The sequence below is a fragment of the Paraliomyxa miuraensis genome (genome assembly GCF_026337845.1).
GTDB lineage: Bacteria > Myxococcota_A > Polyangia > Nannocystales > Nannocystaceae > Paraliomyxa > Paraliomyxa miuraensis.
Window position 1 is genome coordinate 228,958 of the sequence record NZ_JAOVZF010000162.1, and the last position, 57,671, is coordinate 286,628.

The following is a 57,671-nucleotide window of genomic DNA, read 5'->3' on the forward strand; positions in this document are numbered from 1 at the left end:
CCATCACCTCGAGGAGGTCGAGACGCGGGCCGCCCGTGCGGCCGAGCGCGTGGTGGCAGACGCGGGGGCCGAAGGGGCGCTGGCCGAGCGGCGGGTGATCTGCGGGCGCTCGGCCGAGGACGCGCTCGAGCAGCTGGCCGGCCAACCGGGGGTACGCGGGCTCATCATCGGCCGTCAGGCGCGTCGCGGCGAGCGGAGGGTCGTACGGCTGGGGCGGGTGGCCCGGCGGCTGCTGCGAGCCCTACCGGCGCCGGTGGTGGTGGTGCCGCCCGATCTGAAGCCCGAGCAGGTGGGGGATGGACCCGTGCTGCTGGCGGCCGGGACCGATGAGAATGCGGCCGGGGCGGCGGAGTTCGCCAAGGAGCTCGCGGTGGATCTCGGGCGGCCGCTCGCGGTGGCGCACGTGGTGCCCGGCGACGACTACCTCGCGGCCGAGATGGTTCCGTCGGGGCTGGCGGGGGAGTTCTTCCGCCAGCTGCGAGGGGATCACGAGCGCAACCTGATCGCGTGGATGCATGCGCACGGCCTGGACGGCGTGCCGCGGCATGTGAGCGAGGGGTCGGTGGTGGATCGGCTGGCGGAGGTCGCTCGGAACGAGCGGGCGCCGCTGGTCGTGTGTGGATCGCGAGGGCTGGGGCTGGGGATGCGGCTGTTCAGCTCGAGCGTGGCGACGGATCTGGCGGCGGCGTGCGAGGTGCCGGTGGCGGTGGTGCCGAATCCGGGGTGAGCCGGGGTCCCAAGTCCACGGCGAAAATGGGTGGAGTCGGTCGAGGACTGGCCGACCCCGGCTCGTGCAGGCTGCCAGTGGTTCGCCTCGCGCCTCGTCAGCAAGCCCCCGCCCCGAGCGAGATGTGGAACCCGCCCTCGGCCGTGATGTGCCGGACGCCGCCTTGCCAGTATGGCCGGACCACCGCGAACTCGAGGAAGTCCTCGCCGCAGGTGCACGGCTCCCCGCCGGGATCGCACGTGTAGTGGCAGCTCGCGGGTGGTTCGTCGCAGCTGAGCACCCACTCCGAGCCGCTTGGAGGATCGACCGGGGCGACCTGGTTGGCCTCGTCGACGTAGCTGTAGGAGGTGGTGCCATCGGCGTCGGCGAAGGTCAGCTCGACCTCGCGGCTGCCGTTGTTGGGCGTCAGGGTACACGGCCAGCCCCCGCCGTCCGTACACATCTTGCACTTGATGTCCGCGCCGCCTTCGCCGTAGCCGGTGTGGCCCAGCTCGGCCAAGCCGTCGCAGTAGCAGCGCGTGGTGTCGGCGGCGTAGAGCGAATAGTCGGTACAGGAGGCCGTCGCTCGGATGTCATCGCCGTCGCTCCACGCCACGACCGTGACCTGCGGGGCGGTCACCACGGCCTGGGTTGCGGCGGGGGCCCGGAGCTCGGAGTGGACCTCGTGCTCCAGTCCGTCCTGGTCGAGCTCGGTCTGCAGGTCCTCGAGCTCGGCGGGGCCGTCGTCACAGGCCGCCATCGTCATCGTCATCGTCATCGCCATCGTCATCGCCAGCTTCAGTGCTCGTTGCATCGTCTTCTTGCTCCTTCGTTCCCCGTGGGGTTCGTGAGCGGCTGTCGGGGTCGAGGGAGGATCGATCAACGATTGTTCGAGGAACGCCGAGAACGGCCGTTGTCGGACGGATCTGGTGGTGCGCGAATCCGGGGCACGCCCAAATGGGACATTGATGTCCCATTTGGCGTGATGTGCGCGTTCGTGGAGGGGCGCTTGCGGGGGGGCATGGGTGACCCCATCGGATGGGTGCCTGGGCTCGCGAGATGCGTGGGGGACCCAACGGATGGGTTCAGCGTAGATGAATCGAAGCCGGCGAGCCCGTCGATGGGGTCGCCGGCCTCTGAGGCTGCTGGCTGGCAAATGCATGACTCGTTGGAGTGCGATGGATTCGTAGATCGTGCTCGCGCCCTGGAAATCGTCGTCCTGCCCGATTCTCATTTGACCCGCTCATGAGCGTGGCGTAGCTCGCCGATGGTCATCACTCGAGGGCGCTGGTGTTCCCGAGCCGGCCCGCCAGATTCGTCATCCAGCGAAGGCTTCGTCGTGATGCGGCGGCTGGTCTTCGGTGCGCTCGTTTGGAGGGATCCATGCCCATTCGTTCTCTTGGCTTCACGTTCACGATCGCTGCGATCGCGCTGCTGTTGGCTCAGGCGTGCGGCGGTGGCTCCTCTTCGGCCGAGGTCGCGCCACGCGGAGGCTTGGCACCGCCACCGCTACCCCCGGTCACGCTCGCGGACGAGGTCGCACAGCTCCGCGGGCAGGCCGTCGCGTTCGATCCTTCTGCGGAGGTTGGCACGCTGCCCGGGCGCTCCGGGGTCACGCCGACCGGCCAGGCTGTCTACTCGATCCCGCTCGACGTTGCGCCGGGTGTTGGGGCGATGACGCCGGAGCTGTCGCTAGAGTACCGAAGCACCACGCAAGACGGTCCACTGGGCGTCGGGTTCTCTCTAGGGGGGATCGCCCCGCCGATCCGCCGCTGCAATCGCACGCTCGCGCTCGACGGCACGAATGGGCCCTTCGAATTCGAGCAGGCCGATCCGCTTTGTTGGGGCGACGAGCGCCTGGTGCTGGTCGCGGGGGTGCATGGCCTCGACGGTGCGGAGTACCGCACGCGTCGGGATCCGTTCGCGAAGATCGTCGGGCACGCCGACACCAACGCTCGCGACAGCTACTTCGAGGTCTTCACCAAGGACGGCCGGGTCCTCACTCTGGGCCAGCCCGAGGCCATGCTGTTCCACGAGATCGACGGCGACCCCGTGCCGTGGATCTGGGCGCCGCGCCGCGCCGAGGATCGCTTCGGCAACGGCATCGAGTATCGGTATCACGCTCCCAAGCCCGCCGGGGGTTCCGATCCGTATGCGTTGCAGCTCTATGAGATCGCCTACGCGGGCACGGGCTCTGAGGCGAGCCGACGACACGTCCGCTTCGGCTACGTCGCTCGCACCGATGTCTCGTGGGGCTACGTGGCGGGCGTGGTGCAGGGTCGCACCGAGCGGCTCGAGACGATCACCGTCGAGGGGCCCTACGCGCAGGTGATCGCCAGCTACGTGCTGAGCTACGACCTCGACCCGCTCTCCGGCCGCAGCCGAATCGAATGGGTCAAGAAGTGCGATGCCGCGGGCGCATGCCTGCCCCAGACCACGTTCGAGTGGAGCGCTCCGGGCGGGGCCCCGGGTTCGCTCGCGATGAGCTTCGTCCCGTACGGCGTCTTCCTCGGGCCCGACGCCGAGCTCGTCGACGATCCGGTGCCGTTCGCCAGCTCGCCCACGCGGTTGGTCGGCGACTTCGACGGCGACTCCGACCACGACCTGCTCTACTTCACCGACGCGGGCTGGAGAGCCTGGGACGGCACCTCGCAGTTCGACCTACTCGATACGCCGGTCGTCGTGTCGTGGCCCACGGTGCTGCCCGAGGGCGATGCGTACGTGGAGGCGCTCATCGAGGCCGAGGTGGACGCGGCCCTGGCCGCGGTGCCAGACGACGAGGAACTCACCGTCGAGGAGGAGCAAACCCTCGTCGATGCCGCCGCTGCGATGCACCTCGACCGGCTCCAGCCGGGGTTCTCGATCATGGTGATCGAGGCCAACGGCGATCTGCGTGATGATCTGCTGATCCCCCGACGCGACCTCATGGGCGGGCCATGGGTGGATGCATGGGGGTATCGCTTCGCGAAGAAAGTGGTCGTGGCCGTCGCCGCCACGCCCGAAGGCGAGTCCGCCCCACCCGGTTTCAGCGAGCCCGTGTCGTTCGTCGAGGAGGACGCGGGGCTCTCGGGTGCACCGATCTACTCCGTGATTCCGCTCGATCACGACGGCGATGGCCTGACCGATCTGTGGCTGTGCCAAGGCGAGGGCTACAAGAGCGGGCGCTGGGTGCTCGCCAAGCGCGGCCCCGATCCTGCGGGTCCCTCGGGCCACTACCACTTCACCGCGTACGACAGCGGTGTGGGCTGCTCGGTGCACGACGAGCTGCTCGTGACCAGCCTTCGGGGTGGTCGTCAGGATCTGCTGGTAGTCCCCGCCTACGCGACGGGTGCCGCCATGCCGGTCCCGGCCGACTTCGCGAGCCCGCAGGCGTATCACGACGGGTACCTGCCGCTGCCCGAGGATCAGCGCGCCGACTACCTCGCGCTCGCGTTCGAACCCGGTGGTCCCCCGGGGACGCTGGAGCCCACCGGCCTGCCTCGCGATCAGTACCAGCGTTGGCACGACCGCCGCTGCCGCAACGGTCTTTCGCGTGCGGTCTTCGGCCGGCCGGTCGCCAGTGCGGGGCTGGGGCTCGACAAGCTCGCCGACGTCAACGGCGATGGCCTGGTCGACGTCGTGCGCTACGAGTTGGCGTCGGGCGACCATCCCGGCAACCCCGCGCTGCCCCTGGGTCTGGACGACGGCGGGCACTGGGGCGAGGGCATCGTCTGCGGCACCGACGTCGAGGCCAACCACCCCACGGTGATCCGGCCCTACATCAATACGGGCGACGGCTTCGAGCCGGGCCCGCCCATGCACACGTTCCAGGGCAACCCGCACGCCAACCTATGGCTCGGCTTCCAGGCCGCGCAACTCTACGACTTCGACCTCGACGGGATCGTCGACCTCCTCCTGCCGTCGTCGGGCTGGGGTGGTGGCTGGACGGCCGTGGTCTCCAACGGCGACGGCACGTACACCGATCATCCCGTGGGAGGGATCCCTTCGGGTTGGCCCGCGTACACCGACGAGATCACTTGGCGCGAGCGGACCGAGGCGGCCACGCATCTCCAGGTGATGACGCTCGCCCCTTCAGTCCACGAGCGTGCGCAGATCACCTTCCTCGGCTACGTCGAGGACAACCCCACCGACTGGCCGTACCTCATCAACACCTTCGCCACCAACTACAGCAAGCCGCACAACCGCGTCACGAAGATCACCAACGGGCTCGGAGCGATCGTGGAGATCGACTACGAGACCATCTCCACGACGGGCGCGCACGGGATCGCGGGCCCGCACACCTACCCGAGGACGGGCGCCAAGGGGGCGATGGCCGTGGTCACTCGGCATGCGACGCAGGCCAACCCGCAGGCCGACCTCGAGGTCGATCGCTACGCCTACCACGATGCCGTGGTCGACGCGTGGGGCCACGGCCTGCTGGGCTTCGCCGAGGTCGAGCGCTGGCGCGAAGGGCAGCTCGATCGCCACACGTGGATCCGCTACGCCTACGATCGAGACGATCAGCACGCCGACTATCCCACGGCCGGTCGCCCGGTGGAACAGATCGAGCAGCGCCGAGTCGTCGATGACGCTGGCGTGGTGCAGTACTGGCTCACGCGCACACAGCAGCACCTCGAGACCGTGGTCGAGCCTCGCCTGGGCGGAGATACGCTGTTCACCTACCCGGCACGCCAAGACGTGGACGTGTTCGTGCGGGACGTGAGCTGCACGATCGACTGCGAGTTCAGGCCCAGCGAGCGCTTCCAGTGGCTCACGATCGAGCAGGAACGCGATGGTCTGGGCACCATCGTCTCCTCCACGACCACCAACGACGCCGAGCAGCGGATCTACGAGGTCGATGCGATGCTCGACGATCAGGCCGCGTGGATCGTGGGCCATGCCGAGGCGTGGAGCGAGCAGAGCTGCGTGAGTGGTCAGTGCGTCGAGCGTGCTCACACCGCGACCTACGATCCGGTTACCGGCGCCGTCACCAGCTCGACCTTTGCCCCCAACGATCCGGTGGCGCGGCTCGACACCACGTATGGGTACGACGGCCGCGGCAACGTGATCACGACCACCCTGACCAACCTCCAGGGCGACGTCCGCACAACAACCACCAAGTGGGACGCCGAGGGCGTGCATCCCGAGTCGATGATCAATGCGGCGGGGCACGAGAGCTGGGTGATCCACGAGCCCAGCACGGGGGTACCGATCGCCGAGGTCGCCGCCGACGGGGTGACCTGGGTGCATCGCTACGACGGCTTCCTGCGACCCACTCGGCACGAGCGACGCGCGTCGCCGATGGGGCTGTCCGATGGGAACGTGACCACGGTCGAGTACGCGCTCGGTGGCCCGGTCCACGATGACACGCTCCAGGTCGAGTCGGCGCTGCGCGTGCGGACGACCGCGCCCGATGGCCAGGAACTCACCACCGACTACGGCGCCACCGGGCACGTGATGCAAGAGGCGTGGTGGGGCATGCAGGCGCTCGACGAGGTGCCCGACAACATGGTGGGCCATGGCGGCGAGGTCTACGTGAGCACGCTCTACGACGGGCGCGGCCGCGTGCATCGCCGGAGCCTCCCCACCTGGGCCTCGGAGCAGCCGAGCGGCTACACCACCACCGAGTACGACGGCCTCGATCGCGTGACCGACGTCGAGCACCCCGACGGCGACCACGAGTACTTCGCCTACGGACTGCTGGCGAAGGGATTGCAGACCGCCCACACGGACGAGAGCGGCGCGACGTCGCTGCTACAGACGGACGCCGCCTCGCGGGTGGCGGTGAGCATCGATGCCCATGGGACGAGCACCTGCTTCGAGTACGGCGCCTTCGGTGTGCTCGGCGAGGTCCGTCGGGACTGCACCGACCCGCACACGCCCTGGATCAGCACGTACGAGCACGACGTGGCGGGCCGGATCGTCACCGAGACCGATCCTTCGTTCGGCACCCGAACCCGCCTCTACAACGGCTTTGGAGAGTTGCTCGAGCAAAGCGATGGAGCAGGTGAGGTCATCGGGTTCGAGTACGACGCCCTCGGCCGCGTGCTCGCGCGTCACGACGCCGACGGCGACACCACGCACACCTACGACGTCATCCGGCCCGGCCGGCTGCACACGAGCGAGGGCCCCGACGACATCCTGACCACCTACGGCTACGACGCCTCGGGGCGTCTTCACTCGGTCGCGGTGTCCGACCTCGTACTCACGGTGCCCGGAGCGCTGGAGCTGCACTTCGACTACGGGCTCGGCGACCGGCTGCAGTCGCTGCACTACCCGTCGGTGGACGGAGACCCTGGCCTGCGCGTCGACTACCACTACGATGGCGCCGGCTACCTTCGCCGAGCCAAGCTTGGCGACACCACGGTGTTGTGGTCGGCGCTTCAGGCCGACGAGGCCGGTCGCCTCACGCTCGAGCGCTTCGGCAATGGTCTCGAAACCACCCGGACCTACGAGCCGCTCACGGGCCTGCCCACCACCGTGCAGACTTCGAGCCCCGGCCACCTGGTCCAGAGCCTGGGCTACGACTGGCACCCGTGGGGCGAGCTCGAGCAGCGCTTCGACGTCGTGAGCGGGCAGCAGGAGGTGTTCGAGCACGACGACCTGCGGCGGCTCACGCAGGCCTCGGTCACCGGCGCACTCGGGAGCAGCGTCGTCGACGTCTCATACGATGACGTCGGCAACATCACCCACAAGTCCGACGTGGGCGGCTACGTCTACGAGGACGGGCGGCTCTTCGCCTACGGCATCGGCGTGCCCGTGCTGATGGGCTACGACGCCCGCGGCAACGTCATCGACCACGGCGGCCGCACGCTCACGTACACCCCCTTCGACAAGGTGCGGCAGATCGTCGATGGCGCGGAGACGCTGGACTTTCGCTACGACGCGCAGGGCAATCGGTTCTCGCGCCATTCGGCGCTCGAGGACGACCTGACGGTCGTGGTGCAGGGTCTCTACGAGCGCCGCGACGTCGCGGGCGACTTGCGGTTGACGTACCGCGTGCCCGCGGCCGGGCGCACCGTGGCGCAGATCGTGCGGACCATCGAGGAGGCTGGGGATTTCTCGGTGTGGAGGGATGCGATCGAATTCCTCCACGACGATCACCTCGGCTCGACCCACGTGGTCACCAACGACATCGGCAAGGTGGTACGCCGCGCCTCGTTCGACCCATGGGGCCAGGCCCGCGACGCGGAGGACTGGACGCAGCCGCTCGACGAGGACGTGCTCGATGACCTCGGCGTCGGCTTCACCGGCCACCCTGCGCGGCTCGACGCGGGGCTCTTGGACATGGGCGGTCGCATGTACCACCCGTGGCTCGGGAGGTTCTTCTCGCCCGACCCGCTGGTGGTCTCACCCCTCGACGGTCAGGCCTACAACCGCTGGAGCTACGTACACAACCGGCCGCTCGTGGCCACCGATCCCACGGGCTACGCCGGGAGCTTCGGCGCCTCGGACGACGACGTGCGAGCGCTGCCGCGACTGTGCGACAGCGAGACCCACTGCTACCGCCCCATTGTCGTCCCCGATCCCAACTCCCCGAGCTCCGCACTCGACTCGTGGAACCGCGCCGTGGCGATGTTCGACGCGTACAACGGCATCGGCCAGGGCGGCCCGAGCCACAACCCACACACGGCTGGCCACACCCGTCACGGCAGCGACGCCGGTCAACCCGGCGGTACGCCGGAGTTCACGATCCGGGTGACCCCGGACATGTGTGCCGAGATCGCCGCGTGCTCCGGCGGCGTGACCAAGCGCGGCCCGGTCTACATCTGGGACGCACCGATCGACGACTGGGCCCGCACCGCGGTGGACATCGGGACGGACTTCATCCCGGTCGTATCGACGCTGAAGTCGGTGTACGATGCCGTCCAACGGCTCGACAATGGCGAGGACACGTTCGACGTGCTCATGTCCTCCGGGGCCGAGGGACTGCTCAGCCTCATTCCCGGCGGCAAGGCAGGCAAGCGACTCGGCGATGCAGTCGATGCAGTGGCGGACGTCGCAGACGCAGCGGGCGACGTGCGGAAGGCTGCGAGGGGGAGACTCCAAGGAATGGCGGACGAGATTCGGGAAGCCGGCTCTGTTCAGGCGCGGAGTCGGCGGACGATCGCTGTCGGCGAAGATGCGAGTGGGGGGCTCCACGCCGCATCAAGCAATGGCTTCGACGCCGGACAGCGAGCAGCCGCAGACCGCCTAGGAGTGCGCCGTGTGCCTTCACGTCGAGGCTCGCATGCCGAAGAGGATCTCCTCCGAGAGGTTCCCGATCTGAGACGTGTTGGAACATCTCGGCGATCACCATGTGGGCCAGGCGAACACAATTGCGCAGGACGGCTACAACGCGCAGGTGTTGAGGTTGACAATAAGTAGGGCCCCATGTCTTTGGACGAACATGTTGCAGAAATGGATCGCCGTCTCCGGGCCCTCTCTTTAGCGCAGGCGTCTCTGTTCTACGCCTGCTGCGCGGAGAGGTTCTTCCCGCTCTACACGGCATTCTCACGGGCGGAGCGGTGGGGAGACACGAAAGAAGTGAGAAATCATCTCGACTTGGCATGGGAATCTGCTCTACGTCAGCATCTCGACCGCGAGGTTGCCCAAACTGCGCTCGACGGATTGCTGCGTCAGACACCACACGCGGACGATTTTGAGTCGGTTGAGACGACGTTTGCGCAAGACGAGTGTCTTCTGATCTCCTCGGCTTTGGGTTGCGCGGCAGACATCACCGACGAGAATGCCATCCCCGTTGATGGAGCGTTCGAGATTCTCCGAGTTGCCCACTGCGTTGAGTCCACTGGGTTCCTCGACCTGGGAGACGACCCTCAGGCGGCGATGACGCTTGCCGATTTTACTTCCAGTGAGTCATTTCTGCAGGAGGTCGGATTTCAAGACGAAGACCTACGGGAAATCCTGGCAGCGACCAAGATCGACAACGAACTCGTCTCCAGATTGCGGAACCGAGCAGTCCGCAACCAGTACAGCGCCATCCGCTTGCTACCAACCCAGGCCGCAAGAGAGAGCCCTTGACCGGCGACAAGCAGCCGACACCAGAATCGACCGCAAGAGCGGGTGGGCAACAGGCGCGCGCTCAGATCCGAGCCTCCCACCCGGGCCTGGTCGCCGCCGCAGATCTACGGCTCGAGGCCGTCAGCCGCCACAGTGCTCATGGCACGGGCAGGCGCACGACCAGCTCGCTGCCCGTGCCCAGTCCGTCGCTATGCGCGGAGATCCGGCCGCCGTGCAGCTCCACGAGGCTCTTGACGATGCTGAGGCCCAGGCCCAGGCCTCCCTGGGCGCGCTCGAGCCCCTGCGGCTGCTGCACGAAGACCTCGAAGATCCGCGGGAGCATCTCGGCGGCGATCCCCATACCGTCATCGCGTACCCGCAGTACGACCTCATGCCCCTCGGCCGCTCCACGGATCGAGATCAGGCCACCGGGCTCGGTGTACTTGGCCGCGTTGTTCAGGAGATTGACGATCACCTGCACCATGCGTGCCTCGTCGACCTCGACGACGAGGCCGGGAGCAACGTCGACCTCCACCCGGTGTCGGCGCTTCTCGATCGAGGGGCTCGCGACCTCGAGCGCGTTGCCGACCAGCTCCGCGAGCTCGATCGACTCCGGGCAGAGCTCGATGCGCGAGTAGGCGAGGCGCGAGACGTCGAGCAGGTCGTCGACCAGTCGCATCATTGCCCGCGCCTGACGCTCGATGACCTGGCGCGCGCGTTCGGTGGCGGAGTCGATGGGCTGTCCCTTCATCACCTCGAGCGAGGTCATGATCGGGGCCAGCGGGTTGCGCAGCTCGTGGCCGAGCATGGCCAAGAAGTCGTCCTTGGTGCGACTGGCGGCCTCGGCCTCGGCGCGAGCGCGCTCGGCCTCGCGAAACAGGCGGGCGTTCTCCAGCGCAACGACGGCCCGCGAGGCCAACGCGATCGCGAGCTCGAGGTCGGCTGGGCCGTAGCTCCGCCCGGACTCGGCCATGACCAACGAGAGCACGCCAAAGGCAGTGTCGCCTTGCATGAGCGGCACGCCCACGTACGAGCAAGCGTCCGGCCCGTGGAGCGAGCGCAGCCGCACCTGCCGGGACACGGTGGTCACGCTTCGCCTGCGCTTGGGTACGAGCACCGACTTGCCGGTGCGCAGGATCTCGAGCACGCCGTCGCCCACCTGAGAATTGGACGGGGTGTCGGGCGCGAGCTCCTCCACGACTCGGGCCGTGGTCTCATCGAAGTGTGCCGTCCCCAGCCGGCGAAGCTCGCCGTCCTCGAGCACGTCCACCACGCACCAGTCGGCGTGTCGTGGCACGGGGAGCCTGGCCACCATGGCCAGAGTGGTTTCGAAGTCGAGCGACTCGTTCAGCACCTTCGAGGCGCGTGCCAGCAGCTGGCGCTGCGCCATCGCGCGCTGCACGGAGGTCTGGTCGCGCGACACCAGGGCCAGCCCGGCGAGCGCGACCCAGGCCCCGCGGTACTTGGGCAGCGCCATCGTCACCACCGCGGCAACCACGAAGCCGAGCGAGGTCCACCACAGTCGGCGGTCGACGTACGACGCCACCGTCCCGACGATTGCTCCGACCACCAGCAGCATGAGCGCCAGGCCGCTCGCGAACGGCAAGCCATCCCACCAGCTCAGGCCGAGTGCGAGCGCCGCGAACGCGAGCGTACAGAGGATGAGGTCGAACAGCTGCGGGCTGTCCTCGTCGGACGAGTGCTGCGCGGCTCGGCGACGCCCGCCGAGCGCCATCCCGCCGAGCACCGCCGCCACTGCGATCGCGTCGGGATAGCCGGGCTGGTACAGCCCGAGCTGGCGCATCGCAAAGAGGACGATCGCGGCGAGCGCCAAGGCGCCGCCGCTCATGTGCAGGTGCGACCAATGGCGAAGATGCGTCGAGGAACCGATGACCATGGAGGAGCCCCATCACTGGCCAGAGCATACTCGTGGAGTGAGTCGAACGGCACACCTCGCGTCCGTGCACGCGCCTTGCCCGCCCCGAAGGGGGTGATGCTCCAGAGCCGGTGCGGCGCTTCGGCTTTGCGTCTTCCAAGGCGATGCCACCTCCATGCCTCGTCGCTGCCGTCGTCGCGGGTCTCGACGCCGTCGTGGACGAAGCCATCGCCGCAGGTCGAGACCAACGTCCCCAGCGCGGCGACCCGCTCCAGTGCGCACGGGGCCGCAGACGAGAATCCTGCTACGATCCCCGCCGCCCCATGCGAGAACCCAGCGAGGCGACACGGCTTCGGCAAGCGGACCTCCCGATCGGGATCGACGATCCGACGCTCGACGCCGATGCGGAGTCGGCCGAGCTCCCCGGGCCCCCCGAGCTCCCCGAGCGCCTCGGCCGCTACCTCGTGCTCGAGCGCCTCGGCGAGGGCGGGATGGGCGTGGTGGTGGCGGCCTACGATCCCAAGCTCGATCGCAAGGTCGCCATCAAGCTGCTGCGTGCCGGCCACGACGACATTGCCGATGCCCGCCTGCTGCGCGAGGCGCAGGCGATGGCCAAGCTCTCCCACCCCAACGTGGTCCCCGTGTTCGACGTGGGACTGGTCCACGGCCGCGTGTTCGTGGCGATGGAGCTCGTCCGCGGCCGAACCCTGGACGCGTGGCTCCGTGAGGGGGTTCCACGCCCATGGCCGGAGGTCCTCGAGGTGTTCGTCGCCGCGGGTCGCGGAGTGGCCACGGCGCACGAGGCAGGCATCGTCCACCGCGACTTCAAGCCGGCCAACGTGCTGGTCTCCGACTCCGGTCGGGTGCAGGTCACCGACTTCGGGCTGGCGCGGGCGATGGGCGATCACTCCGAGCCATCGGCCGACACCGAGCTCTCGAGCGAGACCGAGGGCGCGGGCGATGCGTCGACCCTGTCACAGCTTCGTGGTCCAGCTGCTCGAGTCGGCGGCTCCGCAGTAGCCGTTCGTGGCTACTGGGCCTCCCCCCGCACGAATCGATCCCTCCGCGGCAGCTCGAGGATGAAGACCGTCCCGCCGCCCTGGGCTGGCTCGTGTCGCAGCGAGCCGCCGTGGGCCTGCACGATCTGCAGCGCCACCGGGAGCCCGAGCCCGGTGCCTTCGGGCTTGGTGGTGACGAACGCCTCGAATGGATCGATGTCGCCGGGGACCCCGCATCCCGTGTCATGCACCTCGACGTGCACGCGACTGTCGGACTCGGTCACGTGGATGCTCACCGTGCCGCCATCGGGCATGGCATCGGCCGCGTTCTTGATGAGGTTCAACAAGACCTGGCGAACCTTCTCGGCGTCGATGAAGCTGGTGCGCAGCCGCTCGGGCAGCCCGCGCACCACGTTGATGCCCCGAGCGTTGAGCGAGGGGGTCTCGGTGCCCAGCACCTCGTGGATGAGCCCGACGAGATCGGTCGGGGCGACCGACAGGCGATGGCGGCGCGCCAGGGCCCGAAACTCGTCGAGCAGGTGGCTCAGGCGGCGGGTCTCGCCGAGCAGCGCCGCCACGCTCGAGGCCACCCGAGGGTCGACGTGGTGGTCGGCTCGAGCGAGGCGCCGCTCGAGCAGCTGGGCGTGCATGTACATGCTGTTGAGTGGATTGCCGAGCTCGTGGGCAAAGCTGGCCGCGGTGGTGCCGATGGCGGCGAGGCGCTCTCGCTCGAGCAAGCGCTCCTGCAGCGAGACCTTGTCCGAGATGTCACGGATGAAGGCACCGTAGCGAATGGTGTCACCGGCCTCGACCTCGGTCACCGACAGCTCGATGGGAAAGACCTCGCCGTTCTTGCGCCGCGCCGCCACCGAGCGGATGCGACCGATGGCACGGGGCTCGCGAGTCCGCTCGTAGCGAGCCACGTAGGCACCGTGCTCGCTGGCGTGGGGCTCGGCCATCAGGATCTCGACGTCCTGCCCCCGAACCTCCGACGCGGCATACCCGAACATCTGCTCGGCGGCGGCGTTGAACAGCACGATCCGGCTGCCGCCGTCGATGCAGACCACCGCGTCTCGGGTGCTGGTCAGGAGCTGCTCGTACCACTCGGCCCGGGTGCGGAGCTCGTCGAAGTCGTTGGGCATGATCTTGCCTCGCGGCACCTCACCAACCGCGAGAGCGGTCGGACGGCTACGCTCATTGTGGGCTGGAGCAAGGCGTCTCGCGTCCGCACTCGCTGCGCCTTGGCGGGCGGCGACGCAAGAAATGCGCGCGCGCATCTCTAGCGCTGAGGCTCCAGGGCGGCTAGCCATAGGACATGAAGATCCTCGTTGGAGCGGATGGCTCTCCTCGCGAGCCCAAGGTGTTGGATGCGGCAATCGCGCTAGCCAGGGACCGCGGGGCCACGATCCATCTGGTGCGCGCCATGATGGTGCCGGTCAGCATCCCCACCGCCGTGTGGACCTTGCAGGGCGAGGACTTCGCCCAGTTCCTGGTCGAGCACGGCGACAAGGAACTCGCGGTCTCGGCCGCGCGGATTCCCGAGTCGATGCGTGGCTCGTCGATCACCCGCGTGGGTCAGCCGGCCGACGTCCTGGTGAGCGCGGCCGAGGAACTCGATGCCGATCTGGTGGTGATCGGCAGCCATGGCTACGGAGGGATCGACCGCGTGCTGGGCACGACGGCCGCCAAGGTGGTCAACCGCGCGCCGTGCAGCGTGCTCGTGGTGCGCTGAGACGTCTTTCGATGGGCACCGCAATGGCCAACACAGACAACAGCGATACCAAGATCCTCGTGGTGGACGACGAGGCTGCCGCCCGGGCTGCGCTCTCGGAGCTGCTCCGCGACGAAGGCTACGTGGTGCACACGGCAGGCGACGGCTTCAAGGCGCTGGGCCAGCTCGAGGACTGGACACCCGATGTGGTGGTCACCGACGTGCAGATGCCGGGGATGAGCGGCATCGAGCTGATGGAGAAGATCCGCGAGCGCGTGCCCAACGTGGGGGTGGTGGTGATGACCGCGTTCGGCTCGGTGGAGAACGCGGTGGCGGCCATGCAGGCCGGGGCCGACGACTACCTCACCAAGCCGGTGCACTTTCCCGAGCTGATGCTCATCCTCGAGCGCTTGCTCGAGCGTCGGGCCCTGGCGCAGGAGAACGCGCGGCTCCGCGACGTGCTCGGGGGCGGCGACGCCAACGAGGTCGGCTGGGTCGGCAGCTCCAAGCCCGCGCGCGAGCTGATGAGCCTGGTCAGGCAGGTCGCCAGCAGCGACGCCTCGGTGCTGGTGCTCGGTGAGAGCGGCACGGGCAAGGAGCTGGTGGCGCGAGCCGTGCACCACTTTGGCGCCCGGCGAGAGGGCCCGTTCGTGGCGGTGCCCTGCGCGGCCATCACCGACGATCTGCTCGAGGCCGAGCTGTTCGGGGACGGCAAGGAGCGACGCGGGCGCCTGGCCGAGGCGTCGGGGGGCACGCTCTTCCTCGATGACGTGGCCGAGATTCCGCTGCCGGCCCAGGCGCGCTTGCTCGGTCATCTGCAGGAGCAGCAGGCGTCGGCGCGGGCGCTCGACGTGCGAGTCATCGCCGCCAGCGGGGTCGATCTCCACCGCGAGGTGCATGCCGGTCGCCTCCGTGAGGATCTCTACTACCGCCTCAACGTGATCACCCTGCGCGTGCCCACGCTGCGGGAGCGCCGCGAGGACATTCCGCTGCTGGCCAGCCACTTCCTCAAGCGCCATGCGGCCAAGAACCACAAGTACATCCGGGGGTTCTCCGATCGGGCGCTGGGAGTGCTTTTGGGCTTCGACTGGCCCGGCAACGTGCGCCAGCTCGAGGCGGCGATCGAGCGCGCGGTGGTGCTGTGCCAGGGCCGGGAGGTCGAGCCCAAGGATCTCTCGCGCGAGCTGATGCAGCCGCAGCGGGCCAGCGACGAGGCGCCGAAGATCCCCGGGGCGACGATGGCGGAGCTCGAGCGCTACGCCATCCTCAAGACGCTCGAGCACGTGGGGGGCAGCACCCGCCGCGCGGCGGAGATCCTGGGGATCTCGACGCGCAAGATCCAGTATCGCCTCAACGAGTACCGCGATCGCGATCCGTCCGGGGTGCCCGCGGTGAGCCGACGGGACTAGTCTCGGGCCCGAGCCACGGCTGGCGGTCGCGCCGGCCTCCCTGGCCTGGTCGCTCACGCGGCCCGGCGGGCGGGGGCGGGGGTCATCGAGGGCTTGGCGCGCTCGACCTCGAGCAGCTGCAGGGTCGCGGTCGCGGTCGCAGGGGCCGGCGGCTGGTGCTCCTCGTCGGCTCCGGCGACGGCGCCTGCGATCAGGCCGAACACCGAGCCGATCACGCCGACGAGGAGCGTGTCGAACAGGTCGAAGGCGTAGTGGCTCACGGGGCCGATGAAGGAGAAGGCGATGAGGGCGGTCGCGGTGCCGACCAGCAGCGCGCCCATGATCCCGCTTCGAACCGCGGGAGTCAGCAGGCGCTCGGAAGTGGAATCGCTCGACATGCCTGGAGCATGAGGTGCGTCGCGGCGGTTGGCCTTCGCATCATCTGCGAGCGCTCGTGCAAATGCAGCGCGTAGGCCGCGTCACGGCGGCCCGCTCACGCGTCGGGCGGACCGGGCGACCGGGGTGATGTGCGAATCCTCGCCCAAACGGCGTTGGGCGGAGGACCGAGGTTGTGGCATGACCCGCGGCCGTCCCGATGCTCGTCCGAGTCGAGATCGAACGCCCCGCGCCCCGGTCGCTCCGGCCGGCCATCGATGCGCTGCAGCGCGACGGCGTGATCATCTACCCCACCGACACCGGGTATGCGTTTGGTTGTGCGCTGTCGAGCCTCAAGGGCATCGCCAAGCTGCGCAAGCTCAAGGGCTACCACGACAAGCACCCCAAGCCGCTCACGATGCTGGTCAACGAGATCGCCGAGCTGGGTCGCTATGGCCACATGGGCAACCGGGTGTTTCGCGTGGTGCGGCGGCTGTTGCCGGGGCCCTACACCATGGTGCTGCAGGCCACCAACGACGTGCCGCGGCAGATGAAGAACCGCTGGCACGAGGTGGGCATGCGGGTGCCCGCTCACCCGGTGTGCCGCATGCTGGTCGAGCTGCTGGGAGAGCCGCTGCTGACGGGCTCGGTGACCTCGGCCGACGAGGCCTTCGAACTCGAGGAGCCCGAGATCTACGAGACCCGCTACGCCCGCGACGTGCAGGTGGTGGTGGACGGCGGGCCGCTGTGGCCCGAGCCGTCGACGGTGCTCAAGCTGGTCGACGACCAGATCGAGGTGCTGCGCGAGGGGCAGGGGGCGCTGCCCGAGTGAGCGCCTGCGAGCTTCCTTGGTGGGCTCAGGGCTCGTCCGCTTCGGGCGGCGAGGCGTAGTCGACGAACGCGGACGACGGAGGCACGGTCAGGCGCAGCGGGGCCAGCCAGTCGTTGGCCTCGCGATGGATCGAGGCCACGTGCAGGGTGGCGGCCTCGAGCAGGGGCTGCTCGGTCACGAACGACAGCTCGAGCTCGATCGAGGCCCCGGGCTCGAGCGTCGTTCGCTCGGGAACGGCAGGTTCGTCGGTGGAAGCGACCGGGTACTCGAGCTCGCCGTAGGCGAGCAGGATGCCCTCGCGATCGACGGTCAGCGGGACCGCGCCGCGGTTTTGGAGGGTCACGCTCAGCGAGACCTGGCGCAGGTCGTAGAGCGCGCGCGACAGCTCGAGGGCCAGCGGGCCGTTGTCGGTCGTACGCTCGCCGCTGGGGAACGACGCCCGCTGAGGCCCGGGCGCCTGCGCCGTCGCGCAGCCCAGGGGCGTCGAGACGAGCACGCAGGCGAGGGCGAGGGCGACACGAGACGAGCGCGAGGAGCAGGGCACCGGCCACGATGGTACACCCGTCGGTTCGGGTCGCGCAGCACCCCGACCTGGCCAGGACCTCAGGCGTCGGGATCCTCCACGATGATCACATCGGGCAGATCCCCAGGCGGTCCCTCGACCGGATCCTGCGGCGAGGCGAAGCCCAGGCCCACCTGCCCGTGATCGTTGGCACCCCAGCAGCGCAGGCTGCCGTCGTCGAGCCGCGCGCAGGTGTGATCGGCCAGTGCACCCGATGCGATCGCGGTGACGGTGAGCCCACCCATGTCGACCGGGTCGATGTCGGCCGGAGTCTCGTCGTCGCCGATCGTCGGGCTCCCGGGCACGCCGAGCTGGCCCTCGCTCCCCTGGCCCCAGCAGCGCAGGCTGCCGTCGTCGAGCAGCGCACAGGTGTGGGCTCGGCCCGCCGTCACCGCGACGGCGACGCCACCGAGCGCCACGTCACCCGCCTCGGCCGGGGTCTCGTCGTCGCCGATCGGCTCGAGGCCGGCATGCCCGAGCTGCCCCTCCGCTCCCTCGCCCCAGCAGCGCAGCGCTCCGTCGTCGAGCCGGGCGCACGAGTGGTCGGCGCCCGCGACCACTTGCACGGCCGTGCCCCCGAGCGCGATGTCTCCGGTGATCGCGGGAACGTCGATGCTCCCGCCCGCCCCGGCGAGGCCGAGCTGCCCGGCGTCGTCTCGTCCCCAGCACCGCACCGTGCCCTGGGACAGGAGCGCGCAGGCGTGGGCCGCCCCCACGGCCAGCCCCACCGCGGTACCGCCCAGCATCACGTCGGCCGGGGCCTGGACCCCCGCCAGCTCCCCGCGACCGAGCTGGCCTTCGTCACCGCGGCCCCAGCACTGCACGCGTCCGTCGACGAGCCGCGCGCAGCCGAAGCCCTCGCCCGCCGCCACCTCGACGGCCGGGCCATCCAGCGCAACGAGGGTGGGCAGGCTGGTTCCCGCGGGGGTCTCGTCGTCGCCGATCGTCGCGGCATGGGGAAGGCCCAGCTCGCGCGCTGCATTGAGTCCGAAGGCCCGCACCGTGCCGTCGTCGAGCAGCGCGAAGCTCTGGGTCCCGTTGGTCGCCACCATGCTCGCCTTGCGACCAAGCGCGATCGGCTCGAGCTCCAGGGGATCGGGCTCACTCGACGCCAGCGACCGTCCCTGGCCGAGCCGTCCTTGGTCGCCACGCCCCCAGCACTCGACCTGACCGGTCTCGAGGGTGACGCACGTGGTGGCGGCGCCCAGCGAGATCGACATCGGGCCGACCGCCAGCGAGCCCTCCCGCAGCGCGAGCGCTTCGTCGCGGTCGCTCGAGTCGGGCACGCAGCCGGCCAGCGCCAGCCACGAGGCCACGCACGCTCCCAGGGCGCGGGCGGAACGGAAGGAGGGGATGGAGGATCGATCGAGGCGATGCATCTTGGCTCCTGGCGACAGGCCGAGGGCGTGCGACCGTGAGCCACCGAGGCGGTCGATCGAGCCGCCATCCGTGGGGCTCGATCTCTCGCTCGGCCGGGGTCGATCCCCCGCTCACGCCACGCGTGCTCGTCCTTTGCCAAGGAGTGCGGGGCGGCCGGTCTTGGATCGCCCCCTCGTGATCTTTTCGTGAAGAAGGCTCAGCGATGGGCGCGAAGCCAGCGCTCGAGCTCGGCCCGCAGGCGCTCCGCGGCCTCGCCGTGCTCGGGCTCGAGCCGGGCCAGCGCCGCGTGGGCCAGCGCCCGGGCTTGCTCGGGCGCGGTCCGCCAGCGCAGCTCGGCCAGGGCCAGCTCGGTCTCGGCCCGGTCCACCGGGCGCGCATCGGCGCCCTCCTGCATCTGCAGCGCCCGCTCGAGGTGGTCCTCGGCCAAGTCGACCCGGCCCAGCTCCAGCTCGGTACGCCCCAGCGCCCACGCCGCTCGGGCGATGCGCGGGTGCGAGGTCTGCGAGGAGTACGCTCGCTCGAAGACCTCGAGCGCGCGCTGCTGGAGCTGCCGCGCCCGCTCGAGGTGACCTTGCTGATGCTCGAGCAACCCCTGGGCGGCCAGGGCCTTGCCCACGTCGGGATGATCGGGCCCCCCGTAGCGCTCGAAGGCGGCACGCGCTCGCTCGAGGTGCTCGGCGGCCTCGTCGGTGCGCTCGAGGACCTGCAGGGTCTTGCCCAGGTTGAGCTCGACCATCGCCACCCTGGGGTGATCCTCGTCGTAGATCTCGGCGTACTGCTGGAGCGCCTCTCGGTAGTGGTGCTCGGCATCCTCGGGCCGCCCTTGGCCCCGCGCCACCACCCCGAGGTTGACGAGCACGTCGGCCACCAGATCGTGCTGGGGTGACAGCGCCTGCTGCCAGAGCGCCAGCGCCCGCTCGAGCTCGACCCGGGCCTCGTCGTTGCGACCGCGGTAGAGCAGCACGGCGCCGAGGTTGCTGTGCACATGGGCGAGGGCGGGGTGATCGGGCCGAAGCGAGCGCTCCCCCACCTTGCGCGCGCGCAGCAGCTCCTGCTCGGCCGCGGCGTGGTGCCCCTCGTCCACCAGCACGGTGGCGAGGTTGGCCAGGCGGTGGACCATGGCCGGGTGCTCCGCGCCGAGCTCCTGCTCGACCAGCGAGACCGCCTCGCGAGCCAGGCGCTCCGCTTCTTCGTGCCGCCCTTGCCGGCGCAGCACGCCTCGCAGCCCGTCCAGCGCCCCCACGGTGTCGAGCGGGTCGACGACGGCCGCGGCTCGCAGCACCGTCAGGGCGCGGGTGAAGTGGGTCTCGGCCTCTGCGTCCTGACCCTGCTTGGCCAGCACCTGGGCCACGCCCAGCAGGGCCTCGGCCTCCCGCGAGCCCTCGGCGTCCACGCGCTGCGCCAGCGCCAGCACCGAGTCGCCCAGCAGCGCCGCCCCCTCGGGCTGGGCCAGGGGCACGCCCACCACGAACACCAGGCCCGTGCCGGCCTCGGCCGCCACCTCGGCGTGATCGTGGCGCAGCGCCAGGGCATGGGCCGCGCGGAGGTCTGCGGCCGCCTCCGGGTAGTGCCCCAGCGCCTGATGGAGCTCGCCGCGGAGCATTCGGGCTTCGGCGATCACCGGCTCGAAGCCCACCCGCTGCGCGCGCTCGAAGGCCGCCTCGGCGCGACGAAGACCCTCGTCGTACTTGCCCGCTTGCAGCTTCGTGCGCGCGCGCGCGAGATCCTCGCGCAGGTCGGCGACCGCCGCCGCGACCGTCGCCGGCGGCATGGGCTCGGCCTGGAGCGCCAGCGCGTCGGCACAGCGGGGAAGCGACGGCAGCCCCGCGACCACCCGTACCGCTTGCTCGACCACCTCGGGGTCGGTCTCCAGCAGCTGCTCCACCGCGTGGTCCAGCGCCGAGCGTCGAGTCTCCAGGCAGGCCATGCGCTGGTCGAGCCCGGTGGCGCTGAGCTCACCGTGGACCCGAGCCGCTTCGCAGGTCTGGGTGTGCATGTCCACCCAGCCCTCGGCGTACGCATCGAGGCGCGTGCGCACGGCGAGCCGGGCATCCTCGGCGTAGGGGAGGTCGGTGGCCAGGATCGCCGCGTCGACGGCATGGGCCCGCTCGACGTCCCACACGCCACGCAGGTGCTCTCGCGCGCGGCGGCACGGTGGCTCGGCCTGCGGGGCGAAGACCCACAGCATGGCGGCCACCGCCGCGTTGGTGCCCAGCAAGGCCAGCGCCCACCGCCTTCGCCGACCCGCACTGCGGCAGCGCTCGAGCGCGCGCAGCAGCTCCACCATCGACGGCCAGCGCTCGGCCGGGTCGTCCGCCATCCCCCGCAGCAGCGCGCGCCGCAGCGCTCGCGGGACGCGACGCGTGCTCGCCGTGCTCGCGGAAGGCTCGGGTGAGGTCGGCCGCTCCCGCTCGCCCATCAGCGCCTCCCAGACCGACGCGCAGTAGCTGTATTGATCGCCGCGGGCGTCCCACGGTGCTCCCTTGCGCTGCTCCGGGGACATGTAGGCCAGCGTGCCCACCAGCGCTCCGGGCCGAGTCAGCCGCTCGTCGAAGGGGCTCGGCGTCGGGGAGGGCGCGCGCTCGGAATCCTCGGCGCCATCATCATCCTCCTCATCATCGCTGCGGCGCAGCAGCTCCACGTCGCTGGCCAGCCCGAAGTCGGCCACCCGCACGCGCCCCGTGGCATCGATGAGGCAGTTGGACGGCTTGAAGTCGCGATGGACCAGCCCTTGCGCGTGCACGGCCACCAGGCCCCGCCCCGCTTGCAGGTAGGCGTCGAGCACCTCCGGCCAGGGGCGCGGGAATTGATGCCACTGTCGCAGCGTCTGCCCCTCGACCAGCTCCATCGCGATGAAGCTCTGTCCCTCGATCCGGCCGACCTCGTACACGGTGATCACATGGGGATGGGACAGCCGGGCCAGCGCCTGGGCCTCTCGCAGCTGACGCTTGGCGCGTTGCTCGTCGAGGTCACGGCCGAGCAGCTTGAGGGCCACCCGTCGGTCGAGCACCGAGTCGTACGCCTGCAGCACGATGCCCATCCCGCCCCGTCCCAGCTCGCGCAGGTCCTGGTAGCGGCCGAGGTTGCGCTGGTTGACGAGCTTGGCCTGCCCACCCGTGCCCTCGAGGTCCGAGTCGGAGAGCGTGGGAGCCGTCACGCTCCGTACCGGCGGTGAGCCGGGGTCCACGGCGGGGCTGCTCATCCCGGGGGGAGCATACGCCGGGTGGCACCGAGCCGATCGCGCCACGCGTCGGGGGTGGCGAGGGCGGCCGCTTCAGCCCTCGCGGTGCACCACCACCGCGCGCAGGCCGGTGGCCCACGCATCGAGCTCACGGGTCAGCGTGGCGTGCAGCGCCTTGGGCATGGGCAGCTCCTCCAGTGCGTCCATCAGGCGTGCGCGCCCCCGCTGCAGGCGCCCGCGGACCGTGCCCCGAGGCAGCCCCAGCGCGTCGGCGATCTCGTCGGTCGTCATCGACTCCCAGTAGTGCAGCTCGAGCAGGATCTGCAGCTCGAGCGGGATCCTGCGCAGCGCATCGAGCAGCAGCCGCTCGCCCTCTCGGGCGTGCAGGGCGGTGCTGGGCCCCGGCGAGAGATCGAGGGCGCAGCGGTCGTCGTCGTGCAGCGGAGCGTCGGTGGGCCGGCGCAGGTGGGCGCGTAGCACGTTGCACGCGATGCCGAACAGGTACGAGCGAAAACGGCTCGGGTCGCGCAGGCGGTCGCGCCCGCGCAGGCATGCCATGAACGTCTCTTGTACGAGGTCGTCGGGATCCTCGGACAGCTTGTTGACGAAGAAGCGGCTCACGGGCTCGAAGTAGCGCTCGAACAGCTCGGATCCCGCTTGCTTGTCGCCCCCCCGCCACCCCTCGAGCAGCTCCGCGTCGCTCCTCACGCGCGCATGGTAGCGCGCCGGGGCCGTGTTTGTTGCTACCATCACCCACGCCAATGGGGGTGCTCGAGCACGCATCGACCGGGGTACGGTACCCGCTGGCCTCGCGCATGTTGGTCGGCCGCTCCCATTCGTGCCAGCTGAGACTCTCGAGCCAGCAGGTCTCGGGGGTCCACGCCGAGCTCGCCTGGGACGGTGAGCGCTGGATCGTCCACGACCTCGGCAGCCGCAACGGGACCCACCTCGATGGGCAGCGGCTCTCGCCCGACCAGCGTGCCCCGCTCGCCCAGGGCTCGCTCGTCGTGTTCGGGACCGGAGACGAGCACTTCGTGCTGGTCGATGGCGCGCCCCCCGGCCTGGTGGCCATCGCCGACGACGGTCGCCTCGCGCATGCCATCGATGGCCTGCTGAGCCTGCCTTCCGAGGACGAGCCCGAGCTCACCGTCATCGAGCAGCGCGACGGTCGCTGGCGGCTCGAGACCACGGATGCTCAACGGTCGCTGAGCGACCAGGAGCCGGTCATGGCCGGAGGGACCCGCTGGCTCGTCCACCTGCCCGGCGCCGTGCAGCGCACCGCGGATGGCGGCGAGGAGCCGATGGCCGTCTCCAACGTGGAGCTGGAGTTCCAGGTCAGCCGCGATCAAGAGCACGTCAAGATGCGGGTCCACCATCAAGGGCGCAGCATCGGCTTGCGCCCGCGGGCGCACGACTTCTTCCTGCTCACCCTGGCCCGCGCGCGGATCGACGATCAGCGGCAGCCCGGCCTGCCCTCCGCCGAGCATGGCTGGGTCTACCGCCAGGATCTCGAGCGTCGCCTGCAGATCGATCGCAACCTGCTGAACCTGTGGATCTACCGCGCGCGGCGACAGTTCACCGATGCCGGGGTGGCCGACGTGGGGGATCTCGTCGAGCGCCGGCTCGATGCCGAGCAGCTGCGCATGGGGGTGTCGCGGCTGCGGGTGGTGCACGTGCTCTCGTGAGGCCCGGTCGCTACCAGGCTTCCGAGGCGCGCTCGTCGAAGAATCCTCCCGGCCAGCGGTCGAGGAAGTCGCCGCCGCCGCTCACCCGTAGGCGTCGGAACGCGACCCCGGAGGGGTCGTGGGTGACCTGGAGCACGCTGAGCCGTTCGGGCGAGAAGGATGGGAGAGCGTCGGTGGACTCGCCTTCGGTCGTTTGGCGGATGCGTCGGAGCACGCGAAGGATGAGATGCTCGCTATGGGTCTCGACCAGCAGCGTGCGGCGCCCTCCCCCGCGGGACGCCGCCTCGATGAAGAGATCGCCGAGCCCCACCTGGATCGCGGGGTGGACGTGGTTCTCGGGCTGCTCGAACAGCGAGAGCCCACCCTCGTTCGCCAGCGACGCAACGATCACGGGAAGGAGCTGCGAGATGCCCGCGCCGGCCTCGGCGGGAAGCATCGGCGCGCCCATCGGGCCGTGGAGCCGCAAGCGCTGGGTGGCGGGCAGGGGGCCGACCAGCGAGCGGGCGGTGGGGTCGACCAGCGACTGGGTGATCACGCGACAACCGGTGCCGAGCCGGGAGAGCCACTGGTTGGTCGGTGCGACGAGGGAGCGATCGGCGAGCAGGTGATCCCATGCCGCGAGACCATGAGCCCAGCTCGAGGACCGTCCCTCGTGCTCGTAGAGGAACTCTTGTGGGGGGATGGTGCGAAACGAGCTCACGTAGAGCATCGGGCGAAGGGCGTCCACGAGCTGGTTCGGGATACCCTGCACCACCATCTCGAGGAAGGCCTGGAGTGCGGCGAGCATGCTCGGGGCGCTCGTGCATGGAGCGGGTGGAATCACTCGCAGGGGCTCGCGTAGAGGGGGCAATGCGCTGCGGCGGGAACGCGACGACGCGAACACGAGCTGGCCTGGATGCTCGGGGCCGGCAATCGCGAGCGAGCGCCAGGCCCTCGCGACGCGCGGGCTTGCCTCGGCGAGCAGCGGGTGCTGGAGGTCGACATGGACATGGAGGGGCTCGCCGTCTTGGAGCGAGGGTCCCGCTTCGAGCCACACCACGGGCTCGGCGGTCGATGCCACGCCGATGGCCACGCGGTCGACGATCGGCTCACTGGAGGTCGAGGTGCCTCGCATGCGCACGGTGAGCTCGACCCAGGCCGAGTCGAGCTCGTCCTCCAGGTCGGGGAAGGGAAAGTCGTCGGTGGCGCTCCCAAGGCGGTCCAGGCCGCCGGGTGTCGTGAACTCGGCCCGGAGCACGATGGCCCGGGTTGGATCGCGCCCATGGACCAGGCGCGAGAAGCCCCCGAGCTCGACGCGCTCTCCCGCGACCATGGTGCGATCGACATCGGCGCGGCCGTGCTCGAGCAGCTCGAGCAGGTAGACGAGAGCGTCGAAGACGATGCCCTTGCCCACGCCGTCGCAACCCACCAGCAGCGTGAGCGGGGCGAGCTCGATGCGCTGGCGCTGGCCAATGGACTTGAACCCTTCGAGGTGGAGAGCGGTGAGCATGAGGCACGCGGATGGTCGGGGACGAGGGAAGGTGGGCTCGTCGAGACAGTGGCTCAAGGGCGCCGTCGCCCACGGATTGCTGCGGGCGTGTCGACGATTTCGAAGGTGCCGTCGTTGTCCGCATATTGCTTCCAGCGCCGCAGGTACTGGTCGCGGGAGAGCGCGACCAGGTCGTCGGTCTCGCCCTCCTTGCCGGTGTCGAGCCCGATGCCGAGCATGATCCCACCGAGCGGGGTCATCGCGTAGCGGTTGTGCAGCCGGTCGCCGCCCGGTTTCGCCTTCAGACGCACGAATCGCACGGTCACGGTCGAGGGGAGGAGCCTGGCCATCTTGGAGGCGTGCTCCTCGAAGAAGGAGAGCGAAGGCGTCACCGGGTTCTCTTTGGCGACTCCGCAGTGCACGTAGACCACGGCGCCGTGGTGCAGGCGCTGGCACAACGCGACCAGCACATCCCGGTGCCGTCGGTTCTCGGGTCCGAAGTGAGGATCGACGAGGTGCAGGGACGGACAACTGGACACCATGGACCCGAGCGCATCGGCAATTGCCTCGGCGGTGCGCGGTATGCTGATCCGAGACTCACAGCGCCAGCGGGGGTCGAAGGGATCGATCTCGCGGCTGTCGAGCACGGCCGGATGGCGGCGAGGATTCGCGGTGGCCAGGATGCCCCGGTAGGGTTGGCGCATGTGCTCCTGCACGGCGTTCTCGAGCCAGGGGCGGGTGCCGTCGTAGGTGAGGGCATCCGGACGGAAGTAGCGCTGCTCGGCGAACAGCGCGATCAGCTCGTCGGCCCGCTTTTGCTGGAGCTCGGTGAGGCCACGCGCCTGCATGTCGCGGTGGACCTCGCGCTTCCACTTGGGGAACGCGCGGATCTCGAGCAGAGCGCGTGGGGTGCCGAGGCCGAAGGATCCATGGATCAGGCGGTGCTCGCCCCCCTGCGCCCAGCCGGCCACCAACCGGGGGTCGACTGCATAGAGGTGGATCACAGCACTTCCTCCCGGCGCTCGGGAAAGAAGCCGCTGGGCCAGCGCTCGGACCAGTCGCCATCGGCGGTGGCATGGCGGCGGTAGATCCGGGTACCAAACGGCCCCTGCTCGACGCAGCTCACGCTGAGCTGATCGGGGGAGAACCCGGGACTGCCATCGGGCAGCTCACCGTCGGTGGTTTGACGGATGCGGCGGAGCACGCGGAGGATGAGGTGCTCGCTGTGGGTCTCGATCATCATGGGCCCTTGCCCGCCGTCGCGCAGGGCCGCCTCGATGAAGAGGTCGCCCAGCCCGACCTGGATGGCGGGGTGCACGTGGAGCTCGGGCTGCTCGATGAGCCCGGCTCGGGCGTGGAGGGCCGCGACCACGATGGGAAGGACCTGCGAGACGCCCGAACCCACCTCCGAGGGAAGCACCCGCGACCCGGCCTCGGTCTCGAGCAGGAGGCGACGCACGGCGCCATCGACGTTGTTGCGGGACCCCGTGGCATCGGCATTGGGGTCGAGCAGCTCCTGGACGACGACCTGACAGCCCGTGCCGAGGCGACGGAGCCATGCGTTGGTGCGTCGCACCAGGTCTTCGGAGCCCCTCGCGAGCAGGAGATCCCAAGCGGCGAGACCATCCGCCCAGCCGGTGGTGCGGCCCGGACGCTCGTGGAGGAAGCCACGTACGGGGATGGTACGAAGTGGACCAATGTAGTGCGTGGATTGCAGCGCCGTGACGAGCTGATGGGCGGTGCCGAGCACGACCATCTCGAGGAAGGTACGGATCTCGTCGGCGATGGCCGTGGTGGGAGGGTCGCCTCCTTGGGGCACGAGCACGCGAAGCGGCTCGTCGAGGGCAGGGAGCGCGCAGGGGCGATTGTTGGCCAGGGCGAACACGGGGAGGGGGTGGCGGTCGTCGAAGCCCAGGCCGCGGTTGGTGAGGGGCGCGTGGCCCTCGGTGGGATCATCAGAGTCCAGGCTCGAGGGTTCGGTGGGCACGAGGTCGGGCTCGGGCAGGGCCAATGCGCTCCAGGCTTCGGCGACCTCCGGTCCTGCGTGGGCGAGGATGGGGTGTCCGAGGTTGATGCGGGCGCGGAGCGGCTCGTGGGCGCGGAGGGTCGCGCCGGTCTCGAGCCACACCAGGGGCACGGGGGAGCCGACCACTCCGATCACGGCGCGGTCGATCAGGGGCCCGTGGAATGCCGCGGTGGTGCGCTTGCGGATGGTGAGCTCGAGCCAGGCCGCGCCGAGGTCGTCGTCGAGGTTGGGGAACGGGAAGCGGTCGAGATTGCGCCCGAATCGCTCGAGCGAACGCGGGGTGGTGAACTCGGCGCGGAGCACGATGGACCGGTGGGTCTCGTGCCGATGGACGAGTCGATCGAAGCCGCCGAGCTCGAGGGTGGAGCCGCCATGGTCGGTGCGATCGACATTGGCCGTGCCGTGGACGACCAGCTCGTGGAGGTAGAGGATGGCCTGGAGGATGGTGCTCTTGCCCGCGCTATTGGGCCCGAACAGGAGCGTGAGGGGGGCCAGGTCGATGGATTGGCGATCGGAGAAGCCCTTGAAGTTCTCGAGATGCAGAGCGGTCAGCATGGGGGTGCTCCTCTACGGCTGCGCGGGGTACGGGCGCAGGTGGGTACGATGAGAGGGGAGGCATCGGCCGCGGAGGTGCGGGAGCCGACGCCTCGGCGGCTACGAGGGAGTTGTAAGCCGGAGGAGCGAGGACGGCAATGGGTGAGAAAGTACCAGTCGGGGGGGAGGGGGCGGGGTGGGTGGGTCGGGAGGGTCCAGCCGGGGGGGGAGGTGGGGCCGGGAAAAGGGAGACGGACGGAATTGAAAGAGAAGCGTGGGCCGAGTCAGCAAGGGCCGCAGGTAGATGCTCAGTGCCTCGCGGCGCTGCTGACGGCCCATGCCCGTCGTCACGCTCTCGATGATTCCACGATGCACTCTTGCCGGTGTAGATCTTGGCTGCCACATGGATCTTGGATCACAAGATCGTCCGGCTGTCGCTCATGAGTGACCAAGTCGTATTAGATTTCCTTGATGGCCCGGTGAGGCTGCGAAAGGTCTGGCGTCAGCCCACCAGGGTGCGCTGCGTGAGCGAGGCGAAGAGTTGCTTGGAGTATGTGACCGTGGAGATCATTGTCAGAAGGGTCTTGCGGATCTGAGAATCAAGTTTGGCAAACGCTTCGATTAGAGCTGCTGGTGGCCGCATCACAGTATGAGACTTTAGATGGTTGACGGTGAGACCCTCTGTGTTCGCTCCTCTGGCTAGACCAAGCAACTTATGCTGTGCGATGCGCATGTGTGCTGCGATGAATGCGCTCTCGCCTGGGTTGCGAGGAATCAGTCCTTTTACGTCTTGGTTGAAGCACAGAGGGATCTGTGCGATGGACACAGGGAGACGCCTCATCAGGATCTTGCTCTTCACGACCACGAGGATCGTGCCGATCGTCACTAGTTGGGTGGTGGAATCGTTGATGGCTTGCTTCGACACGTGTTCCTCGGTGTCTGCCATCATGTCGCCCTTGAAGTCTTTGGCAGTGGCCCAGGGGATCTCGCCTTGGAAGTAGTCGGGGCGACTTCTGCTCGGGGTGCCACCTCCAATGATGTCCACGAGTTCCCCAAGCGGCTTGACCGGCCACCCCTTCGGGTTCGTCACCGGGTCGCCGAACATCTCCAGGAAGGTCGAGCGCAGGAGCTCCTCGGTGAGGGCGATGGCCTCCTTGCGCTTGCGCCGGATGGCGTCGGCCTTGTCGAGGATGTCGGCGATGCGGCGCTGCTCGGGGAGAGGGGGGAGGGGAATGGACAAGGACTCGAAAACACCCGATGGGAGTCGTTTCGTTCCATGGGTCGATGACTCGGTGCTTGCGAGTATCTTCGGCTCCATCCACCGTAGGTAGCGGGCAAGATAGCGCCCGTCGACGTTTGGCGCAGGGATCAATGCCTTGACGTCCTGGTTGAATGTGGACGGTCTCGTGGTAACGCCAACGCGGAACTCCCGCGCGAGGCTCATCCCTCGTACGACGAACAGGATTGTTCCCTCTGGTACGAGGGTGGTCCCGCCCTTGGTAGCGGTGGGGTGTACGTGTAGCTCAGTATCACTGAGCGTGAATGACCGGATTTCCTTCGAGCTGAACCAAGGGAGATTGCCACTCCAGAAATCTGGTCTTGACTTGTTTGGTGTCCCGCCCGAGCAGATCTCACCGCACTCTCGCAATGGCCGCGAAGACCAAGCGTTCTTGCTCACAGCATCCCCTCCAGTTCCCGCAGCTCCTTCGCAATCTCCTCCTCCAACGCCTTCAACCTCCCGATGATCACCTTCGGCGGGTCATAGGTGATCTCCTCGTGCACCACCTCCTTGTACCGATTGATCGACAGATCCCACCCGTTCCCCTCGATCTCCCCCACCGGCACCACGAAGTGCTTCTTCGTCCGATCCCCGTTCTTCCCCTTCCCCCGCTGCCTCCACCGCTTCAGGGCATCCGGCAGGTCATCCTCCTTCACGGGATCCCGCTTGTCGTCCAGCGAGAACCCATCGGCCTGCACGTCATAGAAGAACACCTGCTTGGTGCTCCCCCCCTTCGTGAACACCAAGATCGCCGTCGACACCCCCGCGTACGGCTTGAACACGCCCGAGGGCAGCGAGATCACCGCCTCCAGCTGATTCTCCTCCACCAGCTTCTGCCTCAACGTCCTGTGCGCCTTGCTGCTCCCGAACAGCACCCCATCGGGCACGATCGTCGCGCTCCTCCCCCCCACCTTCAACATCCGCAGCACCAGCGCCACGAACAACAGCTCGGTCTTCTTGGTCTTCACCACCCGCGTCAGCGACGGATGCACGTCGCCCTCGTCGAGGCTCCCCTTGAACGGCGGGTTGGCCAGGATCACGTCGAACCCATCCTCCGCCTGCCGGCCGAACCGGTCGGGAAACGAATTCGACAGCGTGTCCTGATAGTGGATCGCCGGGTTGCCCACGCCGTGCAGCATCAGGTTCATCGACGCAATCCGCAGCATCGTGGCGTCGAAATCGAACCCGTGGAACATCCGGCTCTGGATGTGCTCGCGGTGCTCCTCGAGCAGGTCCCCGCTGTACAGCACCCCGCCGTCCTCCCCCGCGAGCTTGCCTGCGTCCGAGGTGTGCTTCTCCAACAGGTACTGCATCACCCCCACCAGGAACCCGGCCGTGCCGCACGCTGGATCCCCGATCACCTCGCTTGGCTGCGGGTCCAGCACCTCCACCATGAACCGGATCACGTGCCGCGGGGTCCGAAACTGTCCATTGATCCCGGCGGTGGTCAGCTTGCTCAGCAGGTACTCGTAGAGATCCCCCTTGGCATCCCCCTCGGTGATCGGCAGCGCCTGGATCTGATTGACCGCCTCCACCAGCAGGCTCGGCTTCTGGATCATCAGCTGCGCGTCCTTCATGGACTCGCCGAAGGTCGTGCCGCTGCCACCGAGCTTGCGAAAGTGCGGAAACACCTGGTCCCGCACCACCACCAGCATCTCCTCGCCGGCGAGCTGGCGAAAGCTCCCCCACCGCCGTGGGTCGTCCTTGCCCGTGAACCTCCCCTGAAACCGCTTGCGGGTCCGGGCCGCCCTGCGCTCCTCGGTGGTCTCCATCACGTCGAGCAGGCGGGCGAACATCAAGAACGAGATCTGCTCGATGACGGTGAGCGGGTTGGTGATCCCGCCGGTCCAGAACTCGGTCCACAGCTTGTCGATCTGGCTCTTTTGCTGAGTGGTCAGGGTGCTCATGTCTGGGATGCCTCGTCGGCGCCGCCGTCACCGTCGTCGTCGGCGCGCAGCTCGTACTGGTCGATGATGGCGAAGAGCTCGTCCACGTCGTCGGGGTCGGCGAACACCCCCTCGATGCTCTCGGGATGCACCGTGGTGAACGGCGGCTCGTACACGCGCGCGACCTCGATCCCCCCGTTGTGGGCGATGTGGTTCTGCAAGAGCTGCAAGAGCCGAAGCTGCCGCGCGTCGAGCCGCGGATGCCGCTCCACGAACCCGGCGAATGCCCGCTCCACCGCGGCGACATCGAGGCCACACAGCCCCCGAAACACCTCCAGCCGCGAGCGCTCGCGCGGGGACTCGTCCTCCCCGTGCCGGTGCCCCACGGGCGACCGCAGCCGCTCCACGTCGGCATGCTCGTCGGCCTCGCGCAGCCGCTGCGCGAGCGCCTGCAGCTCGTCGTCCTCCACGCGCTGCCCCGCGCGCAGGCGTACCACGACCGCATCGTCGGCGTACTGCTCGCGCAACAGCTCCTGCACGCGCCGCTTGTACTCGACCCGGTGCAGCCCGTCGAGTCGGGGAACGTACGCCTCGCTGGTAAAGCCGGTATCGGTCACGTCGAGATAGAGCGGCGCGACCCGATCCATCGACCCGGTCTGCTGGTACCTCATGACCCCGCGCAGCTCCAGCCGGACCTCCTCGAGCGCGCGCACCTCCACCCCGGCCCAGAAGTCCCTGCTGCGCACTCGACCGATCGCCGCGGCCCGAGCCCGCACCTCCTCGAGGTTCTTGGGCAGCCGCTCCACCGCATCCTGCACGCGCCCCCGCAGGTCGTGCACGCTGGGAGCATCGGGACCGCCCCGGAGCACCTCGACCTGCAAGCGCGTCATCTGCAGGTCGAAGCCATGGGCATCCTCGTGCCGGCGAATGTCGCGCTGGCCCTGCAAGGGCCCGGCGATCGAGCGCAGGTCGGCCTGGGTCGGCGCCGCGAAGCGGCCCACCCGCTCCGGGTCGGCGAGCGCTTCGAGCTCTCGCCGCCGGTCTCGCACGACGAGGCTCTTGGTGTCGATCACCGCGCGCACGTCGGCCACCAAGAGCCCGGTCGCCAGCTCGAGCGCCGGGTCGTCCATGCGCTCGACGGCGACCGCGGCCAGCTCGATGCGCGCCTCGAACAGGCGCTGGAGCAGCGACTTGGGCGGAGCCCCGCGCTTGGGCTCGCGGTACTTCTCGTCGAAGTAGAAGAAGTTGTCGCCGTGGTCGAAGATGAGGAATTCCTGCTTGTCCCGCCCGGGCCCGAAGAGATCCGGGCACAGCCGCGTGCCGCGGCCGATCATCTGCCAAAACTTCACCTTCGAGCGCACCGGCTTGGCGAACACCAGGTTGACCACCTGCGGCACGTCGATGCCGGTGTCGAGCATGTCCACCGAGATCGCGATCGTCAGCGCGTGGGTCGGGTCCTTGAAGTCGTCGATGAGGTGCTCGGCGTGCGAGACCTTGGTGTCGATCACCTGGCAAAACGCGCTGCCGTACTGCGGGTAGGTCTGCTCGAACACCTTGGCCAGGTGCACGGCGTGCTCGTGGCTGCGCGCGAACACGATCGTCTTGCCCACGTGGCTGCCCGTGGCCTCGCGGATCCCCTCGTCCATCAGCGTGCGCCAGAGGCCCCGCGTGGTGTCGGCGTTGAACACCCTGGCGTCGAGGTCCTTGGCGTCGAGGTCGAGGTCCTCGGCGTCGGCCTGCTGCCGCTCGAGCTGCTGCCGCTGCTCCTCGCTCAGCGCCGACCACCGCAGGCCCTCTCGGCGAAACAGGCTCGTGCACTTGCGCACGCGGAAGTGCACGAGGTAGGGCGGCTGCCGCCCGATCGCGTCGTCGTAGTCGAACCTGGCGGTGGGCTTGCCTGGCTCGCAGCCGAACATCTCGTACGTGTCGTGGTCGGTCAGCTCCACCGGCGTGGCGGTGAGCCCCACCTGCAGCGCGTCGAAGTACAGGAACAGCACCCGGTAGTGATCATAGAGGCTGCGGTGCGACTCGTCGGCGATCACGAGGTCGAAGAACCCCACGTCGAAGTCCTCGTAGCACTGCATCATCGCGGGGTAGGTGGCCAGGTAGATGCGCTTGTTGCGGTCGTGGGCGGTGTCGCGGCTCACCACCACCCGCGGCTCGCCGGGCATGAACTCCTTGAACACGCCATCGGCCTGCTTGCGCAGCTCCCTGCGGTCACACAGGAACAGGATGCGCTTGACCCAGCCGGCGCGCATCAGCACGTCGCACAGCGAGATCGCCACGCGGGTCTTGCCGGTGCCGGTGGCCTGCACGATCAAGGCCTTGCGATGGTTGTCGCCGAAGCGGTCGCACACCTGCTGCACCGCCTCGAGCTGGTACATGCGATCGGCGATCGCCAGCTTGGGCTCGACCTGCGACAGCGGCTTGCGGAACGTCCGCTGGTGCACGAGGTACTCGAGGCTGTCCTTGGCATGGAACCCGTAGACCTTGCGCTTGGGCTGGCCCTGGGCGTCGTCCCACAGCATCACGTCCACGCCGTTGGTGTAGAAGATCACCGGGCGCTGCCCGTGCTCCTGCTCCAGGCACTGCGCGTAGAGCCTGGCCTGCGCGGAGGCGACCTCGGCGTCCTTGGACACGCGCTTGGCCTCGACCAGCGCCAGCGGCTTGCCGTCGTCGCCCCACAGCACGTAGTCGACGAAGCCCTCGCCGCTGTCGGTTCGCATGGTGGTGACCGGCACCTCCTGACCGACCTGCTGCGTGCTCTTGCCGTGTGCACCCACGTCCCAGCCGGCGGCGCGCAGCTCTTCATCGATCAGGCGTCGGCGGGTGGTCTTCTCGTCGAAGTGGAGGATCGAGGCCGACCGCTGGCCCAGCTCGAGCTTCTGCTGCTGCACCTGCCTGGTGGCGGCGCTGCCACCCGCCGGCGCGGTGGCCAGGCGCTCGAGCAGCTCGTTGCGCAGCGCGGCCAGGTTCGCCTCCTGCCTGGCCTCGGCCAGCCGCAGGTGCTCGAGCACCGCCTCCATGGTGGCGCCGGCATCGGGCGTGGGCGCGGGTGGTGCGAACGCAGCGGCTGCGTCGTTCGGGTCGCCGCCATCGAGCGTCAGGTGGAGCCAGCGGGCCACGTCGAACAGCTCCGCCAGGCACTCGAGCGCGCGCGTGGTGGTAAGCGGGCGCCTGGCATCGAGGTGCGCGGCATCGTTGCCCGCCTGCTTGATGAGCTGGAGCTTGTCGCGGACCACCTGCGGCACCGAGGCCTCGAACGGTGCCGACGTCATGCGGGCATTGAGGTGGTTGGGCACCGGGCGCAGCGCGTAGGCGTCGTAGATCATCGCCACCACGTGCTCGACGAAGAGCCGCTGCTTGGTGAGCGAGCCACCGGGATCGGGATGGGCGTAGCGCTCCGCCAACCCGGCGAGGTCGGCGAGTGCGGCCCGCTTGGTGCGCAGGAACTCGAAGCTCTGGCTCTTCATCGGAGGGACCGCGATGCTCGCACGGAAGGGAAGCCCGGACCTGCATGGCTGATCGCTGCCGGCTCGGGTCCTGGGATCGCAAGGCGCGGCGACCGTGGTGCAGCGCTCGGTGCATGCGCAGCTACCGCACGAGCCGAGACCGAGGGCAGCGATGCCCCCGAGCGCAGCGGGCAACCTCCAGGCTGCCGCGCCCTCGAGCCCATCGCGCCCGCTCCAACCAAAGAAGTGAGGGGCCCAGCCGGACCATTCCGGCTGGACCCAGGATAGCGCTTCGACTACGCCACCGCCGCCTCGGGCACGTCGGCCACGGGCAGCTCGGGCAGCGGTTGCTCGATGGGCTCGTCGTCGGCGCGGCTGGCCTCACCGGAGGCCGTCGGGGTGATGGAGCTGGGAGATCCGCTACAAGAACTTGCCCACCAGCGTCTTGAGCGTGGACAGCTGGTTGGAGGAGGCCGGCGTGGCCGATTCCGTCCCGCCGGAGGCGGCCGCGGCCGCACCCCCCTCGGTCGGCTTGCTCGCGTCGAGCTTCCCCGCCGCATTGAGCAGGGCGCCCGCGCTGCTGGCCCCACCGCCACCGGCCAGTCCACCAGCCATCCCGCCCACGCCCAGCTCTGGGGCAGCGACCATCATGGCCGCCTTGGCGGCCACCTGTCCCACCTCGGTGGCGAGGTCCGCGGCGACCTGAGTGTTCTCGGTCTCCTGTCGACCCGCATCCGTGGCCCCCTGGGCCGCCGTCTTCACGCTCTGTCCCGCCAGGCTCATGGTGGCGGCCGCATTGCTCATGTCGCGGAACATGTTGGCCATGGTCAACGTGCGCATCAGCGAGCCCATCGAGTTGTCGGCGGAGGTCGCCGCCGACTCGATCTCGCCCTGCAGATCCGGCAGATACATGTGAATCGCGTCCGGCTCGAGCCCGGAGGCCTTGATGTTGGTGAGCCAGTCCGCCGCACCGCGCGAGCCCGCGGTGAGCTTCTCGATCTCCGGCGGCATGATCTGGATCGGCGAGTCCTGCCAGTTCCAGAACCGGGTGATGTCGAGCTTCTCTGCGCTGTTGAAGCGGCCCGGCGTTGCCTCGGCGAACACCCCCCCCGTGGTCATCGGGACCGAGGTGATGCCGAGCCCCTCATCGCCCTGGGGCTCGTCGTGGTCGTCGAGATACTCCTCCTTGACCTCGTCGGTCGCGTCTCGATAGCCCCGCTTGCTCATCCAGGCCCAAAAGTCGCGGTCGAGGAGCTTGGTCGCGAGCAGCCAGTCGAGCTTCTTGCGCTCGTCCTCGAAGTGCCAGGGGAACGCCACGTAGTTGCCGAGGAACGCGATCGGCTTGGGCTCGAGGGTGGGGGCCACGGGCTTGCCCTTGTACGTCGCAGTCAGCAGCGCCTTCATCCAGTCGGCCTCGTCCATGCAGTACCAGATGGCCTGGCTATAGTAGAGGGCATTGTCCTTCATGTGCTGAATGGCCTCGGTGGAGTCCTTCTTGGACACCTCGACCCTCAGTGCCTCGTAGCCATACCAGTCGCCGGTGAGCGCGATGGTCTGCTCGTACTTGTCGGTTTGGGTGTCCTTTACGAAGTGATAGGTGAGCTTGAGCTGGTCACCCACGTGGCTGTAGTCGGGGTCGTAGAGCACCCTCGAGATCTGGCTGAGCGGTAGCTTGGTGTTCTCGAACACCGTGCCGGTCTTGCTGCCCTGGCCGTCCCCGGCCAGCTCATCGGCGTACCACCACCAGTACCAGCTCCAGGATCCGCTGTTCCAGTGGGTTCCGTCGCGGAGCATCAGCTGGATCCCGTCGATGATGCCGGAGCCGCCCAGATCGAAGTCGATCTTGGCGAGCAGCGGATCGGTGAACGCGACCTCGTGCAGCCGATTGCCCTGCGCGTCGACGAGCGTGACGGTGTGCCCGGCCCGCCACGACGACTCGTCGGCCTCCGACAGCGCCTTCTTGATGTTCTCGTCGAGCGCCACCGCCTCGAGCACCCGCCGGTACTTGAGGATGACGTGCGGATCGCTGAAGTCGAAGATCTTCAGGGGGACGAAGATGCAGCGCGTGTACTGCCGGGCCCGGCTCTCCACCCGGTAGTTCTGGACGACCTCGTAGTACTGCACCGTGAGCGCGTGCATGTGGTTGTAGTTGGCCACCACCCGCGTCGAGATCGTCTCGTCCTCGAGCTGGTGGGTCTCCTCGATCACCGCCGTTCGGCTGCGCCGCTGGGCGTTGGCGTGCTGGTGGGTGGAGGTGTTGATGTTGCGGTTCATGCTCGTGGACAGGTGCCGCATGCTGTCGGTCCGCGACACGTTGGTGGTGACGCTGTCGCGATGGGACCGGGAGGTCGAGCTGCCGAAGCCGAGCAGCCGCGCGAAGAAGCTGCCCGAGCTGCTCGACTGGCTGGCGTGGCTCTCGGTCTCCGTGCGAGTCGAGCCGTACTGGGTCTCGTCGGCGACGGCGTTGGTGACCTCCGCCACGCTGCGCTGCAAGGAGTCGTCGGAGCTCAGGACTTCGGTCTGGGTGTCGGCATCCTCCCGGGTCCCCTTGCCCCGGCGCGACCAGTCGGTGAACGCCAGCCGGGTCACCTCGCCCGGGGCCAGCGCCACGCTGTGGAGCAGCAGCCCCAGGGTGATGCCCTGGTTGAACCATGTCTGCTCCGTGGTCACGCGGACCCCCTCGGCCGCGCACGTGAAGCCGTCGTCCAGCAAGGAGGTGGAGAACAGGTCGAGCTGGCCCGCCTGACCGAGATCGACGAGCGTGTTCGATCCGGGAGGTCCGCCGGCCGCAGGCGGGGGAGTGGCTCCGGCCGCAGGCGGGGGAGCCGTCGGGACGGTGGTCGGTCCCGTGCTGTCACCGTCGCTCAGGTCGGTGTCGAGCAAGAAGGTCGCGTGGTAGAACGCCTTCTCGTCCGGCGCGTCGCCCATTCGCACCATGAGGTCGGAGGGCTGCTCGGGATCGACGAGCTCGCGGTGTGCAGCGCCGCTGTCGCCCAGGCCGAAGGTCTCGTTGAACAGCCCCTTGGCGGTCTGGAACGGGGGCCACACGGCCAGCTCCCGGATCGTCTCGATGTCGAGGGCTTGCTTGAGCGCGGGCGCGGCCGTGTCGGTGGAGAAGCTCAGCTGCTCGAGCCCCCGATCGGCCAGGCCGAGGGTGCTGCCGGGCTCGCGTGGATCGGGCCGCAAGGCATCCGCCGGCACGAAGCCGTGCTCGCGGTACTCCGCGGTGATCGAGCCGTCGGGATCGGAGATGTCCAGCGCCTGGTTGAAGACCCGCGACGTGGCCAGGTCGAAGATGCTCTGGGCGTGGAGCTCGTCGCGCAGGATCGCGGCGACCTCCGGGCGGACCCCGAGCAGCTGATCGACGCCGGCCTGCAGTAGATCGCGCCCCCGAAGTGAAGCGGATGCGCTCTTGACGAATCGAACGAGATTGGAGCTTGTCATGGTGATCCTCGCTGAAGGGCTGGGAGCCGGGCTCGAGCGACCGAGTCGTGCCTCAGGTTTCCTCCGTACCGGTTGCGGCGTCCTGGGTCTTGGGCGCTGCCTTGCTGGCCGCGCTGGCCGACGCGGTCGACTTCCACTGCCCGAGGATGCGCCGGAGCACCTCCTGCTTGGCGTCGTCCGTGGTGTCGGTGCCAGTGCCCACGTCGGTGCCGGTGCCGGCGTCCGTGCCGGGGGTCGCGGCCGCTGCGGCCGGTGCTTGGTCGGCCTCCGCAGCCACGTTCATCGCCGCGCCCGCATTGGTGAGGTTCTGGGTCCCAACGCTCCCGGCCACCGAGCCCACGACGGACTTGACCATGTTCGCGAACATGGCCATGCGCTGGCCGAGCTGCTTGCCGGACTCGGTGGCTCCCTCCTGGGCCGATTGCAGCGCCTGCCCGGCCAGTGCCGCCGTGCCAGCGCCGTTGCTCATGTCGCGGAACATGGTGGATGCGGCCAGGGCAGCGAGCATGGCCTCGGTGCCCCCGCCCTGGGCCGCGGCCTTGCCGGCGGTGGGCGCCTGGGTGTGCAGGTGGATCGCCTGGGGTGCGAGCCCGCTGGCCTTGAGGTCTGCGAACAGCTCCTTCGAGCCGCGCTGCCCGGCCTTCACCGGATTGATCTCCGGTGGGACCAGCGGGATCGGCGAGTCCTTCCAGTTCCAGAACCGGGTCAGATCCAGCTTCTCGGCGCAGTTGGAGCGCCCGAGCACCGCCTCGGTGAACACGCCCCCGGTGGGGATCGGCAGCGTCATCTCCTTGCGTCCTTCGTCACCCTGGATGTCGACGTGCTCTTGCAGGTAGGCCTGCTTGACGGCGTCGGTGATCTGGGCATGCCCCTTGCGCGCCATCCAGCGCCGGAAGTCCCGGCGCAGGAGCTTGGACTCCAGCAAGAAGTCGAGCCGCTTGGCGTTGTCGTTGAAGCTCCAGCGAAACGCGACGTAGTTGGCCACCATCATGATCGGGGTCGGGATCAGCGTGGCGCCGACGGGCTCGCCCCGGAACTGGATGCTGCGTAGCGCCCTCATCCAGTCGGTCTCGTCGAGGCTGTTCCAGATGGCTCGGCTGTAGTAGAGGGAATTCTCGTTGAGGTGGCGGATCGTCTCGCCCTCTCCGCCCACCATCCCGTGCCGGACGTAGAAGACCCACCAGTCGTTGTACTGACCGACACTGGTCCACTGACCCGGGGTGAGCCCATACGTGAATCGAACGACCTGCTCACCACTCCTGAACTCGAGAGTGATGGTAGTATAAGTGTTATAGCTGCAAGCCCGCACCTTGACGTCGGTAATGGACGAAGCCGAGATGTCGTAGGTCTTCTCGCCGGTGCCCATGCCCCCGCAGTTCCACCAATTGTCGCCGATGCCCTGTTGGCGGACGACGATCTCGGCCATCGCATGCCCGCTGAAGGAGATCTTGGTCAGCTTGGCGTCCGATAGTGTGAGCGTGAACAGGCTGCGCCCGGTCCGCTGCTCGTACACCGTCGACGTGGAGACATGCGGGTGATCCAGCCAGTCTGCCTCGGTCGCCTTGGCCGCCTTCAGCTTCTTGGCCACCGCCTCGGTCAGCGCGACCCGCTCCAGGATCTTGCGGTACTTCTTGATGACCCGGTAGTCCCTGAAGTCGAACGGCTTGAGGGGTACGAACACGCAGCGCTCGAAGTTGGTCGCCCGGGTGACCACGCGGTAGTTCTGCACGACCTCCCAGTACTGGATGGAGAGCGCGTGCATGTGGTTGTAGTTGGTGACGACCCGCGTGGAGAGGCTCTCCTCGTCACGCTCGAGGGTCTCCTTGACCACGGCCGCGTTGCGCGAGCGCACCGAGCTCGACTGCTGATGGGTGGCGGTGGAGACGTTCTGGTTGACCCGCCCCGAGAGATTGCGATTGCCACTACTTTGGTTGTACGAGGTCGCCAGGCTGTGGTTGGTGGAACTCGATCCCGAGGAGCCCGGCATGAACAAGGCGATCGCCGGCATGATGCTGAAGCCCCCGGCCGATCCCCCCTTCTGCGTCGCATCGCTCGAGCTGGTCACCTTGGAGTAGCCCTGCTGCGTCTCCCGGGCGACGGCATCGGTGATCTCGGTGAGCAGGTGGCTGGCCGAGGTGTCGGCGGTGGAGTCCTCTTCTTGGTCGACGGCCTCGTCGCGCCGCCCCGCGTCGAGCTTGCGAAAGCTCGAGACCGCCACCCGCGTGCTCTCGCCGGGGGCCAGCGGCAGGCTGTGCAGTAGCTGCCCCAGCGTGACGCCCTGGCTGTACCAGGACTGCTCGCTGGTCACGAGCACCCCTACCGCGGGCTTGGTGAACCCGCCGATCTGCAGCGCGGTCTGCATCACATCCAACTGCCCCTCATCGGACAGTGACGTCATGACGACCGTGGGGATCCCATTGCCGGGTTCCTCGGCGGCCGCCGGGGCGGGGGTGGCTCCCGCCGGGGCCGGGGCCGGGGCCGCTGCCGGGGCCGGAGCCGCGGGCGTGGCGGCGGCCAGGATCTCGTCGTCGGTCAGATCGCTATCGATCATGTGCAGCGAGGTGAAGTAGGCCCGCTGCGTCGGGTACGTGCCGGTGACCGGGACCAGCTCAGCCGGCATCTGTGGGTCGGGCCGGGCGATCTGCGGTAGATCGCCGTCGCCACCGCCGTAGGTCTTCTTGAGGATGGCCCGCGCGGTGTGGAACGGCGACCACAGCGCGACGTCGCGGATCGACTCGGCGTGGAGCGTCTGGCCGAGCTTGGCGGCGGTGTCCTTGCTGCGGAATCTGAGCCGCGACAGCGGCTGCTCTCCCGCATCGATCGCGTGGTCCCGGTCCCGCGGGTCTACCGACGACAGGAGGTCGGAGGGCACGAATCCGCGCTGGGTGTACTCGGCCTCGAGCGTCCCGTGGGGATCGATGAGGTGCAGGGCCCGGCCGAATTCCGGGGAGGTTGCGAGGTCGTAGATGCTCTGGATGTGCATCTCGTCGCGCAGCAAGGCTGCGGCCTCTGCGGTAACCCCCAGGATCTGATCGACACTGGCCTCGAGCAGGGCGCTTCCTTGCAAGGACGCCGCGCTGCTCGTGACGAGGTTGGCATACGAATACGATGAGCTGGTCACGGTCATGAGGGTTCCTCGCCGCGGCGAGAGTGGCAGCGAGCCCGAGGCGGATCAACTCGAATCGGCGCCTCGGCGATTTCAGTGGATTTCATGAGGGTTCATTCGCGGTCACAGAGGCTCGGACACTCTGGCGAATCGGTAGACGAACGGCGTTTGGTGACGCGCTGGAACGAAAGGCGACGGTGGAGCTGATGAAGGTCCTCGCACGAGCATCGCGTCGTTCCAAGACGGTGGCATGAAAGAGCAATTTGCCCCCGGCGAGCGGATGGTTGGGCCGTCCGGTGGATGGGGGGATCACCGATTCATCGGGCATGCACGCTCGCGGCGGTGGGAGCGGCCACCGCCTGCGGACCGGGGGAGCTGGCGACCGTGCGTGAGGGCAGCGGGCGGGCGGTGGCGCAGGCTTGCATCGAAGGGGCCGAGCGGTCCGAGCGGACTGCGACGGCGGCAGGAGCGAACGCGAGGGCTTGCAGTGGTGAGGTGCTTCCGACGTGCTCGCCCGGATGGACGGGGCCCGGGTGTGACTGGCCGTGTGATGGTGCGGAGTGCGGCTTTGCGTCGTACTGCCACGGGGACGGGCGTACGTGGGGGCTCGCGGCCTTCGGGGCGCGGCTGTTCGAGGCCAGCCCGAAGCTCGAGGACGAGGTACTGCATGCGCTCTTCGAACAGTTCGTGGTCGAGCATCCCGAGGACGTAGGGCTCGCGGCGGGCGAGATCTGCGCTGCGACGCCGCCCTATGTGTGCACGCCGATGAACCTTCCGCCGGGGCTGTCGGCGAGCGATGCCTTCATGCCGGCGTTTCTCTATGCCTTGCGCGTCGATGCGAACTCCTTCCGCCAATTCATCGACGCATTCGCGACGCAAGTGTCGTGCAACCTCGGCGCTGCGGTGTGTGATGCTGCGGAGGGTGCCGACGTGACGGGCGCGACGGACGTCGGCAACGACGTCACCGGGGCTGGAGTCACCGAAGGCGACGCCACGGGTGGCGGTGGTGTGATCGATGACGGCGGCGGCTGTGAATGCAGCGCGGCATCGAATCGCGGAGCCGACCTCGCCCCGGCATGCCTCGGATTGCTCGCGCTCATCGGATGCTGGGACCTCCACGACGGAGGAAAGCGGCTCGGAGAATGGCGCCACGGAGACGATGGGAGGGCCGCTACCACAGTGGGCACTCGGCGTCTTCAGTAGCTCGGTCGAGGAGGTCGGAATGTCGTTCTCGGACAACCCCTACTGGTGGAGCAGTGTCGAGATCTCACCGACGGGGAGCTTCTTCTACGACCTCTACGTCTGCTCGGAGCACCAAGAGCGCCAGGAGTTCCGCTGGACATTGGCCGAGGACGGACGGAGCTTGAGCATTCAACCGGTTCCTCCTGCCGAGGTGTTCGTGTACGCCAACGGCAATCGAGTCTCCGAGGTCATCGTCGAGCCTGGCGACTCCTGTGATGCTCTCGCCATCCGCTCCTTTCACGTCGAAGCGATGACGTGGATCGAAGGCGAGTACCACCGCGGCAACGTGTGCGCCCGAGCCACCGCCCCCGACGGCTGCACGTTCACCTTCGAATGGTGCGATGGCACATCGCCACCTCCGTGCGAATGAGAGGAGTCGAGCGCGCGTGGTGAGGCCGCTGCTTGGTCAGCGAGCCGCCGGGATCGGGATGGGCGTAGCACTCCGCCAACCCGGCGAGGTCGGCGAGTGCGGCCCGCTTGGTGCGCAGGAACTCGAAGCTCTGGCTCGTCATCGGAGGGACCGCGATGCTCGCACGGAAGGGAAGCCCGGACCTGCATGGCTCATCGCTGCCGACTCGGGTTTTGGGATCGCAAAGCGCGGCGACCGTGGTGCAGCGCTCGATGCATGCGCAGCTACCGCACGAACCGAGACCGAGGGCAACGCGCAGCCTCGAGGGTGGTGGAACCGCTGAGGCGCATCGGTGCGGGCAGCCTCGAGGGTGGTGGAACCGCTGAGGCGCATCGGTGCGGGCACCCTCGAGGTTGCGCGAACCGATGCACCCCAGCGCAGCGGGCAGCCTGGAGGTTGCTCGAACCGATGGGACCCATCACACCGAGCAACCTCCAGGCTGCCTCGACCGATATACCCCAGCGATCTGGGCAGCCCAGAGGTTGCCCGCACCGATGCCCCCGAGCGCAGCGGGCAACCTCCAGGCTGCCCGCGCCCTCGAGCCCATCGCGCCCGCTCCAACCAAGAAAGTGAGGGGCCCAGCCGGACCATTCCGGCTGGGCCCCTCGGCCCCTCAATCATCTCACCAACCTAGGATAGCGCTGCGGCTACGCCACCGCCGCTTCGGGCACGTCGGCCACGGGCAGCTCGGGCAGCGGTTGCTCGACGGGCTCGTCGTTCTCGTCGTCGGCGCGGCTGGCCTCACCGGAGGCCGGCGCCCGCCGCATGCGGAGGATCGGCTCGAGCTGCTTCTTGGCCGCCTCGACCGAGGCCTCGTCGCGCTCGTCCATGGTGCCGATCACTCCGCGGGCGTAGCTGACGATGGCGGCCTGCAGCTCCCGCAGCGGCTCGGCCACGCGTGTGGGCTCGGGTGCATCCTCCTTGGCCTTGGTGATGCCCAGCGCCCGGCCGTAGTCGGCATGGGCCTGCTGTAGGCCCTCGAGGTACTTGCCGCCCACCAATTCGGCGAGCTCGTCCTCGAGGTCATCGGCTCGCAGCCGCACCAGCCGACGCTCACTCTCGGCCCACTGCTCGTGGAACGGCAGCGTGAGGAAGTCGAGCCCGGTGGGGAACAGCAGCTCCAGGAACCGCTGGGCTCGCGGGGAATCGTCGTCGCCGAACTGCACGCTGCTGTCGAGCCGCGAGCGGACCGAGCCCCAGCGGCGATCGAGCACCAGGTCGATCGGACGCAGGCGCTGGGCGGGTGCCGCTCGCTGGAGGTCGATCCACGCCGCCTGCAGTCGCTCGGCCTGCGTGCGGAGCCAGGCCAGACGCCTGGCCACGGCCTTGGTGGGGCGCGACGGGGCGGCGGAGAGCAGCGCTCGCGACAGGCTCAACGTGGCGCGCGCGCTGCGGGTGGAGAGGGTGGTGTACTGATCCGGATCGAACATCGGGGGCATGCAGGTCCTGCTGGCGGTGCACGACGATGCACGCATGTGTGCACCTTCGTGACCGGGTGTGGGCTGGATGGGTGCGAGGCGGTGGACCTCGCGCCTGGCCAGTAAAGGGCCTCACCGGGCAAGTGCAAGCTGAATCTGCGCTCGCAGAGCGTCCCAATGTGGACGCCTCATGGGTGGCACGTCCGTGCCGAGCTGGAGCCTTCCGCATCCGGGCTCCCGCGTCCCGAGGGCAAGGAGGATCGCCTCGTTCCAGACGGTGGCATGAAAGAGCAATTTGCCCCCGGCGAGCCGGTGCCTAGGCCGTCGGGGTGATGGGGGGATCACCGATTCATCGGGCATGCATGCTCGCGGCGATGGGAGCGGCCACCGCCTGCGGACCGGGGGACCTGGCGACCGTGCGTGAGGGTAGCGGGCGGGCGGTGGCGCAGGCTTGCATCGAAGGGGCCGAGCGGTCCGAGCGGACTGCGACGGCGGCAGGAGCGAACGCGACGGCCTGCAGTGGTGAGGTGCTTCCGACGTGCTCGCCCGGATGGACGGGGCCCGGGTGTGACTGGCCGTGTGATGGTGCGGAGTGCAGCTTTGCGTCGTACTGCCACGGGGACGGGCGTACCTGGGGGCTCGCGGCCTTTGGGGCGCGGCTGTTCGAGGCCAGTCCGAAGCTCGAGGACGAGGTACTGCATGCGCTCTTCGAACAGTTCGTGGTCGAGCATCCCGAGGACGTGGGGCTCGCGGAGGGCGTGTCGCCGGAGGATCTCGATCTGGTGCCGGCTCCGGCGTTTCGGGCGCCCGCGGGTGGGCTCGAGCTGCTGCGGTTGCAGCAGCGGTACCGTGGGATTCCCGTGTACGGGCCGGACGGCACGGTGCGCGTGACGCTGGGGCCGAGGGGGGCGATCGCGTTCGATGGCGCGATCGTGGACGGGCGGCAGGACTGGGCGAACGTCGAGGAGCACGCGAGCGAGGACTTGGCTCGACGGTCGATCCTCGCGCACGCGGTGGAGCGCTCGGAGCTGTCCGTCGGAGAGTTGGAGCTCGCGAGCCTGCGCCTGGTCGCGGTACCGAGGGTGCAGCGGATCGGGTGGATGGGGACGGTGCGCTCCGGGCTCTCGCCCGTGGCGACGATCGTGGTCGATGCGGATCCAGAGGCGAGCGTTCCTCTGCCGATCCTTCATGCCGAGCACATCGAGGCCGCGGGGCTGGTCGACGAAGTGGATATCAGTGTGATGGCCGAGGATCCCGCGTCGGATGTATTCGGCCCGCCGAACGACACGGCGAGCCTGGCGCAGCTCTTCGATGCGAGCCCACTGCGAGGCTCGATACGCGGGGGCGAGGTGATCGTCGGGACGGAGCGCGTGGTTGGATACGATCTCAGCTCGGCGATGAGCTTCATGGACATCAACACCGTACCGCCGCTGGCGAGCATGACGGCGGACTTCGATGCGCTGCCGGGGACGATCGCGTACGACGTTCAGAACGACTACGTTCGCGTGCAGAGCTACTACGCGTTCGTCGATCAATACATGGCCGGCGTGTGGGAGTCCTTGAACGTCGTACCGAGCGTCCCGCCCGATCTGTTCGCGCCGCGGGTGATGTTGTGGGTGCAGCCTGGCTTCGACCTGTGTCCGATGCAGAGCTATTGCGCCAACTACGTTTCGCTCGAAGGAATACCCCCAGACTTCGTCGCGGATGAGTATGAGCAGCCGCTCGATGGCTCGGTCTTGGAGCACGGCTCGAGGATCGCCATCGAATTCCCCGGCGCGTCGGCGCACGTGCTCGCCCACGAATTCGGCCACATCGTCGATCTGTTCGCGGCGCCGTACTTCGTCGGCGCCGGCTTGGGCTGCACGGGCGCTCCTGGGTGCATGCCGAGCTGCCAGCCCGACACCTCGGAGGAAGCACCAGCGCTACGGGAGGCCGTCGCCCAGGTGTTCACCATCGCGGCCACGAGCGAGCTCTTCCCCATGGCGACCTTCGACGATTGCGACCCCTTACCCGCGATCAGCCTCGGCGCCGATGGTGCCCCGCACAACGATGCGTGTCGGCCGGGTGGTGAGCCCTACTCGCACTTCCTCGACCCGGCTTCCTGCGCCGTGGGAGCGCATTGCGACCACGACTTCGCCGCCCAAGTGGATCCGCCAACGGGGCTGTGCGCTCAGTCGAGAGGCTACCGGGTCGACAGCCTTCACCAGGCGTTCTGGGAGATCTTCCACGGCGAGCGCTGCGCTGCGACGCCACCCTATGTGTGCACGCCGATGAATCTTCCGCCGGGGCTGTCGGCGAGCGACGCCTTCATGCCGGCGTTTCTCTATGTCTTGCGCGTCGATGCGAACTCCTTCCGCCAATTCATCGACGCATTCGCGACGCACGTGTCGTGCAACCTCGGCGCGGCGGTCTACCAGGAGGTCAACGAGGTGCTGTGCCATCACGACCTTCGAGCGTGTGGTGCTCCGCCTCCAGCGATCTGCGAGACCTGCGGCAACGGGGTACGCGAGGGCTCGGAGCTCTGCGACGGCAACGACCTCGGCGGAGCGAGCTGCGCCGGCCTCGAGTTCAGCGGCGGCTTGCTCGCCTGCGACGCCTCGTGCATGCTCGACACGTCGATGTGTGATGCTGCGGAAGGGGCCGACGTGACGGGCGCGACGGACGTCGGCATCGACGTCACCGGGGCTGGAGCGACCGACGACGGTGCAACGGGTGGAGGTGGCGTGAACGCTGGCAGCGGTGGCGGCTGTGAATGCAGCGCGGCATCCAATCGCGGAGCGGACCTCGTCCCGACGGGCCTCGGGTTGCTCGCGCTCGTTGGAGCACGACGGCGTCGTCGTCGCGCTCGCGCGAACGCGCTGGCCGTGACACTCACGGGCCTGGTCGCACAAGCATGCAGCGACCCTACGGTTCGCACGGAGGCGGAGGCATCGAACGGAGATTCCTCGACGACGGGGGAAAGCGGCTCGGAGAACGGCGCCACGGAGACGATGGCAGAGCCACTTCCACAGTGGGCGTTCGGTGTCTTCAGTAGCGAGGCCGACGATGTCGGAATGTCGTTCTCGGACAACCCCTACTGGTGGGGCAAGATCGAGATCATGGCGTCGGGGTCGTTCCTTCTCGACTGGTACGTCTGCTCGGAGCGACAAGAACGTCAGGAGTTCCGTTGGACACTGGCCGACGATGGACGGAGCTTGAACGTCCAAACGCAGCCCCCTGTCGAAGTGTTCACGTTCGGAAACGGCAATCAGGTGTCGGAAGTCATCGTCGAGCCGGGCGACACATGCGATGCGCTTGTCGTCCGCTCCTTCCACATCGAAACGATGACTTGGGTCCCCAACGAGTTCCACCGCGGCGATGTGTGCACGAAGGTCACCGGCCCCGACGGCTGCACGTTCACGTTCGAATGGTGCGACGGCACGCCGCCACCGCCATGCGAGTGAGAGGAGTCGAGCGTGCGATGGTGAGACCACGACAAACATTCGCACGATCACGGCGTCGTCGTGCTCGCCCACGCGCGCTGGCGGTGGCGCTCACGGGCTTGGTCGCACAGGCCTGTAGCGCCCCTACGGTCCGCACGGAGGTGGAGGCATCGAGCGGAGATTCCTCGACGGCGGGCGAGAGCGGCTCGGAGAATGGCGCCACGGACACGATGGGAGAGCCACTTCCACAGTGGGCGCTCGGCGTCTTCAGCAGCGAGGCGGACAGGGTCGGAATGTCCTTCTCGGACAACCCCTACTGGTGGGGCAAGATCGAGATCATGGCGTCGGGGACGTTCCTCCTCGACTGGTATGGTTGCTCGGAGCGACAAGAACGCCAAGAGTTTCGTTGGACACTGGCTGACGATGGGAGGAGCTTGAGCATCCAACCAGAGCCCCCTACCGAAGTGTTCACGTACGGGAACGGCAATCCTGTCTCCGAGGTCATCGTCGAGCCCGGTGAATCCTGTGACACGGTCCTCATCCGCTTCTTCCACATCGAGGCGATGTCATGGGGCGTGGACGAGTACCACCGCGGCGACGTGTGCACGAACGTCACCGCCCCCGACGGCTGCACGTTCACCTTCGAATGGTGCGACGGCACCCCACCGCCTCCATGCGAATGACAGGGAGTCGAGCGCGCGTGGTGAGGCCACGTCAATCCTTTGCACGACGACGTCGCCGTCGCGCTGGCCCGCGCGCGCTGCCCGTGGTGCTCACGGGCGTGGTCGCACGGGCCTCCCACCCCCCGGTGCCCCATCCCCCTCGCCTGTGGTACCAACCCGCCGTCATGTCCACGGCCTTCCCGACCTTCCAGTACCGCTTCATGGCCGCCATGGGCCATGTGATCTTCCCGGCCAACTTCCATCCGGTCGGCACGCAGGCCGCGACCCGGCAGATGCTCGAGCGCGTGGCCCCGGCCTCGGCCCCGTCGCCGGGCGCGGGCGGCAACTGGCTCGTGGTCGGTGGCTCGGGCGGCTTTGGTAGCGCGGCGCGGGTGGTGCTGGGCGCTCGTCGGGGCGCCAACACCCTCAACGTCTCGCTCGACGCCCTGCCCAACCTCGAGAGCAACAACAAGGTGCGTCAGGTCGGCTCGCCGGGCTTCCACCGCAACCTCGCGCTCGAGCGCGGCCTGCGAGAGCGAGGCCTGCTCGCTCGCACCATTCAAGGCGATGCCTTCGATCCCTCGGTGCGGCAGGCGGTGATCGCCGAGCTCCGCGAGTCCTTCGCAGGCAAGCTCGACGGCATCGTGTGGTCGCTGGCGGCCCCGCGTGCCCTCGATCCGCGCACGGGCAAGGCGGTCAGCAGCGCCCTCAAGCCGCTGGGGCAGCCCGTGACCATCAAGACCTTCGCGGGGCGCGACGACAAGAAGGGCGAGCCTGCGCGCGTGGTGGAGATGACCATCCCGCCCGGCAGCCCGGAGGAGGCCATCGGCACGATCTACGTGATGGGCGGCGGCATCGTCGAGCGCTGGATCTCCGAGCTGCTGGCCGCGGGCGTGCTCGCCGATGGCTTCACGCTGCTCACCATCAGCTACCGCGGCAACCCGCTCAACGAGGGCGTCTACCGCAAGGGCCTCATCGGGCTGGCCAAGGCCGACCTCGAGTACACCACCCGCGCCCTCGATGCCCAGCTCGCCGAGCGCCTGTCCGGACGCGCGATTGCGGTGGAGGGGCCGGCCGTGGTCACCGAGGCCTCCGGCGGCATCCCGGGCGTGCCCTTCTACCTCGCCCACGTCATGGACGTGATGGGCGATCGCTTCGAAGACCCCACCGCGAGCATGACCCGCATGTTCGACGACCACTTCGGCCCGAGCGGCCCGAGCCCCGACGACGAGGGCCTGCTGCGCATGGACGACCGCGAGCTCACCGAGGAGGTCCAGGAGCAGATGCGCAACCGCTTCCTGGCCGCCAGCGTGGGCGATGCGTTCCCCGATGCGCTCTACGACTCGTTCATGACCGCCTACGCCCAGACCCGCGGCTTTTCCGTGCCCGGCATCGACTACGCCGCGGAGTTCGAGCCGGCGCAGCTCTGCGATCCCGGCTGATCAAGGGCCTGATCAGCTCCGCGAAAAGGGCGCGGCTATACCTCGCCCTTGCGCGCCTTGTCCAGCCACTTGTCCATCTCGCGCCCGAGCACGTCCTCGATCTTCTTCTGGAACGGCTTGAACAGGAACGGCACCTTGCCGTCGATCCGCAGCTCGTCGTCGTCGAACTCCACCGCCGCATCGATCTTCTGAGACATCACGGTGAACGCGATGGTGGCGCGGTCGTCCGCCTCCCAGTGGAGCTTGGGCTTGTAGTCGGACAGCCGCTCCTCGTAGGCACCGTAGGCCTTCTCGACGACGACGCGAACTCGGGAACGGTCGGCCAAGCCGTGCTGGACGGAATACTTCATGAGTCGACCGGCAGCATAGCATCCGGTTCCCCTGCTGGTCAGCCCGTGGGGCCCCCGCTGGTCAGCCCGCCGGCCCCCGCGCTATGGTCCGCCCGCCATGGGCCCCTCCCCCTCCCGCCCCACCCAGCGGTGGCGCGTCCTCTTCCTGCTGTTCTTCCTCTCGGGGATCAGCGGTCTCATCTACGAGTCGATCTGGTCGCGCTACATCCGGCTGTTCGTGGGCAGCGCCGCCACGGCCCAGATCTTGGTCCTCAGCCTGTTCATGGGCGGGATGTCGCTGGGCGCCCTGCTCGCGGGGCGTCAGCTCCGGCGAGTGCGCTCGCCCGTGCTCGCCTACGGCCTCATCGAGGGCTTCATCGGCCTCTACGCGCTGGCCTTCCCCTACCTGCAAGACCTGGCCATGCGGCTGTCCTACGACGTGCTGTTCCCGGCGCTCGGGGGCGGCTCGGCCGTGGTCGTGGCCAAGTGGCTGGTGGCCGCCCTGCTCATCCTGCCCCCCTGCGTGGCGCTGGGCACCACCTTCCCGCTGATGAGCGTGGGGATCCTGCGTCGCGACCTGACCCACTCGGGCGAGATCCTCAGCCTGCTCTACTTCACCAACAGCCTGGGTGCCTCCACCGGAGCGCTCCTGTCGGGCTTCGTGTTCGTGGGCGCGCTGGGGCTGCCCGGCACCCTCATGGTGGGGGCGGTGATCAACATCTTCATCATGGTCATCGCCATGCGGGACCGCGACCCGGCCCCGCCCATCGAGGAACGCACCGAGAACAAGGCGCCCGGCGAGGCGGTCTCCGGCCACCTGGTGTGGCTGTTCCTCGCGGTCGCGCTGGGCACCGGCCTGTCGTCGTTCATGTACGAGATCGGGTGGATCCGCCTGCTGTCGATGGTGCTGGGCTCGGCCACCCACTCGTTCGAGGTGATGCTCTCGGCCTTCATCCTGGGCCTGGCCATGGGCGGCCTGTTCATCCGCAAGCGCATGGACGGCTACAAGCGCCCCGAGGTCGTGCTCGCGGTGGTGCAGCTGGCCATGGGCCTGGCCGCGATCGCCACCTTGCCGCTCTACGAGCTGGCGGTCGGGGGCATGGGCTGGCTGATGGACTACGACGTCGGCGCCCGCGACCTGCTCTTGTTCGAGCTCTCGCTCGAGCGCACCGACAGCCTGTGGACCACCTTCAACGTGGTTCGCTACCTGCTGTGCCTGCTCATCATGTTCCCCGCCACCTTCTGTGCGGGCATGACCCTGCCGCTGCTCACCCACGTGATGCTCAAGCGCGGCCAGCCCGAGAGCGTGGTCGGCAACGTCTACGGGGTCAACACGCTGGGGGCGATCTCCGGCGCGGTGGCGGCGGGCCTGTTGCTCATGCCGATCGTGGGCATCAAGGGGGTCATCATCCTCGGTGCGCTCATCGACATGCTGCTGGGCCTGGCCCTCCTGCGCCACGAGGTCCGGGTGGGCCGCGCCACCGCTCGCATCAAGAGCTTCATGACCACGGCCAGCGTGGGCACCGTGATGGCCGTGCTGGTGGGCCTGCTGGTGATCCGCGTCGATCCCATGGTGCTCACCTCCACCGTGTTCCGCCACGGTCGGCTCGAGCTGCCCGAGTACTACGACATCCTCAGCTACGTCGACGGTCGCACCGCCAGCGTGACGGTGGTCCACAACACCAGCCACCCGAGCTATCACATCATCTACACCAACGGAAAGCCCGACGCCTCGATCGTGCTCGATCGCTGGCCGGAGGATCGCGACCCCATGCAGGGGCCCGACATCGCCGGCGACGAGCCCAACCAGTTCCTCGTGGGCATCGTGCCATTGATGGCCAAGCCGCAGGCCTCCCAGGCCGCGCTCATCGGCTTCGGCTCGGGCGTCACCTGCCACACGGTGCTGGGCTCGCCCAACCTCGAGCGGCTCGACACGGTGGAGATCGAGCCGCAGATGGTGGAGGGCTCGCGATTCTTCATGCCGGTCAACTACCGCGCCTACGAGGACCCGCGCAGCCACATCGTGTTCGACGATGCCAAGGCCTACTTCGCCTCCGCCGGCTACAAGTACGACTTCATCATCTCCGAGCCCACCAACCCCTGGGTGAGCGGGGTGTCCAGCCTGTTCACCGTCGAGTTCTATCAAGAGGCCAAGCGCTACCTCAAGCCGGGCGGTCTGCTGGCCCAGTGGCTGCAGGGCTACGAGCTCTCCGACGAGCTGATGATGAGCGTGCTCGCGGCCATCGACCGCGAGTTCGAGGACTACCTCGTGGTGCGGATCGGCTCGCTCGACTGGGTGATCCTCAGCTCCCCCGATGGCCCGATCCCCGAGCTCTCCCCCGAGGTGCTCGGCTGGCCGGACATGCAGGACAGCTTCGAACTGCTGGGGATCTACGACGTGGGCCAGATCGACGGCCTGGTGATCGCCAACAAGCGTCTGCTGCACCCGTTCATCTCCCAGCGCACGCCCAACCGCGACGAGAAGCCGCTGCTCGACACGGGCGCCGAGAAGCAGCGGTTCTTGCGGTCCTCGGCCGAGTTCCTGCACGAGATGCGCTGGACGCCGGCGCCGATCCTGCCCGTGCTCGCGGGCCTGACGCCCCGGCCCTACCCGCGCGCGGGCATCGGTGACCTTCGCGATCCGCACATCCTCGAGGAGGCCGAGGAGGCCATGCTGCTCATGCGCAGCTTCGAGGACGGCAGCGCTCCCGTCGCCGAGGGCCTGTCGGGCGTGAAGATGCCGCTGTGGAAGCAGCAGCACGCGACCGGGCCCGGCGACTGGGACGGATGGCTCGAGGCGACCTACGCGGTCTACGATCGCGTCGTCCCGCACCTGCCGGTGGCCAGCACGCCGTGGTGGGCCGAGGTCGTGCGGGTGGGGCTGTCCTCGGACGCGCCCCAGAGGGTTCGCAGCGCGATCGAGATCCTCGACGCCCAGGCGCGACTCGACGGGCCGCGGCTGTGGGCCGCGGTGGAGCCCACGCTGGCGCTGTCGGACGAGGAGCACGCGCTGTCGCGCAGCATTCGGGCGGTGGCGGGGCTGCTGGCGCTCGAGCTGATGCAGGTGCCCGCGCAGCGGCGTCAGCAGTTCGCGCGCGACTTCATGGCCGAGCTGAACAACGGCACCGGCAGCGGCGACTACGGGTTCCAGGTGCTGCGCGCCTACGCCGAGCGCGAGTAGGCCACGGGTGAGCGACGATCCGGACGCGACCAGTGAGAGCGAGCGGCGCTTCGCCACTCGCGAGCTGTCGTACGCCGAGGAGCTCCACTACTTCCGACTCGCGCTGCGCAACTACGCCGAGGCGGCGCTGCTGCTCCACCGTCGGCATGGCGACGTGGTGCGCAAGCGCCTGCCGCGACGGGCGCTGTGGTTCGTGCATCCCCGCCACCTGCGGCGAATCCTCCGGACCAACGTGCGCAACTATCCAAAGGCGGGCCCGAGCGGGGGGCTCTACGACTACCTGCGGCCGATCCTCGGCAACGGGCTGTTCGTGAGCGATGGCGAGCTGTGGACCCGGCAGCGGCGGATCCTCGCCCCCGAGTTCCGCACCGCGACCGTGGGCCGGTTCTTGCCCGTGATCGTGGAGCGCACCCAGGAGATGCTCGACGAGTGGGCGCGCAGCGTCGACGGGGAGGCTCGCGACATCTCCGACGACATGATGCGCCTGACCATGTGGGTGGTGGGCGGATCGATGTTCAAGAGCGACCTGCGCCAGGAGGCCGAGGCGATCGGACACGCGCTCGAGCTGCAGCTGCGGCAGAGCACCCGGCAGATCCTCAGCGCGGGCCTGCTGCGCCCGTGGATGCCCACGCCGGGCAATCTCGAGGCGCGCCGTGCCGCACGCGAGCTCGATGCGCTCGTGCGCGGGATCGTGACGCGGGGACGGGCCGGCGACGTGGGCGAGGTCGACGTGCTCTCGCGCCTGCTGGTGGCTCGCGACGGGGAGACGGGCGAGGCCATGAGCGATCAGCAGCTCGTCGACGAGGTCAAGTCGCTGATCCTCGCCGGGCACGAGACCACCAGCCTCACGCTCGCCTGGACCTTCTACCTGCTGGCCCACCACCCCGAGGTCGAGGCCCGGCTCGTCGAGGAGGTCACGCGGGTCCTGGGCGATCGGCCACCGCGGCCCGAAGACGTGCCCGAGCTGATCTACACCCGCATGGTCTTGTTCGAGGTGATGCGCCTCTACCCGCCCGTGCCGGCCGTGCCGCGCATCGCGATCGACGACGACGAATTCGACGGAGTCCGGGTGCGAGCGGGCGAGAACACGAACGTGGTGCCGTTCGTGACCCACCGCCACCCCGAGTTCTGGACCCACCCCGACGTGTTCGACCCGCAGCGCTTCCATCCGTCGCGCATCGATGCGATCGAGCCCTACGCCTACCTGCCGTTCCTGCGCGGGCGGAGGGCATGCCTGGGCGAGCACTTCGCGATGCTCGAGGGCGTGGTGTCGCTGGCCATGCTGGTGCGTCGATTCCACCTCGAGTGGGCCGAGGCACGGGCGATGCAGACCCGGCCGATCTCCACGCTGCGGTTCGAGCGACCGCTGCGCATGCGGGTGCGGGCGCGCTGAGCCTCGGGCCGCGATCCGGGGCTCGGGGCGTTCATGGGTAGCGTGGCGGCACGAGACCCACGTTCACGTGCGCGTGAAGGAGCCCGACGGGAGCTGCAACCAAGGGCTCGCCCGACGTGCGACCGCGCATGCGTGTGCGCTCGTGAACGAGGGCTCGATCGCGAGCGATGAGAATCGTGGCAGGGTGGTCTACGCTCTACCCGTGTCACGCATCCATGGATTCGAAGTCCGCCTGTCCCTCCTGACGTTCGCGTTGCTGCTTCCCGCGTGCGGGGCCGCTGACGACGACACCAGCGACCTCGCTCGGGTGCTGTCCGACTCGCCCGACGACCTCGAGCGGGCCGAGACGCTGGCCTACCTCCACCTCGACGAGCGTGCCGACACCTTGCTGGCCGGGGTGGACGAGCTTTGGACCGAGCGGGTCGTGGTCGACGAGCTGGGGATGTCGCACACTCGCCTGCAGCAGACCGTGGCCGGCGTGCCCGTGTTCGGCGGCGGGGCCATCGTGCACACCGACGCGCTCGGGGCCTTCGATGGCATGACCGACGGCCTCTTGCGGGACCTCGTGGTCGACACCACGCCCACGCTCGGCGAGCGCGAGGCGGTGGCGCTGGCCGTGCAGAACGTGGGCGGCTGGGGCAGCCTGAGCGACGAGCCGCGAGCCGAGCTGCTGGCGCTGCGTCACGAGGGGCGCGATCACCTCGCCTACCGCGTGGAGCTGCGTCAGATGGGGCACGCGCGCGAGCCCTCGGCCCCGGTGGTGTTCGTCGATGCCCACGGCGGCGAGGAGATCTGGCGCCACGAGGGGCTCGAGCACTACGCGCTCTCCACGGCGAACCGGGTCACCTACGACATGAACAACGGCACCGACTTCGGGGCCGCGGTGGTCGGCGACTCGTCGGATGCGACGCTGCTCCAGACCCACGACTCGGTCAAGCACACGCTGGCCGTGCTGAGCAAGAAGCTCTACCGCAGCTCCTACGACGGCGCGGGCGCGGTGGTCCACACCTACGGGCACTACGGCAACGCCTACGTCAATGCGTTCTGGGATTCCGGAGCCTCGCGGCTGGTGATCGGCGACGGTGGCGGGCAATTCGGGCACTTTGGCGTGCTCGACATCGTGGCACACGAGCTCGGGCACGCCGTGACCGACCACGAGTCCAACTTCACCTACTACGGCGAGCCGGGCGCGCTCGACGAGTCGAGCGCGGACATCTTCGCTGCGTTCGTCTCCCATCACGTCCAGGGGGATGGCGGCTGGGTGTTCGACATCGGCGAGGACTGCTGGCTGCCGCTCGATCCCAGCGTGGCGCTCCGCTACATGTCGCGGCCGTCCGACGACGGCTCGTCGCGCGATCACTACTCCACGCGCTACCAGGGCGCGGCCGACAACGGCGGGGTGCACTTCAACTCGGGCATCGCCAACCACTTCTTCTACCTGCTGTCGCACGGCGGCCAGCACCACGATCCCGCGCTGCGCAGCGGCCTGGTGATCGACGGCATCGGGATCGAGGACGCCCATGCGATCTGGTACCGCGCTCTGACCGTCTACATGCTGCCGGGCACCGGCTTCACCAAGGCCCGCCTGGCCACCGAGAAGGCGGCCGACGATCTGTTCGACGCGTCGGTGGTCGAGCAGGTGGAGGAGGCCTGGTACGAGGTCGGCGTGGGCGGCCCTCCGTAGGCGCGTGCGGGAGCTCCCGCGGCTGCGCTACCATGGCTCGCCTCATGATCATCGACGCCTGGCTGCAACATCCCAGCGGTGCGTTCCTGCGACGTGGACGCGCTGGGGCTCTGCGACGACGCGCGGGCGCTGTTCCTGGGGGGCAATGCAGCGCGGGTGTTCGGGCTGGACGAGCCGGCGGGGTAGCGTCGTCGACTCGGAGTAGAGGCGAGCGGGTTGGCCGGTCGCGAGTCGGCGGTGTGAAGGCGGGCCGGCCCGGATGATCGTGGTGCGCGAGGCAGGAGCGCCGGTTCGGGACGCGGGCCGATGCTTGGGCCATGTCGCACACCTGGGCGCATGAGGACGGTCGCAGGCCGGCGCTCCATCGGCAATTCGTTCACGAGCGCGGCGATCGCTCGATCGAGCGCGTTGGCACCGGGCTTGCTTGGCAGGGGCACCCAACCATTCGAAGGCAAGCAAGGGAGAACCGATGAAGCCAACGCACTCGATCCTGGAACTCGTGGCGGCGCTCGTGCTCGTGGGAATGATCGCGGGCGGGACGGGCTGCGAGCGGACCCAGGAGCCGGCCAAGAGCGACGCACCGCCCGTGGACGACCGCACCGTCGATCCCGGCGGCGAGCTCGAGCAAGCGGGACGCGAGCTCGATCAGAGCAAGGACGAGGCGGTGGCCAAGGCGCGGGCTCGTCTGCAGCAGGTCGATCGCGAGCTCGAGCAGCTCGGTCGTGACGCCGAGCAGCACGGCACCGAGCTGCAGGCCGAGCTCCGCGAGAAGCGGCGTGCGCTGAGCGAGCGCATCGATCGGCTCGAGCAGCAGTCGAGGGAATCCTGGCAGTCGACTCGGGCCGAGGTCGAGCGAAATCTCTCCGAGGCGATGGAGTCGCTCGAGCACGAGCTCCGTGAAGCTCGCAAGGACATCGAAACCTCCGCCAACGGCGCGCAAGAGCCCGGACCGAGCGGAGCACCACAGAGGACGAAACAACCATGAACAACACGACCATCGTCATTGCCATCACGGCCCTGACGGGACTTGGGGGCTGTGCGAACGCCAATCTCTCGCAGCGGAAGCTGGCGGAGACCCAAGCGACGATCGAGGCCGCGAGTCGTAGCGAGAATTCCACCAACCCCGAGGTGGCGCTTCACCTCAAGTACGCCAACGACCAGGTCGACCGCGCCAAGGAGCTGATGCGCAGGCGCAAGGACGACGCGGCCCAGCGCATGCTCGATCGCGCTCGCGCCGACGCCGACCTGGCCGTGGCGCTCGCCAACAGCGAGGAGAGTCGCCAGCAGGCCCGCGAGGCGTGGAACGAGGTGAACGAACTGCAGCAACAACGGTCGCCGGCAACCAGTGACTCGGTGCACGACATGCCAACGCATGAACAACACCACGAGATCGAGTGACGAGAGAAGGAAGGAACCCATGAAGACGATGTCATCAATGCTGGCCATTCTCGTGATCACGCTTGGCCCCGCGGCCTGTGCTCACGATCCCACCAACGATCTGGTCGATGCACGTCGTGCCTACGCGCAGGCGTCCGACGGTCCGGCCAACGAGCATGCGCCCGTCGACCTCTACGAGGCCGAGAAGGCGCTGCAGCGCGCCGAGCAGGCGCACCAGGACGAT

36 protein-coding genes and 1 pseudogene (2 of these 37 only partly in view) are annotated in these 57,671 nt (G+C 68.8%); 19 read left to right on the forward strand and 18 right to left on the reverse strand.

The window, feature by feature from the left end; translation table 11 throughout:
• Positions 1–727 carry the 3' portion of a universal stress protein gene (locus OEB96_RS38645; RefSeq protein WP_266221916.1) on the forward strand. It extends 152 nt beyond the left edge of the window, so the window shows 727 of its 879 coding nt (coding positions 153–879); its start codon lies beyond the left edge, outside the window; the stop codon is at positions 725–727.
• A gap of 97 nt (positions 728–824) precedes the next feature.
• On the opposite strand, the gene OEB96_RS38650 is transcribed toward OEB96_RS38645, so the two are convergent.
• Positions 825–1,520, reverse strand: a complete 696-nt coding sequence (locus tag OEB96_RS38650) for a hypothetical protein (protein ID WP_266221917.1) — start codon at positions 1,518–1,520, stop codon at positions 825–827.
• 569 nt (positions 1,521–2,089) lie between these two features.
• Here OEB96_RS38650 and OEB96_RS38655 point away from each other — a divergent pair.
• Both OEB96_RS38655 and OEB96_RS38660 read left to right on the forward strand, forming a co-directional pair.
• Positions 2,090–9,052 (forward strand): RHS repeat domain-containing protein, encoded by a 6,963-nt coding sequence (locus tag OEB96_RS38655; RefSeq protein ID WP_266221918.1) that lies wholly within the window; start codon positions 2,090–2,092, stop codon positions 9,050–9,052.
• Between the two features lie 6 nt (positions 9,053–9,058).
• Positions 9,059–9,706, forward strand: coding sequence for a DUF416 family protein (locus tag OEB96_RS38660; protein ID WP_266221919.1), 648 nt, complete (start codon positions 9,059–9,061; stop codon positions 9,704–9,706).
• Positions 9,707–9,842: 136 nt separating this feature from the next.
• On the opposite strand, the gene OEB96_RS38665 is transcribed toward OEB96_RS38660, so the two are convergent.
• Positions 9,843–11,534 (reverse strand): sensor histidine kinase, encoded by a 1,692-nt coding sequence (locus OEB96_RS38665; RefSeq protein WP_266221920.1) that lies wholly within the window; start codon positions 11,532–11,534, stop codon positions 9,843–9,845.
• A 518-nt stretch (positions 11,535–12,052) separates the two neighbouring features.
• Here OEB96_RS38665 and OEB96_RS38670 point away from each other — a divergent pair.
• Positions 12,053–12,418: pseudogene (locus OEB96_RS38670) on the forward strand (serine/threonine-protein kinase); the annotation flags it as partial.
• A 173-nt stretch (positions 12,419–12,591) separates the two neighbouring features.
• On the opposite strand, the gene OEB96_RS38675 reads toward OEB96_RS38670, so the two are convergent.
• Positions 12,592–13,701, reverse strand: a complete 1,110-nt coding sequence (locus OEB96_RS38675; RefSeq protein ID WP_266221921.1) for a two-component system sensor histidine kinase NtrB — start codon at positions 13,699–13,701, stop codon at positions 12,592–12,594.
• Positions 13,702–13,874: 173 nt separating this feature from the next.
• Between OEB96_RS38675 and OEB96_RS38680 the strand changes: the two genes are divergently transcribed.
• The gene (locus OEB96_RS38680; protein ID WP_266221922.1) at positions 13,875–14,291 is read left to right on the forward strand and encodes a universal stress protein; all 417 of its coding nucleotides are present in this window, start codon (positions 13,875–13,877) and stop codon (positions 14,289–14,291) included.
• 23 nt (positions 14,292–14,314) lie between these two features.
• Positions 14,315–15,679, forward strand: coding sequence for a sigma-54-dependent transcriptional regulator (locus OEB96_RS38685; protein WP_266221923.1), 1,365 nt, complete (start codon positions 14,315–14,317; stop codon positions 15,677–15,679).
• A gap of 53 nt (positions 15,680–15,732) precedes the next feature.
• On the opposite strand, the gene OEB96_RS38690 is transcribed toward OEB96_RS38685, so the two are convergent.
• On the reverse strand, positions 15,733–16,056 hold the full coding sequence (locus OEB96_RS38690) for a hypothetical protein (RefSeq protein ID WP_266221924.1): 324 nt from the start codon (positions 16,054–16,056) through the stop codon (positions 15,733–15,735).
• Positions 16,057–16,253: 197 nt separating this feature from the next.
• Here OEB96_RS38690 and OEB96_RS38695 point away from each other — a divergent pair, with 197 nt between their 5' ends.
• Positions 16,254–16,865, forward strand: coding sequence for an L-threonylcarbamoyladenylate synthase (locus OEB96_RS38695; RefSeq protein WP_266221925.1), 612 nt, complete (start codon positions 16,254–16,256; stop codon positions 16,863–16,865).
• A 25-nt stretch (positions 16,866–16,890) separates the two neighbouring features.
• Here the strand turns inward: OEB96_RS38695 and OEB96_RS38700 are convergent, their stop codons facing one another.
• From OEB96_RS38700 to OEB96_RS38715, 4 genes are all read right to left on the reverse strand, one after another.
• Positions 16,891–17,409: a hypothetical protein gene (locus tag OEB96_RS38700; protein WP_266221926.1), complete on the reverse strand. Its 519-nt coding sequence runs from the start codon at positions 17,407–17,409 to the stop codon at positions 16,891–16,893.
• Between the two features lie 59 nt (positions 17,410–17,468).
• Positions 17,469–18,743: an RCC1 domain-containing protein gene (locus OEB96_RS38705; protein ID WP_266221927.1), complete on the reverse strand. Its 1,275-nt coding sequence runs from the start codon at positions 18,741–18,743 to the stop codon at positions 17,469–17,471.
• Positions 18,744–19,003: 260 nt separating this feature from the next.
• Positions 19,004–22,009, reverse strand: coding sequence for a serine/threonine-protein kinase (locus tag OEB96_RS38710; RefSeq protein ID WP_266221928.1), 3,006 nt, complete (start codon positions 22,007–22,009; stop codon positions 19,004–19,006).
• Positions 22,010–22,081: 72 nt separating this feature from the next.
• Positions 22,082–22,696 carry an RNA polymerase sigma factor gene (locus OEB96_RS38715; protein ID WP_266221929.1) on the reverse strand — a complete coding sequence of 205 codons (615 nt, stop codon included), beginning with the start codon at positions 22,694–22,696 and terminating at the stop codon, positions 22,082–22,084.
• Between the two features lie 53 nt (positions 22,697–22,749).
• On the opposite strand from OEB96_RS38715, the gene OEB96_RS38720 reads away from it, so the two are divergent.
• A complete protein-coding gene (locus OEB96_RS38720) occupies positions 22,750–23,673 on the forward strand; it encodes an FHA domain-containing protein (RefSeq protein ID WP_266221930.1) in 924 nt (307 codons plus the stop codon).
• 10 nt (positions 23,674–23,683) lie between these two features.
• Here OEB96_RS38720 and OEB96_RS38725 read toward each other — a convergent pair whose 3' ends face one another.
• The 8 genes from OEB96_RS38725 to OEB96_RS38760 all read right to left on the reverse strand — a co-directional run bounded on the left by OEB96_RS38725 (position 23,684) and on the right by OEB96_RS38760 (position 40,883).
• The gene (locus OEB96_RS38725; protein ID WP_266221931.1) at positions 23,684–25,162 is read right to left on the reverse strand and encodes an AAA family ATPase; all 1,479 of its coding nucleotides are present in this window, start codon (positions 25,160–25,162) and stop codon (positions 23,684–23,686) included.
• A gap of 53 nt (positions 25,163–25,215) precedes the next feature.
• Positions 25,216–26,145 carry a hypothetical protein gene (locus tag OEB96_RS38730; RefSeq protein ID WP_266221932.1) on the reverse strand — a complete coding sequence of 310 codons (930 nt, stop codon included), beginning with the start codon at positions 26,143–26,145 and terminating at the stop codon, positions 25,216–25,218.
• Complete coding sequence (locus tag OEB96_RS38735) at positions 26,142–27,722, reverse strand: AAA family ATPase (RefSeq protein WP_266221933.1); 1,581 nt, start codon at positions 27,720–27,722, stop codon at positions 26,142–26,144. The genes OEB96_RS38730 and OEB96_RS38735 overlap by 4 nt, the downstream gene beginning before the upstream one ends.
• A 481-nt stretch (positions 27,723–28,203) precedes the next feature.
• Positions 28,204–29,379, reverse strand: a complete 1,176-nt coding sequence (locus OEB96_RS38740) for a restriction endonuclease subunit S (RefSeq protein ID WP_266221934.1) — start codon at positions 29,377–29,379, stop codon at positions 28,204–28,206.
• Positions 29,376–30,887: a type I restriction-modification system subunit M gene (locus tag OEB96_RS38745; RefSeq protein ID WP_266221935.1), complete on the reverse strand. Its 1,512-nt coding sequence runs from the start codon at positions 30,885–30,887 to the stop codon at positions 29,376–29,378. The genes OEB96_RS38740 and OEB96_RS38745 overlap by 4 nt, the downstream gene beginning before the upstream one ends.
• Positions 30,884–34,339: a DEAD/DEAH box helicase family protein gene (locus OEB96_RS38750; RefSeq protein ID WP_266221936.1), complete on the reverse strand. Its 3,456-nt coding sequence runs from the start codon at positions 34,337–34,339 to the stop codon at positions 30,884–30,886. Before OEB96_RS38750 ends, OEB96_RS38745 begins: the two co-directional genes overlap by 4 nt.
• A 399-nt stretch (positions 34,340–34,738) precedes the next feature.
• A complete protein-coding gene (locus OEB96_RS38755) occupies positions 34,739–37,762 on the reverse strand; it encodes a hypothetical protein (RefSeq protein ID WP_266221937.1) in 3,024 nt (1,007 codons plus the stop codon).
• 52 nt (positions 37,763–37,814) lie between these two features.
• A complete protein-coding gene (locus OEB96_RS38760; protein WP_266221938.1) occupies positions 37,815–40,883 on the reverse strand; it encodes a hypothetical protein in 3,069 nt (1,022 codons plus the stop codon).
• 480 nt (positions 40,884–41,363) lie between these two features.
• Between OEB96_RS38760 and OEB96_RS38765 the strand changes: the two genes are divergently transcribed.
• Together OEB96_RS38765 and OEB96_RS38770 are read left to right on the forward strand one after the other, a co-directional pair.
• Complete coding sequence (locus OEB96_RS38765; RefSeq protein ID WP_266221939.1) at positions 41,364–42,071, forward strand: hypothetical protein; 708 nt, start codon at positions 41,364–41,366, stop codon at positions 42,069–42,071.
• Between the two features lie 19 nt (positions 42,072–42,090).
• A complete protein-coding gene (locus tag OEB96_RS38770; RefSeq protein WP_266221940.1) occupies positions 42,091–42,480 on the forward strand; it encodes a hypothetical protein in 390 nt (129 codons plus the stop codon).
• A 686-nt stretch (positions 42,481–43,166) separates the two neighbouring features.
• Here the strand turns inward: OEB96_RS38770 and OEB96_RS38775 are convergent.
• Entirely contained in the window at positions 43,167–43,949 is a 783-nt protein-coding gene (locus OEB96_RS38775; protein ID WP_266221941.1) for a hypothetical protein, read from the reverse strand.
• 404 nt (positions 43,950–44,353) lie between these two features.
• Here OEB96_RS38775 and OEB96_RS38780 point away from each other — a divergent pair, with 404 nt between their 5' ends.
• From OEB96_RS38780 to OEB96_RS38790, 3 genes are all read left to right on the forward strand, one after another.
• On the forward strand, positions 44,354–47,380 hold the full coding sequence (locus tag OEB96_RS38780; protein WP_266221942.1) for a hypothetical protein: 3,027 nt from the start codon (positions 44,354–44,356) through the stop codon (positions 47,378–47,380).
• Between the two features lie 140 nt (positions 47,381–47,520).
• A complete protein-coding gene (locus OEB96_RS38785) occupies positions 47,521–48,042 on the forward strand; it encodes a hypothetical protein (protein ID WP_266221943.1) in 522 nt (173 codons plus the stop codon).
• Positions 48,043–48,206: 164 nt separating this feature from the next.
• On the forward strand, positions 48,207–49,463 hold the full coding sequence (locus tag OEB96_RS38790) for a hypothetical protein (RefSeq protein ID WP_266221944.1): 1,257 nt from the start codon (positions 48,207–48,209) through the stop codon (positions 49,461–49,463).
• A gap of 35 nt (positions 49,464–49,498) precedes the next feature.
• Here OEB96_RS38790 and OEB96_RS38795 read toward each other — a convergent pair whose 3' ends face one another.
• A complete protein-coding gene (locus tag OEB96_RS38795) occupies positions 49,499–49,813 on the reverse strand; it encodes a polyhydroxyalkanoic acid system family protein (RefSeq protein ID WP_266221945.1) in 315 nt (104 codons plus the stop codon).
• 97 nt (positions 49,814–49,910) lie between these two features.
• Here OEB96_RS38795 and OEB96_RS38800 point away from each other — a divergent pair, with 97 nt between their 5' ends.
• The 6 genes from OEB96_RS38800 to OEB96_RS38825 form a co-directional block, all read left to right on the forward strand.
• A complete protein-coding gene (locus OEB96_RS38800; protein WP_266221946.1) occupies positions 49,911–52,973 on the forward strand; it encodes a spermine/spermidine synthase domain-containing protein in 3,063 nt (1,020 codons plus the stop codon).
• Between the two features lie 7 nt (positions 52,974–52,980).
• Positions 52,981–54,366, forward strand: a complete 1,386-nt coding sequence (locus OEB96_RS38805; RefSeq protein ID WP_266221947.1) for a cytochrome P450 — start codon at positions 52,981–52,983, stop codon at positions 54,364–54,366.
• A 202-nt stretch (positions 54,367–54,568) separates the two neighbouring features.
• Positions 54,569–56,050, forward strand: coding sequence for a M4 family metallopeptidase (locus tag OEB96_RS38810; protein WP_266221948.1), 1,482 nt, complete (start codon positions 54,569–54,571; stop codon positions 56,048–56,050).
• 469 nt (positions 56,051–56,519) lie between these two features.
• The gene (locus tag OEB96_RS38815) at positions 56,520–57,035 is read left to right on the forward strand and encodes a hypothetical protein (RefSeq protein ID WP_266221949.1); all 516 of its coding nucleotides are present in this window, start codon (positions 56,520–56,522) and stop codon (positions 57,033–57,035) included.
• Positions 57,032–57,448, forward strand: a complete 417-nt coding sequence (locus OEB96_RS38820) for a DUF4398 domain-containing protein (RefSeq protein ID WP_266221950.1) — start codon at positions 57,032–57,034, stop codon at positions 57,446–57,448. The genes OEB96_RS38815 and OEB96_RS38820 overlap by 4 nt, the downstream gene beginning before the upstream one ends.
• 37 nt (positions 57,449–57,485) lie before the next feature.
• Positions 57,486–57,671, forward strand: the start of a protein-coding gene (locus OEB96_RS38825; RefSeq protein WP_266221951.1) for an OmpA family protein. The gene runs 723 nt beyond the window's last position; the window shows 186 of its 909 coding nt (coding positions 1–186); it begins with the start codon at positions 57,486–57,488; its stop codon lies beyond the right edge, outside the window.

Coding starts and splice junctions, on each gene's coding strand:
- OEB96_RS38650 (WP_266221917.1), bottom strand. CDS start 1,520: ATGCAACGAGCACTGAAGCTGGCGATGACGATGGCGATGACGATGACG.
- OEB96_RS38655 (WP_266221918.1), top strand. CDS start 2,090: ATGCCCATTCGTTCTCTTGGCTTCACGTTCACGATCGCTGCGATCGCG.
- OEB96_RS38660 (WP_266221919.1), top strand. CDS start 9,059: ATGTCTTTGGACGAACATGTTGCAGAAATGGATCGCCGTCTCCGGGCC.
- OEB96_RS38665 (WP_266221920.1), bottom strand. CDS start 11,534: ATGAGCGGCGGCGCCTTGGCGCTCGCCGCGATCGTCCTCTTTGCGATG.
- OEB96_RS38675 (WP_266221921.1), bottom strand. CDS start 13,701: ATGCCCAACGACTTCGACGAGCTCCGCACCCGGGCCGAGTGGTACGAG.
- OEB96_RS38680 (WP_266221922.1), top strand. CDS start 13,875: ATGAAGATCCTCGTTGGAGCGGATGGCTCTCCTCGCGAGCCCAAGGTG.
- OEB96_RS38685 (WP_266221923.1), top strand. CDS start 14,315: ATGGCCAACACAGACAACAGCGATACCAAGATCCTCGTGGTGGACGAC.
- OEB96_RS38690 (WP_266221924.1), bottom strand. CDS start 16,056: ATGTCGAGCGATTCCACTTCCGAGCGCCTGCTGACTCCCGCGGTTCGA.
- OEB96_RS38695 (WP_266221925.1), top strand. CDS start 16,254: ATGCTCGTCCGAGTCGAGATCGAACGCCCCGCGCCCCGGTCGCTCCGG.
- OEB96_RS38710 (WP_266221928.1), bottom strand. CDS start 22,009: ATGAGCAGCCCCGCCGTGGACCCCGGCTCACCGCCGGTACGGAGCGTG.
- OEB96_RS38720 (WP_266221930.1), top strand. CDS start 22,750: ATGGGGGTGCTCGAGCACGCATCGACCGGGGTACGGTACCCGCTGGCC.
- OEB96_RS38725 (WP_266221931.1), bottom strand. CDS start 25,162: ATGCTCACCGCTCTCCACCTCGAAGGGTTCAAGTCCATTGGCCAGCGC.
- OEB96_RS38735 (WP_266221933.1), bottom strand. CDS start 27,722: ATGCTGACCGCTCTGCATCTCGAGAACTTCAAGGGCTTCTCCGATCGC.
- OEB96_RS38745 (WP_266221935.1), bottom strand. CDS start 30,887: ATGAGCACCCTGACCACTCAGCAAAAGAGCCAGATCGACAAGCTGTGG.
- OEB96_RS38750 (WP_266221936.1), bottom strand. CDS start 34,339: ATGAAGAGCCAGAGCTTCGAGTTCCTGCGCACCAAGCGGGCCGCACTC.
- OEB96_RS38755 (WP_266221937.1), bottom strand. CDS start 37,762: ATGACAAGCTCCAATCTCGTTCGATTCGTCAAGAGCGCATCCGCTTCA.
- OEB96_RS38770 (WP_266221940.1), top strand. CDS start 42,091: ATGTCGTTCTCGGACAACCCCTACTGGTGGAGCAGTGTCGAGATCTCA.
- OEB96_RS38775 (WP_266221941.1), bottom strand. CDS start 43,949: ATGTTCGATCCGGATCAGTACACCACCCTCTCCACCCGCAGCGCGCGC.
- OEB96_RS38790 (WP_266221944.1), top strand. CDS start 48,207: ATGTCCACGGCCTTCCCGACCTTCCAGTACCGCTTCATGGCCGCCATG.
- OEB96_RS38795 (WP_266221945.1), bottom strand. CDS start 49,813: ATGAAGTATTCCGTCCAGCACGGCTTGGCCGACCGTTCCCGAGTTCGC.
- OEB96_RS38800 (WP_266221946.1), top strand. CDS start 49,911: ATGGGCCCCTCCCCCTCCCGCCCCACCCAGCGGTGGCGCGTCCTCTTC.
- OEB96_RS38815 (WP_266221949.1), top strand. CDS start 56,520: ATGAAGCCAACGCACTCGATCCTGGAACTCGTGGCGGCGCTCGTGCTC.
- OEB96_RS38820 (WP_266221950.1), top strand. CDS start 57,032: ATGAACAACACGACCATCGTCATTGCCATCACGGCCCTGACGGGACTT.